The following is a 56,665-nucleotide window of genomic DNA, read 5'->3' on the forward strand; positions in this document are numbered from 1 at the left end:
CATTGTTACTCGGTTTATTTTTGCCGGCGTTCCTCCAACGAAACACTGTCAGCATTGATCCAAAACGGATAACTGATCAGTTTTAAATAAAGATCGTTATATTTACCACCCAATTCACGGCAATCGACTTGAGTCTGTTCAAGCGAGTTAACGGTAATGTGAAGATTATCAGTCCGCCAATGATGAACAAATGGCAATTTAGTCGGGTCACCGAATTTTCGGGTCGCAACAAAAATCAAAAATAAGAAAATGTTGACCCGATCAACAATGGTGACTTCAATTGGTTGATCATTGTTTGAAAAGTCACTTTCTTGTGTTCGATTTTGAAGGTTAACGATAAATGCGCGTTTGTAAAATTTATACTTATGGCCGATTCGCAAGGTTGCGCTAAAAGCATCGGCACTATTGTAATATGCTTTGCAAATATCAATGACGTTTGCAAGCCACCGACAGTGCGTTCGCAACCAGTGGTGATGTTCGCGGGACCGAAGATTGGCAAGATTAGCTGCCATTCCAATCGAATAGTTATCTAAAAAATAACCGGTTTCTTCATGATTGGATTCATAGTACTGAATTAATGAATATTGAACCGCTTCGGTTGCATTTAAAATTTGTTTAAGGGCAACAAGGGGATTGGGCGCAATCCCAAGCTGATCAGCAAATTGATGATGACTGCTGGTGCAGATAAAAGCAAGCGGTAAATCATGGACGTCGGCTTCTTTAATTCCCGTTAATACTTCATTTAAGGTTCCATTGCCACCAATTACGAGGACAACGTATTTTTCATAGTCGGCGTAATCAAGATTTTTAAGGAAAGTTTGAATATTGGCTTGAGCGTCGCCGGCAACGCTTGTTTCGGTTGCGCGGTAATCCACGGCATGTTCATCTAGATATTTTTGAATTTGTTTCCAGTCTTTTTGGGATTTGCCTAAATTCGCGTGTGGATTTGCAATCACGTAAAATGATTTCATTTTTTCCGCTCCCTTATTGATCTTATCTAGAATAATTATCTCATGTTACAAAAAAATTACAAGCCAAATTATTTAGTCAAATCAATAAAAGAAGGTGTGACAAAACGTTAAAAACGAGCGTGGTGGAAGTAGAAAAACGAACGAATCGCGCAAGCATAGATTCGGAGGTTTGCGTTCTTCCACTCAGCTCGTTTGTTTTGGAACCCGATTATGCGGATATAGCAAAGAGGTTGTGACTTATGTCACAACCTCTTTTACATCTTAAATTGTTACAAGCATTGGTAAAATCATTGGATGCCGTTCTGTTTGTTCATAAAGGAACAATTGCAAATCAGAAATAATGGCATCTTTGATCATTGCTTCGGTGATTTTTTTATTGTTTTTAAGAACCCGGTTGATTGTTCGAGCAATTCGCCGTTTGCCTTTACTGATCAATTCTCCAGATTCACGCATGTAGATAAATCCCCGTGAAAGAAAATCAGGTCCGGCGATGATTTTATGTTTCTTCATATCGATCGTTGCGACAACGACAACTAATCCTTCTTCTGAAAGGGCCCGTCGATCACGTAAGACAATGTTGCCGATATCGCCGATTCCGGAACCGTCAACGTAAACATCACTTGCATTAAAGTGACCAGCAACCCGCGCAGAATCTGCTGTTAATGCCAAAACGTCACCGTTTTCCAGGATAAACGAACGGTCTTGCGGAATATCACATTCTTCAGCTAATTCAGTATGGATCTTTAACATCCGGTATTCACCGTGAATCGGCATGAAGAATTTTGGCTTGATCAGCCGTAACATTAATTTCTGTTCTTCTTGGCCACCGTGACCTGAAGCGTGAATGTTGTTGACCTTTCCATGAATTACATTGGCGCCGGCTTCTTCAAGTTCATTGATTACCCGGTTAACACTGGTTGTGTTTCCTGGAATTGGTGAACTTGAGAAGACGACCGTATCACCAGGTTGAATTGATACCTGACGGTGGGTTCCATTTGCAATTCGACTTAACGCTGCCATCGGTTCACCTTGTGATCCCGTACATAAAATCATGACTTGATTTGCAGGAAGGTTATTAATATCCCGCGCATCGACGATCGCATCTTCTGGAATGTCAAGGTATCCTAATTCACGTCCGTTTACGATCGCAGCTTCCATACTTCTTCCGAAGACAGCAATCTTCCGTCCGCGTTTGATGGCGGCATCCGCTGCTTGCTGAATCCGTGAAATGTTTGAAGCAAAGGTAGCAAAGATAATCCGGCCATCAACCTTTTCAAAAATGTGCCGAATTGAATGGCCGACCCATTTTTCAGATTTCGTGAAGTTTGGAATTTCAGCATTTGTACTATCTGAAAGGAGACACAAAACACCATCTGAACCTAATTTAGCCATCTTTTGCAAGTTCGGCGGCTGGTGGGTGATTGGTGTCAGATCAAACTTATAGTCTCCAGTTTCAACGATCGTGCCGGATGGGGTTTTAACCGCAACCCCTAAGGTATCCGGAATCGAGTGGGTCGTTCTGAAAAATGAAACACTTGTTTTTCTGAATTTGAGAACGGTGTCTTCATTGATTTCATGTAACTCGGCTGTCCGAAGTAATCCATGTTCTTCAAGCTTGCTCTTGATCAATGCAAGGGGAAGGGGTCCCGCATAAATTGGAACATTGATTTCCTTAAGTAAATATGGAATTCCCCCAATGTGGTCTTCGTGACCGTGAGTAATTACAAGGGCTTTAACTTTCTGTTTATTAGCGACGAGGTATTGGAAATTCGGAATGACGTAGTCGATCCCAAGTAAATCATCTTCAGGGAACTTAATTCCCGCATCGATCACGATGATTTCATCTTGAAATTGGACCCCGTACATGTTCTTCCCAATTTCGCCCAGACCGCCGATTGCAAATACAGCCGTCTCATTATTTTTTACTTTAAGCTGTTTCATAGGCTAAAACTCCGTTAACTTAAAGTTCTCGCTTTGCTTTTCATATTCTAAAGTCTTGTCATCGAGGCCTTCGATAAATTCAACGTTGTATTCTGTGTTTTCTTCAACGAGTAACCGGGCTTCAACTTCTGACTTGGCTTCAAGATATAAAGTTTCGGTGTTTTCACGCCGCGGATTGATCCGTTTGGTTGGTTGATAATATACTTTAAAAATCATACTAAAATCTCCTTTAATAATGTATTGTTTTGAAATTACCGAACAAGGATTGCTTACACAATAATTATTTCTATTTTAGCATATTGAAGAAATTAAGTATAGAAAGCAAATCAATTCAGAAATAAATGTTACAATTTAGTGAATCAAAGCAACGTGTTTTATAATGAAGACGGTAGGTGATTAAAATGCTAAAGTGGATTTTGATAATCATGGTTATTTTGGTTGCTGGGGTCACAATTTTAGTATGGAAAAATCAAAAGAAAAAGAAGGCCTTGCTTTTAGTTCAAAAAGAAAGTCAGAAGATTACGGATGAAGCTTTTACAGCGGCAATTCAGCAAATTTCGTTAATTAGGTTTGAAAAGCCGATCAAGCTGCATTCGGAATTTGTTTCAAATATCTGGGGAAGTAAGGTAACGGCGTTTGAATATTCAATTGAAATTCCCCAAATTGAAACTCAGGATCTTACTAAAATTAAGAACGAATTAACCGAAAAATTGCAAGCGTACGCAAATGAAAAACATCTTGCTGCGTATAAAGAGCATCCAGTATTTGTTGTATCGGATATTTGGATTTTTGCAGGGGTCTTACACATCGATGTTTCGCACATTACGAATGCTGAAACGTGGTCGTATGTTGAAGACGTTGCTAAATCAGATCGAACAAATTAAAAAGAGAAGGTGTGACAAAACGTTAAAAACGAGCGTGGTGGAAGCAGAAAAGCGAACGAATCGCGCCAGCATAGATTCGGAGGTTTTCGAATTAGCTTCGCGTCACCACATAGCTCGTTTGTTTTGGAACCCGATTATGCAGATATAGGAAAGAGGTTGTGACCTGTGTCACAACCTCTTCTTTGTTTCATCAATTATTCTAAAATTAAAGTTCCTTCAGGGGCACTGAATGGATTATCTTTATTAATATGGTCAAAGAATAAAATTCCATTTAAGTGATCAATTTCATGTTGAACAACGATTGCAGGATAATCTTTTAATCGTTGAACATGTTCATTCCCGTCAAGATCAAACCAGCGAAGTTTGATTCGATCAGCCCGCGGCACATACCCTGGAACATCGCGGTCAACTGAAAGACAACCTTCACCTTCTGCTAACGCAGCTTTTTGAACTGATTCACTGACGATCGTTGGGTTAACGAGAACATGTTTAAAAATCGGTTCTTCACCTTCAGCTCCCGGAACAAGGACCGCTGTCATTCGAATTGAACGGTTAACTTGCGGGGCGGCTAATCCGACACCTGCGCGTAAATGATACTTTTCAGCAATTTTTTCATCTTGACTATTTTCAAGAAATTCCATTAAATCATGGGCAAGTTTTTGATCTTCTTCTGATAAGGGGAAGGTTAAATTTTCAGCCCGCTTGCGCAGTGTTGGATGACCTTCACGGATAATGTTATCCATTGTAATCATGTAAATTTCCTCCTTATTACGATTAATGCTTTACCATTAATCATACCACAAAGTATAATGATTTTAGAGTTATATCTTAAATCTAAAAAGGGTGATTGGTGGACATGAAAGAAAACTATGAGTATCCGTTGATGCCGGAATGGTCTAAGGATGAGATCATTACAATGGTTGAGTTTTATGCTCAGGTTGAAGATGCTTATACGACGGGCGTTGCCAAGGACGAATTCATGAAAATGGTGCGGAAGTTTAAGGCAATTGAACCATCGATTGCAGCTCAAAAGCAACTTGACCGTAAATTCAAGGAATTATCAGGATACAGTATTTATCAAGCAATTAAAACGGTAAGTAATTCATCTAAAGAGCATGTAAAGGTGGAAAAATAATGGAATGGCAAGTAATTGACGAAAAAATTAAACGGTGGATGTTTGAAGCACGCGAGATGATTCTTGCAAGTTTTGATACAAAATTGGATATCAACACGAAATCAAACCGGAATGACTTGGTAACCAATATGGATAAAAAAATCGAAAAGTTTTATATTGATCACATTCATGAAAGCTTTCCGGATGCGAAAATCATGGGTGAGGAAAGCGAAAAGGATGCCTTGCAAGATGCTGACGGGCTCTTTTTCGTGATCGACCCGATCGATGGTACGATGAACTTTGTTAAACAACAGGATAACTTTGCTAGCATGATTGCGGTTTATCAAAATCATCAACCGATTTTGGGCTACATTTTAGATATTCGGAATAATAAACTTTATTGGGGCGGAAAATCGATCGGCGTTTACTGTAACTTTAAACGGTTAAAGGCGCCGCAAGATTTAACGCTGCGTGACGGTCTTTTAGGAGCAGGCTTACCGATGATTTTAAATGATGAATATCATTTTCAGGAAATTGCGCGTGAGGCTTCCGGAGTTCGCATGTATGGCAGTGCGGGAATTGAATTTATCAACGTTTTAACGGGTAAAACATTAGGGTATGTTTCACGGTTGCATGCCTGGGATTATGCGGCCGGGAAGATTCTTGCCGAAGAACTTGGTTTAGTTGTTCAGGCGATTGACGGAACGGATATTGATGTGCTATCATCAAAAGTTGTATTAGTATCGACAAGAAGCGCAAACGAGAAAATTAATCAAATTATCAATGCCTAATATTAACTGTGGCGGTGGTCACAGTTTTTTTATGACACTGCTTGAAAATCAGCAGATGATTTTCAAAAAGAATGAAAATGCACTTTTAGGGTCGAAAAAAAGAAAATGAAGGGAAGATAAACATTGAAAAGACGCGAAGACATCCGCAATGTTGCTATTATTGCGCACGTTGACCACGGTAAAACAACGTTAGTTAACGAAATGTTAAAACAATCTGATACGCTTGATTCACACACTGAAATTAGCGATCGTGCAATGGACTCAAATGATATTGAAAAGGAACGTGGAATTACGATCCTTTCAAAGAACACAGCCGTTAAATATGGCGATAAACAAATTAATATCCTTGATACCCCAGGACACGCCGATTTTGGTGGCGAAGTTGAACGAATCATGAAAATGGTTGACGGGGTTCTTTTGGTCGTTGATGCTTTTGAAGGAACAATGCCCCAAACGCGTTTTGTTTTGAAGAAGGCATTAGAACAACACTTGACACCAATCGTTGTTATTAACAAGATTGACCGCCAAGGGGCACGTCCAGAAGAAGTTGTTGACGAAGTTCTTGATTTGTTTATCGAACTTGGTGCTGATGAAGATCAACTTGATTTCCCTGTAATTTATGCATCAGCGGTTAACGGAACAACTTCAATGGATCCAGATCCATCAACTCAAGAACACACAATGGATCCAATCTTTAAGACAATTTTAGATACGATTCCTGCTCCAATTGATAACTCTGACGAACCATTACAATTCCAAGTTGCAATGCTTGATTATAATGACTTCGTTGGCCGGATCGGAATTGGACGTGTATTCCGTGGAAAGATCAAAGTTGGCGACCAAGTTACGGTTATGAAACTTGACGGTTCACAACAAAACTTCCGGGTTACGAAATTATTCGGGTTCATGGGTCTTAACCAAGTTGAAATTCAAGAAGCCAAGGCCGGCGACTTAATTGCCGTTTCAGGAATGGAAGAAATCAACGTTGGGGAAACTGTATGTCCGGTTGATCATCCTGAAGCATTACCATTGTTACGGATCGACCCACCAACATTGCAGATGACATTCATGCAAAGTGATTCACCATTTGTTGGTAAGGACGGCGATAAGGTTACTGCCCGGAAGATTGAAGACCGCTTAAGAAAGCAACTTCACACTGACGTTTCATTGAAGGTTGAAGATACTGATTCACCAGATGCATGGACCGTTTCTGGACGTGGTGAATTGCACCTTTCAATTTTGATTGAAGAGTTACGGCGTGAAGGCTTTGAATTAGCTGTTTCACGGCCAAAGGTTATTTACCGTGAAATTGACGGCAAGCTCTCAGAACCGTTTGAAGCAGTTACAATTGATACACCTGATGAATACACTGGTTCAATCATTGACTCATTGGCACAACGCAAAGGTGAAATGAAGAACATGGAACCAAACGGCAATGGTCAAACACGGTTGGAATTCTCAGTTCCAACCCGGGGATTGATCGGTTACGATTCACAATTCTTATCAATGACACGTGGATACGGAATTTTGAACCACACATTCGATGAATACAAACCAGTTATTCGGAACTGGGAACCTGGACGCCGGAATGGTGCTTTGGTATCAATCAACCAAGGCAAGGCAACAACGTATGCTATCATGGGGGTTGAAGGTCGGGGAACGATCTTCGTTGATCCAGGAACAGAAGTTTACGAAGGAATGATCGTTGGAAAGTCATCCCGTGAACGTGACATTTCAGTAAACGTTACAAAAGGAAAGAACTTAACTAACGTTCGGGCAGCTGCAAAGGACCAAACAGCAACGATTAAGACTCCAGAACACCTTACATTGGAAGAAAGTATGGAATTCTTAAACGAAGACGAATTGCTCGAAGTTACACCAAATCACTTACGGTTGCGGAAGCGGATCTTAAATACAAATGCCCGTGAAAAAGCAGCTAAACGTGATAAGCGTGCTAAACAATAATAATTAATGGAAAAAAGGGTCGCTGCGGTGGCTCTTTTTTAGTTAGCGTTTTGTAAATTTATTGCGAATCATTTTATGGTATAATTTTACAGAATGTTTCAAAATATTTAGAAGGGTGGTTAAGCATTAGGTTGTTAATCACTTCTGGACCTAATAAAGATATGAAAAAGATTAGAGAGAAATTGAAATATTTTGATTGGATGCTGTTTATTCCATATGCAATTCTGTGTGTTATTGGAATTGTGATGGTTTATTCGGCAAGTTCGATCAATTTATCATACGTTGGGTTAAACTCAGCATCGTATATGATCAAGCAAGCAATCTATGTTGTTATCGGAATGATTTTAATGTTCTTGCTGGCCCATTTTAAAACCAAATGGTGGGTCAATTCAAAATTTTTAATGGTCGGTTTCGTTATTATGGCAGTGGCCCTTTTTGTTGCAAAGTTCTTTACAAACGCAATTAACGGGGCAAATGGATGGATCCAACTTGGACCAATCAGTATTCAACCGTCTGAATTTGCTAAGTTGTTCAATATTCTTTTCTGTGCCTATACCTTTTCAAATTGGGCTGATCGGCGTGAACGCGGACTAGGTCATGGAAATGGACCATATGTTGCACTTGCAATAATTTTGGGATTGATTATTTGGGAACCTGATGTTGGGGGATTCATGATCAACTTCGCAATTATCATGATCATGTACCTTACTTACCGGGATCCGGAAACAAGTAAGTGGAATCGAATCAATAATCAAACGTTTCTGATCGGATTGATTATTCTGTTTGTTATTATGTTACAGGTTCCACGATTTAAGTTCATTCAAGATTTAAGCTCGCACTTTTATCAGATTCAACGGTTTACGGCGTTTTATCATCCGTTTAAATACTCAGCCAGTGTTGGACGGCAGTTAGTCAACTCATACTATGCAATTAGTAATGGGGGCTTCTTTGGCCTGGGTCTTGGAAACAGTATTGAAAAACGGGGATATTTGCCTGAACCGTATACTGACTTTATTTTGTCAGTTACAACGGAAGAGCTTGGATTTATTGGGGCAGCCGTACTGGTCATCCTCTTACTATTCATTATTTTACGGGTTTACTTGATCGGAATTCGGTCGAATAATTTATATAACCGGCTTTTCTGTTTTGGTGTGGGGACGTTTATGTTCGTTGAATCTTTCTTTAACATTGGGGCGGTAATCGGTCTTTTGCCAATCACTGGGGTTACGTTCCCGTTTGTTTCATACGGGGGATCAAGTATGCTGGTCCTTTCGGCGGCCCTTGGAATGGTAATGAATATTTCAGCTAATCAGAAACGGCATACTGAAATTGATCCGTTTGAATATTACAAGAAATAGAGTGAATTGAGATGACAGAATTTGAAGAAAATCCACGTCAGGGTGTGATCGTTTATCTGTATCGGTTACGAAACAGCAGACAATTACGCAAGTTTGGTCAAATTCAATATATTTCAAAGAAAATGAAATACGTTGTCCTTTACATGGATCAAGCTGATGTGGAAGGTAACATTGAACGTTTAAAAAAATTAAAATTTGTTAAACACGTTGAACCTTCAGTCCGGCCATTTCTCCGGGTTGAATATTCCGGCTCAGAAGACGGGCAACATTATGAGATGACTGAAGAAGATCGTGAGAAATTTAAGAAAATGAAGAGTGAAGCCAAATGAGAATTATTGCAGGAAAGTTTGGGGGCCGAAGATTAAAGGCGGTTCCGGGAATGAAGACCCGTCCAACAACGGATAAGGTTAAGGAATCAATGTTTAATATTATCGGCCCGTACTTTGATGGCGGCAATGTCCTTGATTTATTTGCTGGAAGTGGAGGTTTAAGCATTGAAGCCGTTTCGCGGGGAGCAGGTCAAGCTTATTTGATTGATCGGCAATATCAAGCAATTAAAACAATTAAGGAAAACGTGGCGGTTACAAAAGCGGAAGATCAATTTCAAATTTTTAAAACTGATGCCCGCAAAGCGCTGACGAAGCTGGCTGAAAAGCAAATTAAATTTGATTTGGTATTTCTTGATCCGCCATATAAGCAGCAAAAAATCGTTGATGATTTACTGAAAATGAAAACGTTGGGATTATTAAACCCCAATGCAACGATCATGTGCGAGACTGATCAAAATGCAGGGCTTCCTCAAAAAATTGACGGGTTTGAATTTTTAAAAACCGTGACGTATGGGATCACGGTGCTCACAATTTATCATTATGTAGGTGATTAAAATGAAAGCGATGTTTCCAGGAAGCTTTGACCCAATTACAAATGGTCACTTGGATGTGATTGCACGCGGAAGTCGGATGTTTGATGAATTAGTCGTAGCAATCATGACGAATTCCAGTAAGCATGCGTTATTTTCAACTGAGGAGAAAATGACGATGGTAACGGATGCTGTTCGTCCATATTCAAATGTGAAGGTAATTGCAATGGCGGACGAACTAACCGTCAAGACGGCTGCTAAATTAGGTATAAATGTTATTTTACGGGGAGTTCGCAACGTTGACGACTTTCAATTTGAACAGCAAATTGCAACAATGAACCGGGAATTAGATTCGAGGATCGAAACGTTCTTGTTGCCAACCTCTCCGGAAGTTGCATCGATTTCATCCTCGATCGTTAAGGAAATCGGCCGGTTCCATGGAGATACAGCTAAATTTTTGCCAGCAAAAGCGCAGGCAATGCTCGAGGTAAAGTTCAATGAAAAAGAAAAGTAAAAAGCTAATTATTACGATAATTTTGGCGGTGATCCTCGTGTTAGCCGTCTTTTTGCCGATTCCGTATTATATTGAAGTTCCTGGGTCAGCCCAGAATATTTCACAATATATTCAAGTTGACAATCAAACGAAAAAGACTGCTAACCAAGATGGGACGTTGATGCTGGTTTATATTCGTGAAATGCACGCAACGCCGTTATCATATGCGATGAGTTTTTTGAACCCATTTGCTGATCGTGACAGCGCGGCTGACCTGTATCAAGGGTCAAACGAAAAGGATTATCAGACTGTTCAACAATACTACATGCAAGATGCAATCAATGAAGCAAAGTATGTTGCTTTTAAGGCAGCACATAAAAAAGTTGAACGTAAGTATTTAGGCTTATATGTTATGTCAGTAATGCCCAATTCGAGTTTCAAGGGTAAATTACACGTTGGGGATACCGTTGAATCTGTGAATGGAAAGCATTTTGGCGATTCGCAAGCGTATATTAACTACATCAAAGGTTTGCCTCGTGGTTCAAAAATCAAGATTGGGGTTTTAAGCGGATCAAAGCATAAAACGTTGACGGGAATTACGAAGCGATTGGGTGACACGCAACAGTATGGGATTGGAATCACCCTTGCAGATCGAACGGAAGTTAAAACGCCGATCAAGGTTCAAGCTAACATGGATGGAATTGAAGGTCCGTCGGCAGGGTTAATGATGTCGTTGCAAATTTATGATGATTTGACCCATCAAAACCTTCTTCATGGACGGAAGGTTGCGGGAACAGGAACGATTAACGCTCAGGGACAAGTCGGTGATATTGGCGGCGCTGATAAAAAGGTGGTTGCCGCATCACGTGCAGGGGCATCGATTTTCTTTGTTCCGGATAATCCGATTCCACCGGTGATCAGAAAAGCTTACCCTGATTTACAAACCAATTATCAAGAAGCGAAAAAAGCTGCAAAGAAGATTCATACAAAGATGAAGATCGTTCCGGTCCGGACCTTTAATCAAGCACTTGAATATTTGGAAAAAACAAAATAAAGAAGTTGAAGAAAGACGATTTGATTTTATCAAATCGCCTTTCTTTTTTCGTAGCTAATAATAGGCAAGCTTCAAGGAGGAAATAAAATGTTGATTGAGTCTCTTCAAGAATTCTGGGAAAAGTACCGGGTTCAGATAATTATTGGTGGATTAGTGGTTGGAATTCTGGCTGTTTTATTTTTACCGGGCATCGGCGGGCGGTCGAATGAGCAGCAATCGATGACTGATATTCGGCCAACGTCAATCAGCCAAGGTTCAAAAAAGAGTCAGGCTGGAGAAATGAAGCCCCTCGCCACTTCAACTGGAGATGTTTATGTTGATATTAAAGGGGCTGTTCATCATCCCGGAGCGTATCAAATGGCAACTCAGCAGCGGGTCGGGGACGCGGTTCAAAAGGCAGGCGGTTATACGCCGGAAGCCGATCCTAATCAAGTCAACCTTGCACAAAAAATTACTGATCAGATGGTAATTTATATCCCGCGAAAGGGCGAAAAAATTCCAATTGTCAATTCGACTTCGACCATGAATCCCGGAACAACGCCAAGTCCAACAGCCACTGAATCAAATTCGAATGGAAAGGTTAATTTAAATACAGCAACTCTTGAACAACTGAAAGGATTAACCGGCGTTGGCGAGAAGAAGGCTCAGAAAATTCTTGAATACCGGCAACAGCATGGACAGTTTAAATCGGTTGAGGAATTAAAAAACGTAAACGGCTTTGGTGAAAAAAGTTTGGCAACTTTGGCTGAACAAATTTGTGTATAAATTTCTTGGTATATAATAATTAATATCAACGGAGGTGTTTTTATGAAAAATCAACGGATTCCTTGGAATCAGTACTTTATGTGTCAGGCTATTTTACTGTCAATGCGCGGAACATGTAAACGACTTTCAGTGGGAGCAATTTTGGTGCGTGATGACCGGATTATTGCTGGCGGTTATAATGGGTCAGTTTCTGGGGATGTGCACTGTATTGACGAAGGTTGTTATTTAGTTGACGGCCATTGTTTACGCACGATTCATGCTGAGATGAATGCGATTTTGCAATGTGCGAAATTTGGAATTCCGACAAGCGGGGCAGAAATCTACGTGACGGATTTCCCATGTTTGCGATGTACAAAGAGTCTTTTGCAAGCAGGAATCAAGAAAATTCACTATTTAAGAAATTATCATAACGATCCATATGCCGTTTCATTACTTAAAAAGAAAAATATCGAGGTTGAACAGGTAAAAATTAATTCTAAATATCTCGAATCAGTTGTTCAAGTTGCTGACGAAAACGCGGAATAATTTTTCGAAAGTATTTTTTATTATTTTATGCCCTTGAAGCGCTTGCGCTTAACTACTGGATTGTTTCCAAAAGTTGGCTGGCATGTTTGCTGTTGGTTCTTGTGGTTATTCGAATTGGGATAACGCGATGGCGGTCGTTGATTATTGGCGGGATAATTTTTGGAGGTCTGTGGAGCCTGTTGATGATTCCTACAATTCGCAACCTGACCCGGCATTTTGAAAATTATCGGGTTGAAAATCATGTTTATCAGACATATGCTGATCAGTTAAAGATTTCTGATGAGATGGTTTCGTTTGAGGCGATTGACCGGACTCAAAATAAACATGTTAAGGTAACTTATTTTTTTAAGAATGACCGGGAACGCGAAATGTTAAATCGCCAAAAAGGGTGTTTATTATTTAACGTTGATGCCGATGTGAAACCTCCAGATCAGCCGCCTAATGAAAATCAATTTGATTACCGGCGCTTTCTTCAAAGCCGGAATATTAATCAAATCGTTCAAATTGCTAAAATTAACCGGATTGATTCCAGTCATTCGAATCTCGGAAATGATTTTGGTCATCAGGTTCGAATGTGGATGCTTCAGAATCTTAATCGGTTACCATCCGCGTTAAAGGATTATGCGAAAGCGTTAATTTTAGGAGTTATTGATGATGATTTTCAGGTTACGATTGAGCAAATTCGAAAACTGGGATTACTTTATCTATTTTGCCTTTCGGGAATGCATGTCTTTTTTATTCGCAAGTATTTAATGATGATTGGAACATTTTTTAAAATTCCAATCGAAGGAATTGATTTGATTTTGCTAGTTGGATTTCCATTTTATTTGATCATTGGCGGTGGAAGTTTAAGCCTTTCACGCGCAATTTGGATGGCGTGGCTTGCAATTTTATCCCGGTTTATATTGAAAAGGGGACTAAGCGGAATTGAATGTTGGAGTATTGTGTTGATCGTGAGTTTATTCAGATTCCCCTTAATGTTCTTTTCACTTGGGGCGTTATTGAGTTATTTGATGACGTTTATCCTTTTACTTGCAAGTAGCAAGTCTGCATTTGAAATGAATTTCAAACTGAATAATTTTAGTATCCCGTTGATTTTAAACAACACGTATCAATGGAATATTTTAACTTCAGGACTCGCATTTGCCGTTGGGTGGATTTTTGAAAAAATGATTTTCCCAATTACACTTTTGGGAAGTCTGGTTCCGGGGATTAGGAACATTTGTAATCAGCTTTTATTACTGGTAAATCAAGGATTTGCTTTTTTAGCTGCAATTCCAGCGACAATTGCTTTTGGAAAGCTTCCAGGGGCGGTGGGAGTTTTAATTATTCTGATGATGTTTCTCATTGAAAATCACCATCATCGGTTTGCAAAATGGACAATTATTGGAATGCTTTATCTGGGAAGCTGGCTTTGGATCTCCTTTCCGCTTAAGTCGAAGGTTATTTATTTTGATATCGGTCAGGGGGATGCAACCTTGATTCAAAAGGCATTTCAGCATCGGGTGGTTTTGATTGATACTGGCGGTAAATTGAATTATGGAAAAAAACAACCATCGAACCGTCCAACTGCTGGCCAGCGAATCATTGCTAATTACCTTTTAAGCAAAGGATTAACAGTGGTCGACGGTCTGTATTTAACTCATCAGGATACGGATCATATTGGATATATGGCAAGTATTGGAAAGCAAATCAGGTATAATAAGATTTATGTTCCTGCTGGAATGGAAAAATTAGAATCTTTTCAGCAAAAATTGAACCGGTTAAATCAACCGTCAAAAAAGATCATTCCGGTGACTGACCAGGTTTCGAATAAAGATTTTAAAATTTTGCACCCGTTTGAAGAGGGAGAAGGAGCCAATCAGGATTCGATGGTTTTGTATCAGAAAATTGGAAATTATCGGTTTTTATTTACCGGCGATCTTGATCAAGCCGGCGAATTAAAGGTAATTGACCGCTATCCGGATTTAAGAGTTGATGTGTTAAAGGCGGGACATCATGGAAGTAAAACATCATCTAACCCGCAGTTTATTGATCAAATTGCGCCCAAGTTGGCAATTATTTCAGCAGGAAGAAATAATCGCTATCATCATCCCAACCAAGAAACTCTCCAAACGTTTAATGAACGGGCAATTCCCTTTTTAAATACTGCTAAAAGTGGAATGATTCAGGTTGAGGTCAGCGATTCAAAAATTAACGTAACTGAGGGGCTAAAGAGGTAAACGAAGTGAATGTAAATGAATTAATTTCAAATTTAAAGGAACGGAAAGTGAATCCAGTAAATGTAATTCTTGGCGAAGAACAATACCAGATTCAACGTATTCGGAAAGCATATCTTGACTTAATTCCAGATGAAGAACGGGAATTTAATGTTGGACAATATGATATGGAGACCGTTCCGTTAAGTACGGCATTAGATGATGCCATGTCCGTTCCATTTTTCGGTGAATATCGGCTTGTGATGATCACTAACCCGTATTTTTTAACGGGGGAAAATAAAAAAAGCAAGCTTGAGCATGATGTGAACGGGTTGATGAATTATATTCAAAATCCGCAACCAACAACAATCTTGGTAATCATTGCTCCTTATCCGAAACTTGATGAGCGTAAGAAAATTGTCAAACTTTTAAAGCAAAATGGGAACGTGGTTGATAACCACTTAATGACTGAAAAAGAAGTTCAAGCAGAATTAACTCACGTATTAAAGCAGAAAAAGGTCGAAATTGAACCGCAGGCGATGCAATTATTACTTGAAAAAACAGGTTCTAAAATTGAAATGGCAATCAATGAGTTACAAAAGTTGATGATTGCTGCCGGAAAAGAACGCTTGATTACTGCTGAGTACGTTGAGCAACTTGTTTCAGCTTCGTTAGAACAAAATGTATTTGACTTAATCGATCTGGTAATGCAGCATAACGGGGCAGCCGCTTTGAAAATGTATCATGAATTACTTGATCAACAAGAAGAACCGTTAAAAATCAATGCAATTCTTTTGGGAAACTTCCGGTTACTGCTTCAGGTCAAGGTCTTGCACAAACATGGATATGCTCAGGGAAACATTGCAGGAACGTTAAAAGTTCATCCGTATCGGGTAAAATTGGCTTTAAGAAAGATCAAGCGGTTTTCGCTTGGGGATTTAAGAAAAGCATACTTAGGATTACTTGAAAACGAGGAAAAAATGAAGTCGACATCTCAGGATCCGGAACTTTTATTTCAAATGTTTCTATTAAAATTTAATCAAAATAAAAAAGCTGGAAATTAATCCAGCTTTTTTATTTTATTAATTAATAAAATTATTTGTTTAAACGAGCTGCCATCCGTGACTTGTCACGAGCTGCTTTGTTAGCCTTAATTAAGCCCTTTGAAGCTGCCTTATCAACTGCAGAAACAGCTGCTTGATAAAGTTCTTCAATGTTATCTGCACCAGCAGTAACTGCTTTTTCAAATTTCTTAACAGCAGTCCGCATCTTGCTTAATTGTGAAGAATTCCGACTGTTAGCTTTTTCGCTTGTCTTTACGCGTTTGATCGCTGATTTGATGATTGGCATGATTTCACCTCCAAAATTATGAATTCCGTTACCGGTCATCACTAAACTTTAACATAGACAATTATACAAGAGCAATTCCGACAATGCAATAAAAAAATCAAAGTTTGTCAAGGTATTTCGCTTGACAGCAAAAGAAGCTTGATTTTATTTAATAACTCATATAGAATATTAAACGTGCTTGGTGCACAGACCTTTTACTGAGTGAGATTCGATTCACCGACGTTTTACTCGGTATTGGGCGACATTTAAATGAAAGGGTGGAAGTCATAATGGCTATTACACAAGAAAAGAAAAACGAAATCATGAAGAAGTATGCTCGTCACGAAGGTGACACAGGTTCAGCAGAAGTTCAAATTGCTGTTTTAACTGCTGACATCAATGAATTAAACGATCACGTTAAGGAACACAAGAAAGATTTTGCTGCACAACGTGGTTTGATGAAGAAAATTGGTCACCGTCGTAACTTACTTGCATACTTACGGAACACAGATATTCAACGTTACCGTGAATTAATCAAGAGTTTAGGTTTACGTCGTTAATCCGATTAAGAAAGTGCTTGGGTTTCCAAGCACTTTTTTTATAACTAAAATTTCTTGAATTAAATCAAATGATTAAACTGTGGTATACTTAATATTAATTGATTTGAACGGTTAGAATTTAAGAACTTTTAGGAGTGAAAATATGAGCGATATTAAGTTAGATATCCTCAGCGGTGTCCGTGAAAACGGGAAAAATATGTATGCCGTTGAGGTTGATGATCAGATTTTTATTTTAGATTGTGGATTAATGTACCCGGAAAATGAACTTTTGGGAATTGATATTGTAATCCCAAATTTGGAATATCTGGAAGAAAATGCTGACCGGATTGCCGGAATTTTCCTAACACATGGACATGCAGATGCAATTGGAGCACTTCCGTATTTTGTTGAAAATCATCCGGTTCCGGTTTTTGGTTCCGAATTGACGGTTGCATTGGCTAAAATTGCGTGCGAAAATGTTCCGCAAGCAAAGAAGTTCAATGATTTTCATATTGTTGATGATCAGACTGAAATCGATTTTGACAACGTAACGGTTTCGTTCTTTAAGACAACGCACTCGGTTCCGGAATCACTCGGGATTGTAATTGAAACTGATCAGGGCAACATTGTTTATACTGGGGACTTTAAGTTTGATCAAACGGCAACGGATGGTTATCAAACTGACTTTGGTCGGATTGCTGAAATTGGGCGTCAAGGTGTGCTTGCGGTTTTGAGTGACTCAACCAATGCTGAAAATCCAATCGAAATTGAAAACGAAAAAGACGTAATGGATTACATTATGGACACGTTTGAGTACCATAATGGCCGGATCATTGTTTCAGCCCACTCATCAAATTTGGCGCGAATCCAACAAGTATTGAATGCTGCACATCAAAATGATCGGAAAGTTGCAATGATTGGGCACGATGTTGAAAAAATTGTGCGAACTGCAATTAAGCTTGATAAGCTTCACTTGCCAGCCGATGATATTTTTGTTGATGTAAAGGAAATCAATAACTTAAAAGATGATCAAATTGTTATTTTGCAAACCGGACGTTCGGGGGAACCATTGAAGTCATTACAAAAGATGGCTCTTGGCCGTCACCGGTCAGTTAAATTACATCAAGGAGATTTGGTGTTGATCACTTCAACGCCGTCACCAGCCCGTGAAACGAATGTTGCCCGAACACGGGATATGATTTTCCGTTCAGGGGCAACGGTCAAGACGGTTGCAGATGATCTTAACTTATCAGGGCATGCTAGTCGAAATGACCTTCAATTGATGTTTAATCTTTTGAAGCCGAAATATGTTATTCCGGTTCAAGGTGAATATCGTCAATTAGATGCCACGAAGGAATGCGCCTTGGAAACCGGGATTGACAGTGATCACATTTTAATGGTCAATAAGGGCGACGTCCTTCAATATGCGCATGGAAAATTCCAACCAGCTCCAGCAATCGATGCAAGTAACACGTTAATTGATGGAATTGGGGTTGGGGATATCGGAAATATCGTTCTTCGTGACCGGAAATTGCTTGCTGAAGATGGAATCTTTATCGCAGTTGTAACGATCGATCGGAAAAAACGGAAAATTGTTGATACGCCAAAATTAACTTCACGGGGGTTCGTGTACGTAAAAACAAGTCGTGATTTAATGACCGAAGCACGGAAGATCGTTACGAAAGTTGTTCAAAGTAATCTTGATAATAAGGAATTTGATTGGACGCACCTTAAACAGGATATCCGTGATCAGTTGAATCATTTCTTGTATGAACAAACGAAACGTCATCCAGTGATTATGCCGGTAATAATGGAAATTAATCAAACATTTCCAAAGAAAAATTATAAGAAATCAAAATCTCATAAGGGATAAGATAAAAGGTCGCATCGCGGCCTTTTATTTGTAAGAGGAGAGGAGTCAATGAACGAAGAATTGATTGAAAAGGCCCAACAAGCTTATGATAACGGACATTATGACCAAGCGGTGGCATTGATGGAGGAAGCCTATTTAAAGAATAAAAACTTCCATAATAATTATTATTTATTTAAATTTTTAAAAAAAGATCAAAAATGGGTTCAAGCAGTTACGGTTGCGAATGAATGTCTCAATGAGTACATTCAAAATGATGATTATTTTTATCAGTATTTTGATTGTCGGCTTCATGCCGGGGATGTTTTAGGATGCTTTGAACTGTTAAACCAATTAGATCCGTATTTAAATTCAACCGAAAGGCAAATTTTAGCGCAAAAGGTTAAATTATATCCAAGCTATTTAAGTAAGGAGCAACAGGAACTAAAGCAGAATGTGTTAAGAAAATTAAAATATTTAGGTGGCTTTTCAATTCATGAACAACGCGAAATTTTAAACAATGTTAATCTTTTAAATCCCCAAGAATTATTTTTAAATTGCAGATCGGTATTTCTTGATCAAGACGTTCCGTGTGTTGTGCGAATGTCGTTATTAAACACATTACGTAAAGCTTCGAATAACCAAGTTAAGGTTTTGAATTTATTCAATGAAGTAATTCAGGTTGATTTATCAAAGCTTGCGCCAATTGAAGAATTGCCGGTATATGTGAAGATCAAGCAGCAGATTTTTGATTCAAAAAAGATTGCGGAGCCATTAAAGCTCAGAATGTTTAGCGAAGCAAAGATGAAACTTTTTGTCGTTTATCCGGAAATTGAGCAAATCGATCAGAATGACCTGATAGAAATTGCTTTGCTGCAAACGGAAAATCTCTCTCCAAAGGGGACGATTTTAAATCAGCAAATCAATCGTGAGATCGATAAAATTAACGATTTTAAAATTTAATTGTTTTTTTATTTACAAACTTCAAGGACACTTATATAATGAATCAAGGATTCTTCTTTTAGAACAAAATCATTTTATTACTTGGTTTTATTTAAAAGAAGTAGTATAATACAAACCAAGGATTATCAACAAACATTTTTGTGGATATCTTTGGAAAAACACAGGAGGTTCGTATTAATGGCAAAAGAACATTACGAAAGAACAAAGCCACACGTTAACATTGGTACAATCGGCCACGTTGACCACGGTAAAACAACTTTAACAGCAGCTATCACAAAAGTTTTAGCTGAAAAAGGTTTAGCACAAGCTGAAGACTACGCTTCAATCGATGCTGCTCCAGAAGAACGTGAACGTGGTATCACAATCAACACAGCTCACGTTGAATATGAAACAGAAAAGCGTCACTATGCTCACATCGACGCCCCAGGACACGCTGACTATGTTAAGAACATGATCACAGGTGCTGCTCAAATGGATGGTGCTATCTTAGTTGTAGCTGCAACAGATGGTCCTATGCCACAAACACGTGAACACATCTTGCTTGCTCGCCAGGTTGGTGTTAAGTACATCGTTGTCTTCTTAAACAAGACAGACTTAGTTGACGATGACGAATTGTTAGACTTAGTTGAAATGGAAGTTCGTGACTTATTAAGTGAATACGACTTCCCTGGCGATGACATTCCTGTTATCCGTGGTTCAGCTTTGAAGGCTCTTGAAGGCGACAAAGAACAAGAAGCTAACATCATGAAGTTGATGGATACAATCGATGAATACATCCCAACACCAGAACGTCCAACAGATAAGCCATTCTTAATGCCTGTTGAAGACGTATTTACAATCACTGGTCGTGGTACTGTTGCTTCAGGTCGTATCGACCGTGGTACAGTTAAGGTCGGCGACGAAGTTGAAATTGTTGGCTTGAAGGACGAAGTTCTTAAGACAACAATCACAGGTGTTGAAATGTTCCGGAAGACCCTTGACTTAGGTGAAGCCGGCGATAACATCGGTGCATTACTTCGTGGTATCAACCGTGACCAAGTAGAACGTGGTCAAGTTTTAGCTAAGCCAGGCTCAATCCAAACTCACAAGAAGTTCAAGGGTGAAGTTTATGTCTTAACTAAAGAAGAAGGTGGACGTCACACACCATTCTTCTCAAACTATCGTCCACAATTCTACTTCCACACAACAGACGTTACAGGTGTTATTGAATTACCAGAAGGCGTAGAAATGGTAATGCCTGGCGATAACGTTACATTTACAGTAGAATTAATCGCACCAGTTGCTATTGAAAAAGGTCTTAAGTTCACAGTTCGTGAAGGTGGCCGTACAGTTGGTGCCGGTGTCGTATCAGACATCCTTGACTAATTTGAAACCAATTAAAAGTCTGGGTTTATCCCGGGCTTTTTTTGTTATCTCAACAATTTTTGAGATTTCGTTTACATTTTGCGATTTCTAAGGTAAAATTAGTTAATATACAGATACTGTTTATCGTATAAAATTTAGAGTACGGAGGGAATAAAATGTCTGTTAAATGGGAAAAAAAAGAAGGTACAAATGACGGAAAGTTAACCTTCGAAATCCAACCAGATAAAATTAAGGAAGGCTTGGACATCGCATTCAACAAAGTGAAGAAATCACTTAACGTGCCTGGTTTCCGTAAGGGCCGTGTACCACGTCAAATCTTCAATAAGATGTACGGCGAAGAAGCATTATACCAAGATGCTTTGGATGCTCTTTTACCAGAAGCATATGCAAATGCGGTATCAGAATCAAAGATCAAGCCTGTTTCACAACCTGAAATCAACGTTGAATCAATGGAAAAGGATTCAGCTTGGGTTCTTTCAGCTAAAGTAACGGTTGAACCTGAAGTTGAATTAGGTGAATACAAAGGCCTTGAAGTTATGAAGCACTCAACTGATGTTTCAGACAAAGAAGTTGCTGATGAATTAGAACGTCGTCGTCAACAACAAGCAGAACTTGTATTAAAGGAAGACGAACCAGCTGCAGAAGGCGATACAGTTGTAATCGACTTTGAAGGTAAAGTTGACGGTAAGCCATTTGATGGTGGCAAGGCTGAAAACTACTCCCTTGAATTAGGTTCAAAGACATTCATTCCAGGCTTTGAAGATCAATTAGTTGGTCACAAGGCTGGCGATGAAGTTGAAGTTAAGGTTACATTCCCAGATGACTACCAAGCAAAGGACTTGCAAGGTAAAGATGCTGTCTTTGAAGTTAAGATTCATGAAGTTAAGCAAAAAGAACTTCCAGAATTAGATGATGACTTTGCTAAGGATATCGATGATGATGTTGATACATTAGAAGAATTAAAGGCAAAGGTTAAAGACGAAATCAAGGAACAAAAGGAAGCAGCTGCTAAGAATGCTGTTCAAGAAGAAGCAATTTCAAAGGCAGTTGAAAATGCTAAGATTGGTGACATTCCAGAAGCGATGATCGAAGACGATGTTCAACGTCAAATGGATCAATACTTCAGTGGAATGCAACAACAAGGAATTAACCCAGACATGTACTTCAAGTTAACTGGGACTTCAGAAGAAGACTTACGGAAGCAATTCCGTGAAGGTTCAGAAGAACGGGTTAAGACAAACCTTGTCCTTGAAGCAATTGTTGAAAAGGAAAACATTGAAGTTTCAGAAGACGAAATCAATGATGAAATCAAAGATTTAGCAACTCAATATGGAATGGATGAAAAGGCTGTTCGTTCTGCCTTATCAGATGACATGTTGAAGCATGATATTTCAATCCGGAAAGTCGTTCAAGAAATGACAGATTCAGCAAAGCAAGACTTGCCTGAAAAGAAAGAAGAAAAATAATTTTCTTTGATCAAAAAAACAGCTCTCGAAAGAGGGCTGTTTTTCTTTACTCATTTTCACGATCAGCGCTCGCAAGCTGATCTTCAAATGGAATTGAATTATCAAATCCTAAAAGTTCATGCGGACTTAAATAGCGGGTTTTAATAATAATTTCGGAAATTTTTTGCGGCGGCTCGGGGTTGGCCTTAGTCAGCCATAATTTAATTACGCTGATTAATTCTGAAATCACCACTTCATGGGCGTAATCTTCCGGAATATAGTTTTTAACGTTGATATTCCCTTTAATAAGTTCGATATCTGAATTTAAAATATTCCGTAAAAGTTCTTTAATTTTCTCTTCGAAATACGGATCCCCGTTTGGCCCAATTAAAGCTTTCGCTAATTCAAGCTCATCATAGATATATTCAATAATCTTGTTGATCTTTGAATAAAGTTGAAGCTGCATTTCCTCAATGCTTTGTTCACAAATTTGATTGGTATTCTCAACTTTTAACATTTTATTTACGTGTTCAAAAAATTGTTTTTCATAATGATCGACCAAATGGGGTTTATCAATAAAGTGTTTATAAAATGTACTGCGGTTAATATTGGCAGCCTCAGTAATATCTTTGACCGTGATATGACTCAATCCCTTTTCGTTTACAAGGTAGATGAATGCGGCTTTGATTTTTCGTTCAGTCGTCGCAATTTTCTGATGCACACTCATAAAAATTCTCCTTTTATACTTCTGCTATTCATTATGAATGCTTTAGCTAAAAAATACAATACTTAATCAACAAGGTGTTGCTTTTAATTTGCTAATTTTGACATAAAAAATGGTTAAAAGCAACACCTTGTCGGATTTTGATGATTGATATTCCCGATAAATTAATATATATTTGTATGGTAAAAACAACACTGTGTCTATTTAAAAGAGAAAAGAGGAAATTTAATGGAACAAAAGGACGGCTCAAAGAAACGATACATTGTGCAAGCAATTATTTGGGTTGTTTTGTTAATTGCTTCTTTGATTACGTTACCAAATATCAATCAATTAGTACGTGAAAAAGGACAAATCAAGCTGCCAAGCGACTTGACCAGTCAGGTGGCTGATAATATTCAAAATCACTGGGGAAGACATGAGGATAACACGCGGCAAGTCGTTGTTGTCTTCAACAATGGCGATCGGAAATTATCTGCCAACCAGCAGGATAATATCGATGCCACGATTAATTCCTTTAAACATCAGGAGAAGAAGTATCATATTAAATCAATGACTGCGCCGAACGAAAATAAATATACACGTGCACAGTTGATTTCCAAGGATAAAACAACTGAAATTCTTCAATTGAATGTTGATAAGAATATTACGGTTGCGAAAACCCGTGAATTGATCACGAAAGGTGCGAAAACTCCGGGGGTAAAAACTTATGTTACCGGAAGTGACATCTTAAATGATGATTTCATTAGTGAAACGCAAGAAGGAATTAAGAAGACCGAAACGATTACGATCGTCTTTATCTTTATCGTCTTGGCCTTGATTTTCCGCTCACCGTTAACCCCGATTTTCTCATTATTATCAGTTGGAATTTCGATGTTGATCTCGCTAAGTGTTGTTATGAACTTAGCAAAACATTTTAATTTTCCATTATCAAACTTTACTCAAGTTTTCATGGTTGTTGTTTTATTCGGGATTGGGACTGACTACAACATCTTAATGTTTGATCAGTTTAAAGAAGAACTAAGTAAAGGATTATCGCCACTGCAAGCCACGCGTCGGTCACTCCGGATTGCCGGAAAGACGATCCTGTTTAGTGGATCTTCCGTTTTAATTGGATTTTCAACGTTAGGTTTGGCGAAATTTAGTATTTACCGTTCGGCAGTCGGAGTTGCCGTTTCAGTTGCGATCTTATTGTTGGCCTTGCTGACCCTTAACCCATTCTTTATGGCAATGCTTGGAAAGCGCATTTTCTGGCCAAGCAAGAAGTTTGATGGTTCATCAACGAATAAGATGTGGCATAACATTTCAAAAACGATGGTCAAGATGCCATTTATTGGATTGATCGTCACTGCGTTATGTGCCTTGCCATTCTTCTTGTCAAAGGGAAGTCCGTTAAATTATGATACGTTGGTTGAATTGAATGATTCTGTCCCAGCTAAACAAGGGTTTAAGGTTGTTCAAAAGCACTTCTCAAAGGGTACGGCAGAACCAACGACCCTTTACATTAAGACGGATCATCCGGTTGATAACGAAAAAGATCTCAAGGAAATCGATGAACTTGCACGGCAAATTCAAGCTGTGAAGGGCGTTAAAACCGTCGCAACGGTTACTGAACCGGGCGGATCAAAATTAAAAGAATTATATGTAAATGATCAATTGAAGACCGTTACAAACGGAACAAAGGATGCCCGGAAAGGCTTAAGCCAAATTAGTAACGGATTGGATGGGGCTAATTCGCAATTGAAAGAAGCCAACATTCAAGCCGGGGTTGATGGTGCTAAGAAGTTGTACAATGGAAGTCAACAGCTTCAAGCCGGGGCAAACACATTGGCAAATGGCGCATCAACATTAGGCAATGGGATGATCACCTATGCAAATGGGGTTTACACCTTAAATAATGGAATGAGCCAGCTTGCCGCTGCAACAAGCGGATTGGGTTCAGGCGTGGATGCTTTGTATAACGGTGCCAATGCGTTGAATAGCGGGCTTGCAACGTTGAACAGTAAGACGGGCGCTTTAAGTTCAGGTGTTAATGCATTATTTAACGGTGCAAGTGCTTTAAATGGTGGCTTATCAACGTTAAACGGTAAGACGGGCGCTTTAAGTTCAGGTGTTAATGTATTATTTAACGGTGCCAATGCCTTAAATGGCGGGTTGTCAACGCTGAATAGTAAGACGGGCGCTTTAAGCACAGGCGTTAACAAGTTAACTGATGGAAGCAATCAACTTGTAAATGGTTCAAACGAACTTGCAAATAAATTGAATGCGGCCAAAAACAATCAACAATTGGCTCAATTAGGACCAAAAGTTAAGGAACTTCAAGCCGGTGCAAATCAAGTTGCCGATGGCTTGAAACAGGTTCAAAGTCAGTTGAATTCTTCTCAAATGCAACAACTTAAAGGCCAATTGGGCAACTTAACGAATGCATTGAATCAGTTGCAAAATGCTGCAACACCAGATATCAGCGGAATTCAAAAGACAGCCCAAGCACTTTCATCAAATAGCGATAAGGCGAAAACGGATGCTGGCAACTTGCAAAATGCTTTGAACCAATTGAAACAGGCTGCAGGCTCAGCTTCATCAGGAAGTGCTGGCTTATCAAGTCAAGATATTAATAATATTGTTAACTCGGTTCAAGGATTAAATGATTCACAAAAGCAACAGCTTCAAGGAGCATTGCAGAGTGCGTCAAATCAAATTGCGCAAAAGCAACAGCAAATGATGAGCGGTTTGAGCGACAGCATTAACAGTGCAACCAATAGTGCGCAAGCATTGCAAAATGATATGCAATCTGTTTCATCAAATGGTTCTGATTTATCAAACCAATTGAATCAATTGCAATCAACTGCTGAACAATTAAGTAAATTAAAGACAATGGCTTCTCAATCCCAAACTCAAGAAGCAGTCAATAACTTGAACAACGCCGTTAACCAATTACAAGGAGCAATCAACAAATTAGTTCCAGGGTCAAGTCAAGTTGCTGATGGAGTTGGTCAATTAAGTCAAGCAACCGGTCAGATTCAAGACATGGTTAACCAGGCAGCAGCCGGGGCAACCCAAATCAGTAACGGTGCAAATGCCTTGAATGGCGGCTTGAATCAATTAGGTTCACAAGTTCCAGCATTGACTGGCGGAATTGCCCAACTTGCAAATGGTTCAAATCAATTAGCAGGCGGTATTGGATCAATGAAAGGTCAATTACCAGCATTGACTGGTGGAATTGCTCAACTTGCAAATGGTTCAAATCAATTAGCAGGCGGCATTGGATCAATGAGGGGTCAATTACCGGCATTGACTGGCGGTGTTGCTCAACTTGCAAATGGCTCAAGCCAATTAGCAGGCGGCATCGGTTCAATGAGAAGTCAAATGCCAACAATGCTTGGTGCGATTTCTGCATTGTCAGCCGGAACTGGTCAATTGGCAGCCAATGCTCCAGCATTAGTTTCAGGCGCTGGTCAAGTTTCATCTGGAGCAGCATTGCTTGCTCAAAACCAAGGAACGTTAACAAACGGCCTTGGGCAAATGTACAGTCAAATCAGCGGAATGGCTGGGCAAGTCAACGAACTGGAAATTGGATTGACAACGGCAAGCAACGGAGCCAAGAAGATCAATCAAGGACTTGGAACCGCTAATAACTACCTTACAGGCCTTAAGAACTCAGCAGCTGCGGATACGTACTACGTTCCAAAGGATGTTTTGAAGAGTAAAGAATATCAGAAGGCCGAAGATAGTTATCTTTCACAAAACAAACACGCGGTTAAATTTACGATCGTCTTAAATGAAAACCCAAGCTCGTTAAGTGCGATGAAGACAGTTGAAAATATTCAAAGCCTTGTGAATAAGTCAATTAAGGGAACATCCCTTTCAGGGGCAAAGGTTGCTTTAGGCGGTCAAACGGCATACATCAATGATACGCGGAATGTTGCTTCGAAGGACTTCATTCGGACGGCAATCATCATGTTGACCGGAATCTTGTTGGCATTAATGCTGATCACGCGGTCAATCTTACAACCGTTCTACATTCTTGGAACGCTGTTACTGGCATACATCATGTCATTGGATATTACGCATTTGATCAGTAAGGCATTCTTAGGCCAAAGCATGTTGACGTGGAATACACCATTCTTTAGCTTCATCATGCTGATTGCTCTGGGAGTTGACTACAGCATCTTCTTGATGATGAAGTATCAGGAATATGATGGCTTCCTGGCAACGCCGGGAGCGCGGATCGTGAAGGCCGCAACCGAAATCGGAGCTGTCGTTGTTTCAGCTGCTTTGATTTTGAGCGGAACCTTCGCTGCTTTGATGCCATCTGGAGTCTTGACGTTGATTCAAGTTGCGTTAGTTGTAATTATCGGATTAACGATTCTGGTATTTGCAATTCCAACGATCATATCAAGTCTTTTGAGCCTGACATATCCGATTAAGGATAAGATGGATAAGACGACGAAAAAGAAACACTAATCAAAAATAAAAAATTGCAGGTTTCGCCTGCAATTTTTTTATTGGCGTGAAAGTGTTTAGTTAGAATAAATAATTAAAATTTGGTAAGATAGAGTTAATGATTTTTTGATGATAGGGTGAGAACGATGCACGATAATAAGGAAACACAGGAAGAAATCCGCTGCTCATTTTGCGGAAAATCGGAATCACAGGTTAATAATATGATTTCGGGACCTGGAGTTTATATCTGCGATGAATGCGTTGAAGTTGCAGATTCAATTATCAAACAGGAACAACGCGCACAATTAGCAAATGACTTTTCACGAATTCCAACACCGCAAGAGATCGTGAAGACTTTGGACCAATATGTGATCGGTCAAAAACAAGCTAAGAAGGTTTTGGCAGTTGCGGTCTACAACCACTACAAGCGAATTTCATCATCGCTTAACAGTGATGACGATACCGAATTACAGAAAAGTAATATTTGCTTAGTCGGTCCGACTGGTTCAGGGAAGACCTACCTTGCCCAAAATTTGGCGCGGGTTTTAAATGTTCCGTTTGCGATTGCTGATGCAACCACGTTAACGGAAGCCGGTTATGTTGGGGAAGACGTTGAAAACATTCTGTTGAAGTTGATTCAAAATGCAGATTACGATATTGAACGCGCCCAACGCGGAATTATCTATATTGATGAAATTGATAAAATCGCGAAAAAAGCCGAAAACGTTTCGATCACCCGAGATGTTTCTGGTGAAGGGGTTCAACAAGCATTGCTGAAGATCCTTGAAGGAACGGTTGCAAGTGTTCCGCCACAGGGAGGACGGAAACACCCGCAACAAGAATTGATTCAAATTGATACAACCAATATTTTATTTATTGTTGGCGGAGCTTTTGATGGAATTGAAAACATCGTTAAAAACCGTCTCGGTGATAAGACGATCGGTTTTGGAACCAATTCAAATTCGTCATTTGATGAAAACAAGAGTTTGATGCAGCAGATCATTCCAGAAGACTTGATGAAGTTCGGATTGATTCCGGAATTTATCGGCCGGCTTCCAATTTTGACTTCCCTTGAGAAACTCAATGAACATGATTTGGTTCGGATCTTAACGGAACCGAAGAATGCGTTGGTCAAACAGTATAAGAAGCTAATGGCATTGGACGATGTTGAGCTTGAATTTACCGATGAAGCCTTAAGCGAAATGGCTCAGTTAGCTATTCGGCGGAATACCGGTGCGCGGGGGTTACGTTCAATCGTTGAACATACGATGATGGATGTGATGTATGAAACTCCAAGTAATGATCAAATCAAGAAGGTCATTATTACGGGAGATGCCGTTAAGGGTACCGGGAAACCGGAAGTTATCATGGCAAATGAAAAATAGACTTTCAGGACCATTCTTTTTTTGCTAGAATAGTTTTGAGATTAGTAGTGGGAGGCTTTAAAATGGAAAAAGCACAGATCGGTGTTATTGGAATGGCTGTCATGGGGAAGAACCTTGCATTGAACATTGAACGGCAAGGTTATCGCGTTGCGGTATACGATTGGGATTCAACGTATACTAAGCAAGCAATGAAGGATCATGGCGACAAGAATTTTGTTGCAAGTTACGAAATGAAGGATTTCGTTGAATCAATTGAGAAACCGCGGCGGATCTTAATGATGGTTAAGGCCGGCGCTCCAACCGATTCAACCATTCAAAACGTTTTACCTTACCTTGATAAGGGTGATGTTTTGATCGATGGCGGGAATACCTTCTTTAAGGATACAATGCGGCGGAATAAGGAGCTTGAAAATTCCGGAATTAATTTCATCGGAATGGGAACTTCAGGCGGACAAAAGGGTGCATTGAACGGTCCTTCATTGATGCCCGGCGGTCAAAAAGAAGCTTACGATCTGGTTGCTCCAATTTTAAAGCAAATTGCGGCCAAGGCACCTGAAGATGGCGAACCATGTGTTGCTTACATTGGGCCAAATGGTGCCGGACACTATGTTAAGATGGTTCACAATGGAATTGAATACGGCGATATGGAATTGATCGCTGAAAGTTATGATTTGATGAAGCGTGTCCTTCATATGTCAAATGCTGAAATTGCAGCAACGTTTGACGAATGGCGGCATACTGAATTAAACAGTTACTTGATTGATATTACAGCTGAAATTTTGACGCGGAAAGACGATCTTGGAACTGGAAAAGACATCATTGATGTGATCCTTGACCGGGCCGGAAATAAGGGAACTGGAAAATGGAGTTCACAAAGTGCACTCGATCTTGGAATGCCGCAAACATTGATCACTGAAGCGGTGTATGCTCGCTACATTTCAGCTATGAAGAAGGAACGGGTTCAAGCAAGTAAGGTTTTGCCGCAACCTGAAAATCAAGTTCCAGAAGTAGACAAGCAAGCAACGATTGAAAAAATTCGGAAGGCCCTTTACTTCAGTAAGATCATGAGTTACGCTCAAGGATTTGAACAGATTAAGGTGGCTTCGGACAATTATCAATGGAACATTCACCTTGGAGAACTTGCAAAGATTTGGCGTGCAGGATGCATTATTCGGGCTCAATTCTTACAAAAGATTACCGATGCATACGATCGTGATCCAGAATTGGATAACCTTTTGCTTGATGATTACTTTAAAGAAGTTGTTACTAAATATCAAAGTGATGTTCGCGATGTTGTTGCGTTAGCTGTTCGGGCTGGGATTCCATGCCCATGCTTTACATCGGCAGTGACATACTATGATCAATACCGGTCAGCTGATCTTCCAGCAAATATGATTCAGGCCCAACGTGATTACTTTGGGGCTCACACATTTGAACGGACTGACCGTGAAGGCAACTTCCACTATGAATGGTATCCTGAAGAGTAATTAGCAAATAAAAATCAAGAAAACGCCACGAGATAGTTTTCGTGACGTTTTTGATTATTTAACATTGGAGTGAGAAATTAATGAGCAGAATATTGATTGTTGAAGATGAAGAAAATTTAGCACGATTTGTTGAATTAGAGTTAAAACATGAAGGATATGAAACTCAGGTCAGTTATGATGGCCGGGAAGCCCTTGAATTGGCCTTGAATGAAGACTGGAATGCCATTCTTTTGGATTTAATGCTTCCAGGATTGAACGGACTTGAAGTTTGTCGCCGGATTCGCCAGGTGAAAACGACCCCGATTATTATGATGACGGCTCGCGATTCAGTTATCGACCGGGTTTCAGGATTGGATCACGGGGCTGACGACTACATCGTCAAACCGTTTGCTATTGAGGAATTATTGGCGCGTTTACGGGCCGTTCTTCGGCGGGTTGATTTAGAAGATGAAGGGCGCGCCGGCAAGGCAACGACGGTCACATATAAAGATTTGACGATTGAAAAGGAAAATCGGATCGTCCGGCGCGGTGATGAAGTCATTGAATTAACGAAACGGGAATATGAATTGCTGTTAACGTTAATGGAAAATGTCAACGTGGTTCTTGCACGGGAAGACCTTTTGAAAAAGGTTTGGGGCTATGAAAGTAAAATTGAAACTAACGTGGTCGATGTTTATATTCGGTACTTGCGGAACAAGATCGACCGTCCCGGTGAAGACAGTTATATTCAAACGGTTCGCGGAACTGGATATGTAATGCGGTCGTAAACCAATGAACAAGGAAGTTATTAACGGCGAAAAAATGCAGGAAAGTACAAAGCGGCCAACTTCATTAAAGGTTAAGTGGTCGCTTGGAACAGCCCTGGGAACGACGATTATTTTTGCAATTTTCGCAGTGCTGCTTTTTCAGTGCTTTTCAAGCATGTTGCTGAAACAGGATCAAAACAATGTGCGCAGTGCGTTAAACGCGACGGAACAAAAGTTGAATAACTGCCATCATAATTTAACGATTGAAGATATTCAACGGTCATTTAATATTGATTATTCGCCGCAACGCCCGGCAAAGGATAGTCCGTATAAGGATTCGTTTATTCAATCAGCATCGCATGAAGGGTTGACGGTGAGTGTTTATGACTGTTCCGGCCGTGAATTATATACAACGAAGCATAATACGATCAAGTTTCACAAAGTTAAAGAATTAACGGAAACGCATTACCGGCAGAATGGACATACGATCTTGCTGTTACGGAAGCCGATTCTGGATAAAGGAACCCACCAGGTAATTGGTTACGTTCAGATTTCAAACCGTCTCGTGCAATACGATCAAAGCCGGCACAAATTGATTACCTTATTCATTATTATTGGGCTAACGGTTTGTTTTGCAATTGCGTTGATGAGTTACTGGTTGTCATCTCTTCTTTTACAACCAATCGATACGCTGAATGAAACAATCGATAAAATCAACAGTAATGATGATGAAGGGAAGGCCTTGTCTGAAGTACGGGTTCCAGTTGTTTCAAAGGATGATGAGCTTGCAGAATTAACGGTTTTGTTTAACCGGATGTTGGACCGGATGCACCGGTATGTTGAGCAACAGCAGCAATTTGTCGGCGATGTTTCGCATGAATTGCGGACACCGGTTGCCATTATTCAAGGTCATTTAGAATTGCTTGAACGCTGGGGGAAAGACGATCCGCAAGTGCTTGATGAATCGATCAAGGCCTCGCTTCAAGAAATTGATCGGATGAAGAATTTAGTTCAGGAAATGCTTGATTTATCCCGGGCAGAACAGGTTGAAATTCAGTATAAAAATGAAATTGCTGATGCGCGGGAAGTCGGCTTACAGGTCTTTAACGACTTTAAGATGATTCACCCTGATTTTCAAATTGTATTAGATAATGATTTGAAAACGAAGACCCCGGTTCGAATTTATCGGAACCACCTTGAACAGATTTTGATTATTTTGCTTGATAACGCGGTCAAGTATTCAACTGATCGCAAGGAAATTCACATGGCAATGTCCAAAAATACCCGGTATGTTGAGCTGGTTGTTCAAGATTTCGGAGAAGGAATTTCCCAGGCGAATATTAAAAAGATTTTTGATCGGTTCTACCGGGTCGATAAGGCCCGCAGCCGGAATAAGGGTGGAAATGGATTAGGACTTTCGATTGCCCATCGGTTAGTTGAAGGTTATCATGGCTCGATCAGCGTTGAAAGTGTTGAAGGACAAGGATCAGTCTTTAAAGTTCAGTTACCCCTTGTGAAAGACGTTCAAAAAGAATAATAAAAAAACTCGAAGTTGAACTTCGAGTTTTTTTATTACTTATTTCGATGTTGTTTTCCGGCATTGCGCTGGCGGTTTAAATTATGAGTTTCAGCTGATTTTTCCTGCGCATCCTTAATTTGAGCTTGAATTGGCTTGATTGGTTCTGGATGAACGGGTTTCCGCGCAGCCATTTGGGCTTCAACTTCTTTTTTGATTCGTGGACGCATTCCGTTGATCAATAATGTTTGAAGACATGCAATGATTCCACCTGCAAAGAAGTATAATCCTAATCCGGCAGGAGCAATCCAGGTCATAAAGGCAAACATTACTGGGGTATAAATCATCATCATTCCCGTTGTCATTTTTGCCATTTGACTATTTTGTTGCGGCATTCCCCGGGTTGACAGCCAACCTTGAAGAGCATAGATCAAGAAGGTCAATGCAACAAACGTAAAGCTGCGGCCTGCAAGGTTGATGCCGGAAAATGTTGAGTGGGCCAGGTCAGGTGAATATTCAATTGCGGCATATAATGCAGCAAAGATCGGCATTTGAATCAAAAGCGGCAAACATCCGATTCCGCCGGTCATTGAAATTTCGTTGTCCCGATACAGGGCCATCATTTGTTGGCTTAAAAGCATTTGTTCTTCTTGCGTTTGCGCTTTTTGAGCTTGATTTTGAAGTTCCATTAATTGAGGTTGGATCGCAGCCATTTTTTCTTGCTGAACCGTTGATTTTTTCATTTGACTCAGCATCAATGGTAATAACAAGAACCGGACAACGATCGTAATCACGACGATCGACCATCCGTAACTACCGCCTAAAAGGTTTGCAAGCCACTTTAAAAGGTGTTGGGTTGGAACTGCAAGGTAATCATAAATGAATCCGTATGGCTTTCCAGAGCTTGTACGTTGAACACATCCGCCCAGGAAAAGCGAAACGGTTAAAAACATCCCCGCAAGGATCCCAATTTTTTTCTTTTTCAATTTTCAAATCCTCTCATTATAGTTTCATGAACTATGATAAGAAAAATACATTGGAATTTCAATATCTTCCCGATTATTGATAAGTAACTGAAAAGTCTTTATATGGAGCATGGTCAATTTCAGCGATATGAACATCATCGACCCGGCCGCTCGGGGAAGGCGAAAGCTTAACCTGACTGATAAACTGTTGCAAGGTCATTGGATCAGCTTGAGCTTCAATATAAACAGAGCCGTCGTTCCGGTTCATTACGATTCCCTTTACGCCTAATTCATCGGCCAGCTTTTTGGTCATAAAGCGGAAACCGACGCCTTGAACGAGCCCATAGACTTCGAGTTTGATTGTTTTCATGAAACCACTTTCTTTCTTTAAATTAACAATATTTTAGCATAAATGACCTTTTAAATTTAAGGGTTATGTTTTTCTTTATTGAATTGAGTATGGTAAAATCTAATCTAGATTTTTATCGGAGGGATAATTATGAATATCGGAATTGATAAAATTAGTTTCTTTACGCCACATTTATACTTGGATATGGCGGAATTAGCTGAAGCACGTGACGTTGATCCGAATAAATATTTGATTGGGATCGGTCAAAGTAAAATGGCGGTTATTCCACCGACTCAAGATGTTGTTTCAATGGCGGCGAATGCGGCTGATAAAATTTTGACTCCTGAAGATAAGGAACAAATTGATATGATTTTATTTGCAACTGAATCAGGAATTGATAATTCAAAGTCCGGTGCTGTTTACCTTCAACGGTTGCTTGGATTTAAGCACCAGGTTCGGGTCGTTGAATTAAAACAGGCCTGCTACGCAGCAACTGCTGCAATTCATTTTGCTCATGGTCACATCGCAATGAACCCAGATTCAAAAGTGCTCGTAATCGGAGCTGATAACGCGCGTTACGGGTTAGCAACCAAGGGTGAACCAACCCAAGGCGGCGGGGCTGTTGCAATGTTGATCAGTCGGAATCCGCGGATCTTAGCTGTCCAGGATGATGCAACTTACTGGGCTGACGATGTAATGGACTTCTGGCGTCCGTTAGGCTTTGATGAAGCTTTAGTTGATGGTAAGTATTCAACCAACGTTTACCTTGAATTCTTTAAGCATGTTTTTAAAGAATACCAAGATAACACTGGATTTGATATTTCAAAATTTGATGCAATGTTATTCCATTTACCATACACAAAGGAAGGTTTTAAAGCATTAAAGATTGCGATCGAGGATGCAGATCCAACAGTTGCTGCTCACTTAACGCATGAATTTGAAAATGTTCGGCGGTACAGCAACCAAATCGGAAACCTTTATACCGGTTCATTGTACTTAGGACTGCTTTCATTACTTGAAAATTCAACGGATCTTAAAGCCGGAATGCGACTAGGGCTGTACAGTTATGGTTCAGGTGCGCAAGGTGAATTCTACTCAGGCTTACTTCGTCCAGGATTTGACCAGAACATTGAACACGAAGCATTCCAAAAGGTCTTGGATGCCCGGAAACAACTGAACGTTGCCGAATATGAAGATGTTTATAATTCACGGATCAAGATCAGTGATAAGACCCGGAAACTTGATATCAGTACTGATCCTGCAAAATTTGTGTTTGCAGGGGTTGAAGATTATCAACGGCAATATGTTGTGAAATAAATAACAACAATCAGGTAATTTATAAATGAAACATTGCTTTTGATGGCGTTTTTTGTCAGAATAGAAATAAAGCAATGTTTTTATTTTATAGTAATAAGAGGAGATTTTTATGACAAATGAAAATCAGTTCACTTTATCAGATCATGATGAAGCTACAAAAACATTAACCGAAGCTGTAACAGGCAAGATTCAATATTTACAGACATTAGCAAAGGCAATTGATGATCAAGATGACCGTCAAGTATATGAACTTATTAATTCAAAAAAGTATTCTGATGAAATTTTACATGCCCGCCACGGTGCTCAAGATACAGAAAACGAAAAGTTAGTTGAAGATATTCAACCAAAAATCAGTGCATTTTTAAGCCAAAAGCTGATCAAATACTTAAATGAAATGTACCCATTTTTCTACTTCGAAGAAACCGCTCCGGGGAATTTTCAATTTTATTTTGGAAATTGGTGGGGCCGAAGACTTTTCGGAACCGTTGACGTTTTGAACGTTGAATTTCATTTCGACAAACGCGAATACGAAAAATTATCGAAGGCGTTTGAACTTGAATACGAAAACAAACGGTTAAACAGTGATGCAATCGAACGGCTTTCAAAAGAAAACGAACGGTTGCAAAGTTTGATCGACTCTCAAGATGAACGTGATCAGCAAAAAGAAAAATTACGGGCTCAAATCAAGGCAGTTTCTCAAGAAAAAGTAATGCCATGGGAAAGTTCAAAGCAACGTGAATCAAAGCAAAAGTTGGTTGACCAATTAAGTCATTTAACTGAGCTTGATGAAGAAGCCAATGACGCATACCGGACGATCCGAGATAACGAAGAAACGGTTTTAGCCTTATCAAAGGAAGATACGTTAATTGGATACGAAAAGCAAAGTATCGTATCGAAATTCGGGAACTTTGAAAACTTTGAAGCGAAGAACAAGACCCTTTATCGCGACTACATCGCAAATTTGATTGCTGCAGAAAAATAGGTGAGATAAGATGAGCGAAAAATTACAAACGGTAACGTTTTTCCCAGATGGAACAACAAAACAAAAAAGTAAGGATGCCCGTTCATTAAGTACAACGGGCCGCTTAATGGCATATCGCGATCAATTGAAGAAAAATCTGGATAACGGGATCCACTTTACCGAGATTTTAAATCAATTGATTACAACGGATGATGCGATGGCTTTATTGAAGTCGATTCAACAATTATCGACATATCAACTTGACTCGGCATATTTGATTTACCCGCAACAATATACGCGGCCGGACTTTTATTTGATCTTTTTAAGCCGCCTTCTTGGTTTGCATCAAGCAGAAAAATTGGTTTTACAAGCCAACGAGCAAAATGATGAACTGTATCATGAATTTCCGGGAATCGACAAGTTAGGGTACTTTACGTTTGTGGAAAATCCAGACGGGAGTGCTTACTACGTTGAACAACATACTCAAGAAGCGTTATTCTTTATTGATTTTAATAAGCACTTGCTTCTTTTCAATAGCGAAGCGCTAACAAACTTACTGATCGTTAAGTTGAAGAAGGAAATCAATGAAGAAACGTTACGGAAGTTTGAACTTCAATTACTTGCGATTGGAAAATTCATGAAGGAAGATTATGGATTTGATGTTGATTTCAACATTTTAGATCCATCGAATTATGCATCGTATGCAATTATGGATGATCAAATGCCGCAAATTGCATTGGATAAATTATTCATCAATGCTTCAAATGCAGGTTACATGTTGATTACCGGAATGCATAATGAAGCTGAATTAGAATTGAGCCGAGGCATTAAAATGGCAGTTGAACCTCAGGAAAATGGTCAGTGGATAATTAAAATCAACGATCCTGATAATCGAATTTCATGGTTTGATGTATTGAATAAGTATGATTTCATTCGTGATTGGTACTTGGAAAACCTTGAAAGCCTTGAAATCAAGAATGATCCGCGTTACTACTAATTTATAGAAGGTGAAGATGGTGGATTTTAATCGAATGCTTGGATTAGCACGGCAAAGTGCTTTTCCGGAAATGCTGCCTGCGAAAAAAATTACGCTTGACGAAAAATACAGTAATTTGGTTGTGAATGTCAATTTAAGTTTGGCAAATCTGTTTACGAAGATTCAAGCCAAGGCACCGAAAGCAGAATTGCTTGAAAGTTATTGCCACGGGATGCGTGACTTCTTTGAAATGGCCAACTTCAAAGAATGGGCCTATATCATGTTGATGTCGGATGAAGATCTAAATCAAATCGGACAAAAGTGGAAGAGCGATTCGTTTGCAACGGTTTATTTGATCATTCAGCAGCAAATCAACAAGTGCTACTTTAACCGGCAACCGCAAGCCTTAGTTCATGCTTGGCACATGTATTTGAAACTGGGGCTGATCGATTTAGACTTCGATGAACAAGAAATTGAAGCTCAGTACTTGAAGATGTATGATCAAAATTAGTAATGGAAAAGGAGATGCGATTTATGATCGCATCTCCTTTTTGAGTAAATAAAAAGCACGTTCAATTAGTGAACGTGCACGAATGGTGATTCGGGAGAGATTCGAACTCTCGACAATCCGCTTAGAAGGCGGATGCTCTATCCAGCTGAGCTACCGAACCATTTCAACAACGTTAGTATTATATGATGATTATTCTTAAAAGTCAATTTAATCTTTAAGTAGGATGAGCCTTGACGAGTTGGTTGGATTTTGATAAACTACAACTGTTGTACTTGTGCATAGTACAACTGCAACCGCACGTTTTAAGTTTAAGTGTTCATATGAACCACTAAATTACGGCGAGTCTAAGGATTAATTAAGGAGGTGCACAAGATGTACGCAATCATTAAAACTGGTGGCAAGCAATTAAAAGTTGAAAAGGGTCAAGCTATCTACGTTGAAAAGTTAGACGTTAAGGCTGGCGACAAAGTAACTTTTGATCAAGTTGTCTTAGTTGGTGGTGAAAAGACTGTTATCGGAACACCATTAGTTGAAGGTGCAACCGTTACGGGAACAGTTGAAAAGCAAGGCCGTGCAAAGAAAGTTGTAACTTTCAAGTACAAGCCCAAGAAACACCAACACACAAAGCAAGGTCATCGTCAACCATATACAAAGGTTGTTATTGACGAAATCAACGCTTAATTGAAAGTTGGTTGATATTTTGATTCAAGCACATTTTAATTATCGGTCCGGGAAACTTTCTGGATTTGAATTAAAAGGGCATGCAGATGCCGGTGAATACGGACAAGATATTGTCTGTTCCGCGGTGTCTGTTCTTGCAATCAATACCGTTAATAGTTTAGAAAAGCTTGCTCAGAGCAAACCGCAAGTTTTGTCGGACGATGAAAATGGCGGGTTCCTTAAAGTTGAGCTTTCCGATGACCAAGTGCAACTTCCGAATGTTCAATTACTGCTTCAAAGTTTTGAACTTGGTTTACGGGATGTTGCGAATAGTTATGGTAAATACATCAAGATAAAATAAGCATTGAGGAGGTGCAACTGTTATGTTAATGAACTTGCAATTCTTTGCTCACAAAAAAGGTGGCGGTTCAACTGCCAACGGTCGTGACTCACGTTCAAAGCGTTTAGGCGCTAAGAGTGCTGATGGTCAACTTGTAAAGGGCGGTTCAATCATTTACCGTCAACGCGGTACACATATCTACCCAGGTGTAAACGTAGGTATGGGTGGCGACAATACATTATTTGCTAAGGTTGAAGGTGTTGTACGTTTCGAACGCAAAGGCCGTGACAAACGTCAAGTATCTGTTTACCCAGTTGCTGACTAATGTATTTTGAAAGAGGCTGTGACGAAAGTCCAGCCTCTTTTTTGTTAAGTGAGGGATTATGATGAATAAAACGGAATATCATACGCGAATCAAGAAGGTTCAAACCTTTATTGGGGATCATCATATGGATGGTTTCCTGGTAACTGATCCGGTCAATATTAATTATCTTTCAGGATTTACCGGTGATGAAGGATTGCTTTTGATTACTGATCAAACAGCTTATCTGATTAGTGACGCCCGGTTTCAGGTTGAGCTGATGACCCAGACGATTACAGATTACCGAATCACGAGTGATTATTTTCAAACCGCGTGTCAGTTATTTGAAGAAGATCACTTGGTAGCCGTCGGGTTTGAAGCCTCGATTAGTTATCATGACTATGATTATTTAGATGAAAACTCAGTTGCGGACATCGTTCCAACTGAAAATGTGATCGAATCTTTGCGGGCGGTCAAAAGTGATGCTGAAATTCAGAATTTAAAAAAGGCAGCGGCATTGGCTAAACAAGGCTATGCTCGCTTACTTACTGAAATTCTTAAACCGGGATTTTCAGAAAAGGAAGTGGCTGACCGGTTTGATTTTGAAATGCGGCGGCTAGGAGCTGATAAGGCATCATTTGACCCGATTATTGCAACCGGAATTGATAATACGGTCAAACCGCATAGTGTTAATTCAACGCGTAAAATTCAAATTGGTGATTTGATTCTGGTTGATTATGGTTACTTTTATCAAGGATATACGTTTGATGTTACCCGGGTCTGCGGAATGGGAGTTCAATCACCCGAAATTCACCGGTTAACGGCGGCTGTTCAGGATGCTCTTCTTGAAACAATGCAAATGGTTGCTCCGGGATTGCCGGTTTCTGCTCTTTGGCAAAAAGCAAATGATGTTTTGCAGATCTATCACCTTGATCAGTACTTTACCCACGGAATCGGTCATGGAATCGGCCGGTCGATCCACGAAATGCCAACGTTAAGCTACCGCAGTGATGAACCGCTTCAAGCTGGCCAGGTAATCACGATCGAACCGGGAGTATACGTTCCCGGAGTTGGCGGTATTCGATTGGAAAATGATTTATTGGTTACGGCGAACGGGTTTGAAAATTTGACTGATTTTGATCTGGGATTAACGGAACTCTAATAATCTGCTTGACAAAATAAAGAATTCACGTGAAAATATTCAGTATAGTGATTTCTTTAACTATGTATCGGAAATTCGAAATTTTTACCTGAGGAGGACAAAAAATGATTTCTGTAAATGATTTTAAAACAGGATTAACAATTCAAATTGATGGCGAATTATGGCGGGTCGTTGAATTCTTACACGTTAAGCCAGGTAAAGGTTCAGCCTTCGTTCGTTCAAAACTTAAAAACTTACGGACAGGTGCTGTTCAAGAAAAGACATTCCGTGCTGGTGAAAAGGTAGAACAAGCCCAAATCGATCGGAAAGAAATGCAATACTTGTATGCTGATGGTGACAACTACGTCTTCATGGATACTTCAACATACGAACAACTTGAATTAAACAAGGCTCAAATCGAAGACGAAATCAAGTACTTAAAGGAAAACATGCTTGTTAAGGTTATCATGCATGATTCAGAAACTTTAGGACTTGAATTGCCAAATACTGTTGATTTGGTCGTTGCTGAAACTGAACCAAACATTAAGGGTGACACATCATCGGGTGGTTCAAAGCCAGCTACAATGGAAACTGGATTAGTTGTTCAAGTTCCATTCTTTATCAACGAAGGCGATACGCTTACAATCAATACATCAGATGGTACTTACATTTCACGTGCATAATTTAAAGGAGGCTATTAATAATGGCTGAAGATAATAACATCATTTTAGCAAGTCAAGAACCTAGTTTAGGCGAAATTAAGATTGCGCCCGAAGTTGTTGAGGTCATTATTGGAATCGCAGCAAGTCAAGTTGACGGCGTATACTCAATGCGGGGTTCGTTAGCCAATAGTGTTTCAAAGCTTTTTGGCAAGGAAAATCGGAGTAAAGGCGTTAAGCTTGATCAAAAAGATTCATCATTAAAAGTCGACGTTTATGCATTACTTAACTATGGGGTTTCAGTGCCGAAAGTTGCATATGAGATTCAAGAAAAGGTAAAACAACAAGTTTTGTTTATGACTGGATTGAAATTGGATGTTGTTGATGTTCACATTCAAGGAATTGTTCCTGAGAAGCAAGAACCAACGATCGATCCAAATAATCCTTTTGCAGAAGAAAACGGTGAAGAATAGTGAGTATTACAAGACACCAAATTCGAGAGGTTGCTTTTCAAGCTTTATTCGCGGTGAATAGTAATCCTGATACTGATGTGATGACCGTTGTTGATAATCTGCTTGAAGAAAAGCACGTTTCAAAATGTCCAGATTATTTGCGTGAATTAGTTCAAGGAGTTTTAAGTCATCAAGCTGAACTTGACGACGAAATTGCTTCAAAGCTTAATTCAAAATGGACGTTAAGCCGGTTACCAAAAACGGATTTGATCATTTTACGGTTAGGATTATACGAAATTCAAAATTGTGATGAAATTCCGAATAAGGTTGCGCTGAACGAAGCCCTTCAACTTGCAAAGGAATTTAGTGATGAAAAGCAACGCGGGTTTATTAACGGCGTTCTTTCGAATTTTATTTAAAGGAAAGAGATTGCGGCATACCGCAATCTTTTTTTCTTATCCAAATTCCTTTTTCAAATAATTATTTTGAAAGAGATATGCTAAAATCATAGTATGAATAATTAAGGGAGATTGATTTTGGTGACAACGAAACTGGATGGGAAAAAGCTTTCAAATGAAATTAAAGAAGAATTAAAGACGCGGGTCCACCGTCTTCAAGATAAGGGGATTACCCCGTGCCTAGCGGTTGTCCTTGTCGGCGATGATCCTGCAAGTCAGGTATATATTCGCAATAAAAAACGAGCAGCACAAAAGGTTGGGGTTAAAACGCTTGATAATGTTTTACCGGCTTCAACAAGTGAAAACGAGATTATTGATTTAATTTATTCATTAAACAATGATCCGCAAGTTCACGGAATTCTCGTTCAGTTGCCGTTGCCGCAAGGAATCAACGAGGATCGGGTGATTCAAGCGATTTTGCCGTCAAAAGACGTTGATGGCTTTCACCCGCAAAACATTGGTAAACTATTTATGAATAAGGGAGAACTTGCCCCGTGTACGCCGAATGGAATAATGCACTTGTTGGCAAAATACGGTATTCAACTCGATGGAAAACGGGTCGTGATTGTAGGTCGCAGCAAAATTGTCGGGATGCCGATGATTGCAATGATGCTGAATGCGAATGCAACGGTTACTGTAACTCACAGTCATACTCGTAATTTAAAGGAAATCACCCGGGAAGCTGACGTGGTGATCGTAGCTGTTGGCAAAGCCGAATTTTTGACAGGCGATTATTTTAAATCCAACGCAGTTGTCATTGATGTTGGAATGAATCGTAATGAAGCTGGAAAATTAGTTGGTGATGTTGAAGCTGCTTCAACAGCGGATAAAGTGGCATTTATGACGCCGGTTCCTGGCGGAGTCGGCCCGATGACGATTGCGATGCTTTTAAAACAAACGATTGAAATTGCAGAGAGAAGTATTTAAATGGAACGGAAAGACTATTTAACCGTTACGGCTTTAACCAAGTACATTGCCCGCAAATTTACATATGATCCGTATCTTGAGCGCGTGTACTTAGTCGGGGAAATTTCAAATTTTCGGTTACGGGAAAGACATCAATACTTTAGTATTAAGGACGAAAATGCCAAAATTGAAGCGGTGATGTTTCAATCAAACTTTAACCGAATCAAATTTGTTCCTGAAGATGGGATGAAAGTCCTGGTAACCGGCAGAATTGAGGTCTACGAACAAACCGGGAAATATCAAATCAACATTGAAACGATGCAGCCGGATGGTGTCGGGGCCTTGTATCAAGCTTATGAACAGTTAAAAGCGAAGTTGGCTCAAGAAGGAGTTTTCAGTCGGCCGAAACGTCCGCTTGTTAAATTTCCAAAGCGAATTGCAGTCATTACAAGTCCGTCCGGGGCAGTTATTCGGGACATTATTACGACAACGCGCCGCCGTTATCCAATCGTTCAACTTGTTTTGTTCCCAGCCGAAGTTCAAGGCGAATATGCGAAGGATTCACTGGTTGGACGGCTAAAAGAAGTTAATGCCCGCGGAGACTTTGATACGATCATTATTGGACGCGGGGGCGGTTCGATTGAAGATTTATGGCCGTTCAACGAAGAAGCGGTTGCCCGTGCAATTGCAGATAGCAAAATTCCGGTAATTTCATCTGTCGGTCATGAAACGGATACGACCCTGTCGGATTTAGCAGCTGATGTGCGCGCAGCAACGCCGACAGCCGCCGCCGAGTTGGCAACTCCGGTTTTAGCTGATGAGATCTTGAAACTGAAAGATTATCAAATCCGTCTTGCCCAGGCAATGAAACGGATAATTCAGCTTAAACAGCAACGGCTCTTAAAGTTGGAAAAATCATATATTTTTCGGCAGCCTGAACGGTTATATGATGGGTTTATCCAAAAAATTGACCTGCTTGAAACCCGTCTTTTAGGGAATGTTCAACAAAAATTACAAACTGAACATCAACGGCTTTTAGTTTTAAATGGGAAATTACAAAAGTGTAGTCCGCAGCAGTTGATTCAGGAGCGGCAGCATCGGGTGGCTAATTTAGAAGAACATTTGATTGAACGCACGAAAAACTTAGTGACGGCGAAAGAACAACAGTATCTGCGCGCGAACCATGCCTTGGCGCTGTTGAATCCCCTCAACGTTATGGGACGAGGATTTTCGTACGTAACGGATTCGAATGACCAGGTGATCAAGTCGGTTGATTCTTTGACCGTCCACGATCAGCTGAGTCTTCATTTGAAAGACGGGATAGCACAAGTTGAAGTTCAGGAAGTTAGAAAGGATCAATCATGAGTACAGCAAAACCAACATTTGAAGAACAGTTAAATCAACTCGAACAAATCGTAAATCACCTGGAACAGGGTGACGTTCCATTGGAAGAGGCGCTTGATCAATTCCAAGCGGGAATGAAGTTAAGCAAACATCTCCAGGATACGTTGGAAAATGCGGAAAAGACATTGACCCATGTTGTTGATGATCAAGGAAACGAAAAGTTATTTAAAAAAGGAAATTCAGATGAAGAATAATCAAGTTGAAGAGTTTAAACAGGCAACGATTGCAAAAATTGATCAGTGCCTTGATGAATACCTTGTCGGGTTAGAAAGTTACTCGGTTTTAAAGGAAGCAATGCGCTACTCAGTTGATGCGGGTGGCAAACGGTTGCGGCCGCTTTTGATTTTGGCAATTTGTCAAACATTTAAGGGAACGTATTCTGATTTGGACCTGCAAGCCGCATCAAGTTTGGAATTAATTCACACGTATTCGCTGATTCATGATGACTTGCCGGAAATGGATAATGATGATTTGCGGCGTGGGAAACCAACGAACCATAAGGTTTATGGGCAAGCAATGGCGGTATTAGCTGGCGACGGGTTGCTGACGACTGCTTTTGAGTGGTTAAGCCGGTTAGAGCTTGACCCAGCAATTCAGATTAAATTAGTCCATGCATTAAGCAAGGCAGCGGGTCCTGAAGGCATGGTCAATGGGCAAGTTGGCGACATTCAAGGTGAACAGCATCAATTAACGTTGGCCAAGCTTCAACGTGTTCATCGCGGGAAAACCGGCGCTTTGATTCAATATGCCTGTTATGCGGGTGGATTACTGAGTAACGTTTCTGCGAACCAGCAGGATGCATTAAAGCAATTTGGAATTCAGTTTGGATTGGCGTTTCAAATTTATGATGATATCCTCGATGTTGTGGGAACAGAGGCTGAACTAGGAAAGAAAGTTCATAAAGATCAAGCTGAAAATAAGAATACCTATCCGGGATTGTTGGGGCTTGAAGGAGCCCAGAAAGAATTACGCCATTCAATTCAATTGATGCGTGAAAGTCTTGCGGTGCTTCAACGGGATGGAATTGATATTTCATTACTAGCTGATTTTTTAAATTATTTTAAGATAAAGGATAAAGCATGAAAAAAGAACGAATTGATGTATTACTTGTAAAACAGGGACTTTTTGACAGCCGCGAACAGGCGAAGCGCGCCGTTATGGCGGGTGAAATTTTAGGTGAAAATGAAGAACGGCTTGATAAACCGGGAATGAAAATTGATCCGGAGGCTAAACTGCATTTTAAAGGGACCAAAATGCCGTATGTCAGCCGGGGCGGACTGAAACTTGAAAAAGCACTTAAAGTTTTTAAATTATCTGTGCGCAACAAGATTGTCCTCGATATTGGTTCTTCAACCGGCGGCTTTACGGATGTTGCGCTTCAAAAAGGAGCAAAACAAGTTTATGCACTTGATGTCGGAACGAACCAACTTGTATGGAAATTAAGACAGGATCCGCGGGTCGTTGTTATGGAAAATACCAATTTTCGGTACAGCAAACCAGAAGACTTTACGGAGGGACAGCCGGAATTTGCAACCACGGACGTTTCTTTCATTTCATTAAAGTTGATTTTGCCGCCGCTTCATCCAATTTTGAAGGAAAATGGCGATTTGGTAGCGTTGATCAAGCCGCAATTTGAGGCCGGCCGGGAAAAAGTCGGCAAGCATGGAATCATTCATGATCCAAAAGTTCATGAAGAAGTCATCAACATGATCATTAACTTTGCGGTTGAAAACCAATACGATGTTTGCGACTTGGACTTTTCACCAATTACGGGTGGTCATGGGAATATTGAGTTCTTGATTCATTTAAGGGCCGTGGACCGGGAAGGCCAAATTGCACCTGAAATTGATCCGCATCGAGTCGTTCAACAGGCCCATGCAACGTTACAAAACCAATAATCAAAGGAAGGGGATTAATATGCTTCAAGAACTAAGAATTAAAGACTTTGCGATCATTGAAGAAGCAGATATTGATTTCCAAGCTGGAATGACGGTTTTAACCGGGGAAACAGGTGCTGGGAAATCGATCATTATCGATGCCTTAGGCCTTTTGGCTGGTGGCCGCGGTTCAGTTGATTTTATTCGCAAGGGGGCTGCGAAGGCCGTTCTTCAAGGCCAATTTGTTTTGCCAGCTTCAGCCCCGGTTTTCCAAATTCTTGACGATTTAGGAATTGATCATGAAGATCAAACGTTGATCCTTCAACGGGATTTGTACCAAGCAGGAAGAAACGTTTGCCGGATTAATGGAGTATTGGTTAACTTAACTTCATTACGGAAAGTTGGCGAGATGCTGATCGATATTCATGGTCAAAATGAGCACCAGTCATTAATGCGTCCAGAAACGCACCTTAGTTTATTGGATGAATATGATCACCATTTACGTGATGAATTGCGGCGTTATCAGGATGCATACCAGCAATACCGTAAATTAAAAACGACGCTTGAAAAACGAGAAGCCAATGAAAAAGAATGGGCTCAACGGCTGGATATTTTGCAATTTCAACTTAATGAAATTGAAAGTGCCCAACTCGTTCCGCATGAAGAAGAAAAGTTGGTTGAAGAAAAGGATCAGCTTGATAATTACCAAACAATTCATGATGCACTTGAAAACTGCTATCAGGCATTGATGGGTGAAAATGTGGATGTGATCGGTCAACTTGGGACGACAATGGATGAACTTGAAAAGATTTCAGATCTTTCAAGCGATTTGAACGGAATTTACGAGAAAGTTTCCGATGCATTTTATAATCTGCAAGATGTTTCGCACGAGATCAATAACCAATTAGATTCAATGGAATGGGATGAAAACCGGCTTGACCAAATTGAACAGCGTTTGGATTTGATTCATCAATTAAAACGAAAATACGGCGACTCCGTTCAACAGGTAATTGATTATGGCCAAAAAATTAAACAGGAATTGGCCGAAATGCAAGACAGTGCAGAAAGCTCAGAAGAACAGGAAAAGGCGGTTAAGGCAGCTTATGATACGGCATATAGGTTGGCACAGACACTTTCAAGTCACCGTCATCAAGCAGCGCATGAGTTGGAAAAGGCAATTCATCACCAATTAAGTGCACTGTATATGGATAAGGCTGTTTTTAAGGTCAAGTTCAGCGGCAGCCAAGAATTAACTTCAACCGGATTAGATGATGTTGAATTTTACATTCAAACTAACCCAGGTGAATCGATGGGACCGCTTGCCAAAATTGCGTCTGGTGGGGAACTTTCACGAATCATGCTGGCATTAAAGACGATTTTCTCGCAACAGCAAGGCGTTACAAGCATTATTTTTGATGAAGTTGATACGGGGGTCAGCGGTCGAGTCGCACAAGCAATTGCCGAAAAGATCTCGCAAATTTCTCGTAATTCGCAGGTCTTGTGTATTTCGCACTTGCCACAGGTGGCAGCGATTGCCGATCACCATTACTTTATTTCAAAGAAGGTCATTGATGGGCGGACCGAAACCAGTGTTCAAAAATTAACTGCTCAGACTCGAATTCGCGAAATCGCGCGCATGTTATCCGGTTCAGAAATCACTGAACTAACGTTAAAACATGCCGATGAATTAATTCAAATGGCGGATCAGATAAAAAATAAAAAGGGCTGACAAAACGTTAAAAACGAGCGTGGTGGAAGCAGAAAAGCGAACGAATCATGCAGCAAAGATTCGGGGAGGTTTTTGAACTTCCACTAGCTGTGCGTCGCAGCCCGTTTGTTTTGGAACCCGGTTATGCGGATATAACAAAAAGGCTGTGATTTACGTCACAGCCTTTTTATTTAATATAATCACGGTATAAACCAATCACTTTTCCTAAAATCTTGACATGATCAAGGATAATTGGGTCCATCGTATCGTTTTCAGGTTGCAAGCGGTAATTATGTGCTTCGCGGAAGAACCGTTTGCAAGTTGCTTCATTTTGGTCGGTCATTGCAATTACAATTTCACCATTATCGGCGGTTGATTGCTTCCGGACAATGACCTTGTCACCGTTAAAAATTCCAGCATTGATCATACTCTCACCGCGAATCGTCAACATAAATAAATCATCGGCGGTATCAAAGTTAGGCGGAAGCGGGAAATAGTCCGTGGTTTCTTCAACTGCTAAGATTGGCTGACCAGCAGTAACCGTTCCAATCATTGGAATTGCGTCAGGCTTTGAATTTGAAACTCCTAATGCTTCCATTCCAGCCGGGGTAACTTCGATTGCCCGCGGTTTGGTTGCATCTTTTACAATAAATCCGCGTTTGGCTAACCGTGCAAGGTGGCCGTGAACCGTTGATGTTGACGAAAGCTCAACGGCTTCACCGATTTCGCGGACGGTTGGCGGATAACCTTTTTCTTGGACCGTTTCATAAATAAAACGGAGAACTCTCATTTGGCGTTCTTCAATCGGCTTACTCATAATAAACTCCTTTATCGATCTTCTTATTGATTTAAATGTTAGCACATCTTTTTGCTAAAAACAAACAAAGGTTCGCCATCATTGAAATTTAAGATTTTCTTTTGTAGAATTAAATTAAACACTTTAAAGAAAGGGGCACTGAGCGATGACGGAAGATAAATCAACGAACGAACAAAATGAACAACGCGGCGGTGCAATTCCTCAAGATTTGATCGATCGAATCAATGAACTTGCTCACAAGAAAAAAGACAAGGGTTTGACTGAGGAAGAACAAGCTGAACAAAAGCGGTTGCGTGAAACTTACCTTTCACTTTTCCGGGAAAACTTCAGAAGTCACATCGAAATGCTTCAGGTTTACGATAAGGATGGAAAAGAAGTTACTCCCGAAAAGGTAAAACGGATTCAACGCGAACGCGGCTTGCGGGATGATTAATTATAATTTGGAATGAAGGCTTTATTTTTTAGCTTTTTTCGCTTAAAATGATAACTATGTTAGTCGTAAGGAGGAAAGGATCTTGTCAACAGGAATTGTAGTTTTACTTGTAATCATTGGTGTGATTGCTGGATTTGCAATTGGTTTTTTTGCTGCAAAGAAGTATCTTGAAAACTACTTGAAGAAGAATCCACCATTCAACGAACAAATGCTTAAAACCATGATGCTTCAAATGGGTCAAAAGCCATCACAACGGAAGATCAACCAAATGATGACTTCAATGAAGGCCAGCTATGCTAAAGAAAATAGCAAGAAGAAAAGATAATTGATTGAATTGCGAAAAAGAGGTTGTGACATTAGTCGCAACCTCTTTGCTATATCCGCATAATCGGGTTCCAAAACAAACGAGCTGAGTAGTGACGCGTAGCTAATTCGAAAACCTCCGAATCTATGCTGGCGCGATTCGCTCGTTTTTACTGTTTTGTCACACCTTCTTTTGATGATTTAGTTTTCTTCGTTGCCGGATCAACGTATACAAAATTCGGGTCGATTTGGTCATCCAGCTTATCAAAGGCTTGTTCCATTTGCGAAATGATTTTTTGCTGGTTTTCGTCATTCAATTTCATTTTCCGGTCAACGACGATCGGGTCGCCAATTGCAACGGTGATTTTTTTCCGGGAAAGCAATGTCTTAAAGGTTAACGGGCCTTGATAAACGGCTGGAACGATCGGAACGTTGGCCATTTTAGCAATCAAGGTCACGCCGCCTTTCATTGCTTGTGAATGCCGGGTTCCGGATGGAAACATGATCAGTGACATGTCTTGATTACGGAGCCATTTAACAGGCGTTTTGATTGCCGATGGTCCCGGATTTTCACGGTCAACCGGAAATGCGTTGGCATGTGTTAAAATAAATTTTAAAATTGGATTTTTAAAGAGTTCTTTTTTTGCCATAAATGCAAACTGCTTTGGGGCAGCAGCAAGGGCAAATAAAAGTGGATCAAACCATGTTCGATGCGGCCCGACAAGGATATAATTGCCTTCAGGAAGCTTTTCTTTATTTAAAACGGTTAGTTTACCGTTAAAGATTCGAACAAGAAATGCAACACCCCGGCGCATAAAATTATAAAACATGGTGTCACTCCTTTCGTTTTTAATCCATTTTAGTATGCAAAAAATTACAACAACTTTCAAGTAAATTTAATAAATTAGTGAGGAAGGTTATGGAAAAAGTCAAGTTATATGAAAATGAACGGGTAGATTCGCTGTTAGCGGAGAATTTGCAAATTATTCAAAGCGCTGATGTTTTCTCGTTTTCGCTTGATGCGGTTTTACTTGCAGATTTTGTGAAATCTGTCAGTCGCCCAGACCGGAAAGCAGTTGACTTGTGTGCTGGAAACGGCGCAGTTGGATTATTTATCAGTAAAAAATTTGCTGGTCGGATCGACCAGGTTGAAATTCAATCTCGATTGGCGGATATGAACCAGCGCAGTTTGGAATTAAACGAGCTGACCGATCGCATCAAGGTCTATAACCGGGACCTCAAAGATGCATTTTCATTCCTTGAGAAGGATTCGTATGACGTTGTTACATGCAATCCGCCGTACTTTAAAACGCTGCCGCAAAGTAAAAAGAATCCTAATCAGTATTTAGCACTTGCGCGGCATGAAATTGCGGTCACGTTGGAGGATACGGTCAAAGTTGCCAGTGGATTATTAAAAACGGGCGGCAAAGCATACTATGTTCACCGTCCGGACCGGTTGATCGAAATTTTAGATACGATGCAGGCTCATCGACTTGCACCGAAACGGATCAAGCTGATTTATCCGAAGCAGGGAAGAGATGCCAACATGGTCTTGATTGAAGCAATCAAGGATGGAAAGTCAGATGGTTTGAAGTTTTTACCACCGGTGATCACCTATACTGATCAAAATGAATACACGCCAACGATTAAGGAAATTTTATATGGAAAGTAAATATTATATGTATGTCTTGTTGTGCGCGGACGGAACGTTTTACGGCGGATTTACCAATGATGTTGCGAAACGAGTTGCTACGCATAACGCAGGGAAGGGTGCCAAATACACTAAAACGCGGCGCCCAGTTAAATTGCTTTATCATGAAGAATTTGAAACGAAGTCGGCCGCATTAAAAGCCGAATATGCATTCAAACATCAATCCCGCAAAAAAAAGGAACAGTTCTTGCTTAATCATGGTGTTTTAGAGTCATCATGGATATAATATAAGCATGAACAGAAAGAAGGTTTTTTGAAAATGAAGTTAATTGCATTTGGCGTTCGGAAAGACGAAGAACCATACTTTAAAAATTGGGAACAAGAAAACGGTGCGGAAATCAAACTCGTTCCGGATCTGCTTTCAGAAAAGAATATTGATTTAATTAAAGGGTACGATGGAATCATCGGCTTGCAAACGACGCCGTATAAGCGTGAATATTTTGAAAAAATGAAGGATGCAGGGATCAAGATCCTATCGATTCGGAATATTGGGATTGATAATATTGATCTGGATGCAGCCAAGGATAATTTGATTCCGATTACAAATGTTCCAGCATATTCGCCGAGTGCAATTGCAGAATTTACAATTACCCAAATCATGCAACTTGTGCGGCATATTAAGATTTTTGATGAAAAAATGAGCCATCAAGATTATCGGTGGGAACCGAATATCAGTCGGCAGATCAATCAAATGACGGTTGGTGTTGCTGGGACTGGGCGAATTGGTCGGGCAGTGATCAATTTGCTTGATGGTTTGGGAGCCAAGGTCATTGCATTTGATCCTTATCACAATCCTGAATTGGAAAAACGCGGAATGTACGTTGATTCAATGGAAGAAATGTACCGCAAGGCAGATGTGATCACGCTCCACATGCCTGCAACGAAGGATAACTACCATTTGTTGGATAATACAGCATTTAGTCAAATGAAAGATGGCGTCATGATTATTAACACTGCTCGCGGAACGTTGATTGATTCAGAAGCCTTGATTAAGGCGTTAGACAGTGGCAAAGTCGGTGGAGCAGCATTGGATACTTATGAACATGAATTACCGATTTTTGATCATGACTTAACGGGGCAAAAGATCGATGATCCGATTTTTAACAACTTAAATGAACGGAATAACGTTTTGATCACGCCGCACATTGCCTTTTACACCACTGAAGCGGTTAAGAACATGGTCGAAGTTGCATTGAACTGTGCCGCAACCTACTTGAATGATGGCAAAATGACGAATCCGGTCGTTGAAATTGATTAATTTATTATTGCAATTTTAAAAGGATTTAAGTATAATTAGAAAAGTGTTTCATACACTAATTCACACCTTATGCGATGGAACGGGAAGTGCTTGAACATTCAAGTTCCGGTTCAATTGAACATAGGGGAGGATAAAAAACTATTTTGGAGGTATTGTAATGTCAGTAATTACAATGAAACAATTACTTGAAGCCGGTGTACATTTCGGACACCAAACACGTCGTTGGAACCCTAAGATGAAGAAGTACATCTTCACGGAACGGAATGGAATTTACATCATCGACTTACAAAAGACTGTTAAGTTGATTGACCAAGCATACGATTTCATGAAGAACATTGCTGCTGATGATGGCGTTGTATTGTTTGTTGGTACAAAGAAACAAGCTCAAGACGCAATCGAAGAAGAAGCAAAGCGTGCAGGTCAATACTATGTAAATCACCGTTGGTTAGGCGGTACTTTAACTAACTGGAACACAATCCAAACCCGGATCAAGCGCTTAAAGGACATCAAAAAGATGGAAGAAGACGGCACATTCGAACGTCTTCCAAAGAAAGAAGTTGCTTTGTTAGTTAAGGAACGCGACCGTCTTGAAAAATTCCTTGGTGGAATCGAAGACATGCCACGGATTCCAGATGCAATCTTCATCGTTGACCCTCGTAAGGAACGGATTGCCGTTAAGGAAGCTCAAAAGTTGAACATTCCGATCGTTGCAATGGTTGATACCAACGCTGATCCAGATGAAATCGACGTTAAGATCCCATCAAACGATGACGCTATTCGCGCCGTTCGCTTGATCACTTCAAAGATGGCTGACGCAATCATTGAAGGTCGTCAAGGCGAAGACGAAGAAGACGTTACAGAAGATACATTCAAGAAAGACGACAAGCAAGTCGACTCAATCGAAGACATTGTTGAAGCCGTTGAAGGCGACAATGACTCAGATGCTGAATAGTTTATAATAATTGGCTGTCTCAGATAGTGGGCGTCGAGCCTTTTGTTTGATGACAGCTTTTTTAATAAAAGATTTAAAAACTTTGAGGAGGATGGCTCATGGCAAAAATTGCTGCAAAACAAGTTAAAGAATTACGTGATAAAACAGGTGTCGGCATGATGGCTGCTAAGAAGGCTTTAGTTGCAACTGATGGCGACATGGACAAGGCAATCGATTACTTACGTGAAAAGGGAATTGCAAAGGCTGCTAAGAAGAGCGACCGCGTTGCTGCTGAAGGTTTAGCTAACGTTGTAATTAGCGGAAACACAGCCGTAATCGTTGAAGTTAACGCTGAAACAGACTTCGTTGCTCAAAACGACCGTTTCCAAGCATTAGTAAAGCGGACAGGTGAACTTCTTGCTGAAAACAAGCCTGCCGATGTTAAGGCTGCTTTGGAAATCAAGACCGACCGCGGTACATTAAACGATGAATACATCGATGCAACCCAAGTTATCGGTGAAAAGATTACTTTACGTCGTTTCCAAATCGTTGAAAAGGCTGACGGCGATAACTTCGGTTCATACTTACACGATGGTGGCCGGATTGCTGTATTAGTTGTCTTAGAAGGTGCTGATGAAGCAACTGCTAAGGACGTTGCAATGCACGTTGCAGCTATCAACCCGAAGTATGTTAACCGTGACCAAGTTCCTGCAGACGAAGTTGCTCACGAAAAAGAAGTTTTAACTGAAGAAGCTAAGAACGAAGGCAAGCCTGAAAAGATCATTGAAAAGATGGTTGAAGGCCGGTTGAACAAGTTCTTCTCAGAAATTTCATTGGAAGACCAAGATTTTGTTAAGGATTCAGACCAAACTGTTGGTAAGTTCGTTGCTTCAAAGGGCGGTAAGATCAAAGCATTCTACCGTTATGAAGTCGGTGAAGGAATCGAAAAACAAGAAGATAACTTTGTAGACGAAGTTATGTCACAAATCAAATAATTGATTTAATTTATAGGCTTTATCCTTGTTATATCAAGGGTAGAGCTTTTTTTATTTTGTTTAAAAATAATGTAAGTGTGCCATAGGTGTGCCAAACTGTTAAAGTTCATCAAGTTTATTCACCAACTTTCTTTTAGCTTTCTTTGTAACATGAAGATAAATTTGTTCGGTTACTTTTCCTGTTGAGTGACCTACACGTTGTTGAATAACATAAAGTGGCACGCCTAACTCAGCTAACTTTGAAATATGAGTATGGCGAAATATATGCGTAGTTAAGGGTTTATTGATTTTTAAATCTTTTTTAGCTTTTCGTAAAAACAAATTAATTGAATTCGGCAATATAGGTGTTCCTGATTGACTTTCAAAAATAAACTCTGAATCATTTTGATATTCTTTCAGAAAATTAAGAATTTCAACTGCACGATTAGATAATTCGATATCCCGCATTCCAGATGCTGTTTTTGTTGAATTGCTTTTAATTGGTCTTTTATGTAAATATTCAAGTGTTCCAACAATATGAGCAATATAAATATCGTCTATGATTTCGATATCACTCCATTTTAAAGCAACGGCTTCACCAATTCGCATCCCAGTTTGATAGAGCCATTCTAATAATGCACCATATGATTTATTTTTCTGCCATGTATATTTCAAAACCATATTTAATTCGTTTTGTTCAAGAAATTTATCAGTGATTTTAACAGGACCTGATTTTTTCCACTGAATATCAATATTGTTAATAACATCTTTATTCAAATAACTATGTTTTACACACCATTTTAAAAATACACATGTTTTGGCAAACAATTGTTTAACTGTAGAAATTGCATATTGATTGCTAAATTGGATATCTTCAAAAGTTTTTGAAATATATTCAGCGGTTAAATTATTAATAATAATATTGAAATCAAAATGTTTCCTAAAAAACGGGATAAAAGTATTAACCGTAGATGAATATGTATTGGGTTTCACTAATTGCTGATATTCTGGTAACCATTCTTGAACACATTTTTCAATGGTTTGGCCGGTAATAATATTTGAACCATTAAGTTTGGATAGTCTTTCTTCAATTTTCTCTGAAAGAATAATTTTGGCTTGCTTTTGTGATGCACGTGACTTTGATTTCATAGTTACAGAAACAATTTTCTTCTTTTCTGTCAGTGGATCAATATAGCTTTCACGAAACATATACTTGTCGTTTTTATTTTCCATCCACATTTCTCGTCATCTCCTTTATGTTATAATGAAAAAAAGGGTGCAAAAGCCCTTATAGGTAATTCTGGTAAACCACTACTCTAAACTTTGGCGAGGGAAGAGGAGTGGTTTTTATTGTTTGTTATTAGAAATGATTAATCTTCTTCATTAATGTTGTATGCTTGTATTATCTGTATTTTTGGCAGCATGTTGTTGGAATAAAAATACGCATGAAATAATTAATAAAACAATAGCAGGAAAAGCAAGTAATGCCGTTAATCCGAAACAAACGCTACCGATTGTTCCCAAAATACCTCCAGTCATTTTGATACCATGTTTATGTGATTGGTAAATGCAAATAGCATTTAATATAACGCCAATCCAAGCCATCACATAGAAGAATGCACCTGCGCCGCCTGTTGCTCCAGATGTAGTACCGGCAGCATCTGTGAATGCAGTACCAAAAATGACGAACCAAGAAACTGTAAATAAAACACAATTAATAATATTAAAAATGGCTGTCCATGTATTAATTTTTAATTTTTTGGCCATTAATAATACCTCCTAAAATAATTTTCCTAGCTTTTAACGTCATCAAGGTTAGGACAAATCTTTATTGGATTTTATAGGTTTTTGATCCAATGTTTTTAAATATTTGATTTTCAAAAGTAACAGTGACGGGGGAATCATCAACCGTATCGAAAGCAATCATACCTTGTACTGTTTTGTGAGGTAAAACTTTACTTGAATTCATAGTATCTTCACGAGCCTGTTCAGGGTTATTTCCATTATCATCGATAGCGATAGTTCCAGGCTGTAATTCTTTTTCAGCGTTATTAGTTTTTTGTGAAGCATGAACGTATGTATATGGATTTGCTTTGGCTGCTAAATCAGCGGGCTCGTTTCCGTTGTTTGTAATATCACATTCTAAGACGATTGTTTTTTTGTTTTGATCTCCTGCACTAGGGAATGTTTTTACGTTAGTGATTTTGTAAGAAACTTTTTCTTTTGCCATTGTAAAAGTATTATCTTTGAAAGTATTATCACTTGTACTATCAGTTGTTCCTTTTACTGTTTTTTCAGCTTTTTCATTACTATTTGTATTTGTTTTAGTTTCACTCCCACATCCTGCTAAAGTTAATGCTACTAAGCCAGCTGCTCCTAAAGTAATTAATTTTTTCATTTATGTTCCTCCTAAATATATAGTCCTTAGCTTTTTATGTCTTCAAAGTTATTGGACATCTTTTATAGATATTCCATCATATCTTCACTGACACCAAATTGTTTATAAAGTTCATCAAAGTATTCAGGACTTTTGCCATTTTCTTCTTC

At 39.7% G+C, this 56,665-nt stretch carries 61 protein-coding genes, 1 tRNA gene and 1 other annotated feature (1 of these 63 cut by a window edge); of the genes, 47 read left to right on the top strand and 15 right to left on the bottom strand.

The features are described from left to right. Nucleotides 1-14: 14 nt before the first annotated feature. The 3 genes from Q3C15_RS03890 to Q3C15_RS03900 form a co-directional block, all read right to left on the bottom strand. Nucleotides 15-971 carry a diacylglycerol kinase family protein gene (locus tag Q3C15_RS03890; RefSeq protein ID WP_302704244.1) on the bottom strand — a complete coding sequence of 319 codons (957 nt, stop codon included), beginning with the start codon at nucleotides 969-971 and terminating at the stop codon, nucleotides 15-17. A gap of 261 nt (nucleotides 972-1,232) precedes the next feature. Continuing rightward, a complete protein-coding gene (locus Q3C15_RS03895; protein WP_064208148.1) occupies nucleotides 1,233-2,912 on the bottom strand; it encodes a ribonuclease J in 1,680 nt (559 codons plus the stop codon). A 3-nt stretch (nucleotides 2,913-2,915) separates the two neighbouring features. After that, on the bottom strand, nucleotides 2,916-3,128 hold the full coding sequence (locus Q3C15_RS03900; RefSeq protein ID WP_057827743.1) for a DNA-directed RNA polymerase subunit epsilon: 213 nt from the start codon (nucleotides 3,126-3,128) through the stop codon (nucleotides 2,916-2,918). Nucleotides 3,129-3,313: 185 nt separating this feature from the next. Between Q3C15_RS03900 and Q3C15_RS03905 the strand changes: the two genes are divergently transcribed. Beyond that, nucleotides 3,314-3,796 (top strand): hypothetical protein, encoded by a 483-nt coding sequence (locus Q3C15_RS03905; protein ID WP_283577043.1) that lies wholly within the window; start codon nucleotides 3,314-3,316, stop codon nucleotides 3,794-3,796. Between the two features lie 194 nt (nucleotides 3,797-3,990). Here Q3C15_RS03905 and def read toward each other — a convergent pair whose 3' ends face one another. Further along, a complete protein-coding gene (gene def, locus Q3C15_RS03910; RefSeq protein WP_289554539.1) occupies nucleotides 3,991-4,548 on the bottom strand; it encodes a peptide deformylase in 558 nt (185 codons plus the stop codon). 104 nt (nucleotides 4,549-4,652) lie between these two features. On the opposite strand from def, the gene Q3C15_RS03915 reads away from it, so the two are divergent. The 12 genes from Q3C15_RS03915 to holA all read left to right on the top strand — a co-directional run bounded on the left by Q3C15_RS03915 (nucleotide 4,653) and on the right by holA (nucleotide 15,982). Beyond that, complete coding sequence (locus Q3C15_RS03915; protein ID WP_064208186.1) at nucleotides 4,653-4,931, top strand: UPF0223 family protein; 279 nt, start codon at nucleotides 4,653-4,655, stop codon at nucleotides 4,929-4,931. Next, nucleotides 4,928-5,701 carry an inositol monophosphatase family protein gene (locus tag Q3C15_RS03920; protein ID WP_283577123.1) on the top strand — a complete coding sequence of 258 codons (774 nt, stop codon included), beginning with the start codon at nucleotides 4,928-4,930 and terminating at the stop codon, nucleotides 5,699-5,701. The genes Q3C15_RS03915 and Q3C15_RS03920 overlap by 4 nt, the downstream gene beginning before the upstream one ends. Before the next feature lie 123 nt (nucleotides 5,702-5,824). Then, nucleotides 5,825-7,666 (top strand): translational GTPase TypA, encoded by a 1,842-nt coding sequence (gene typA / locus Q3C15_RS03925; RefSeq protein ID WP_064208150.1) that lies wholly within the window; start codon nucleotides 5,825-5,827, stop codon nucleotides 7,664-7,666. A 161-nt stretch (nucleotides 7,667-7,827) separates the two neighbouring features. Then, the gene (locus Q3C15_RS03930; protein ID WP_204778677.1) at nucleotides 7,828-9,024 is read left to right on the top strand and encodes an FtsW/RodA/SpoVE family cell cycle protein; all 1,197 of its coding nucleotides are present in this window, start codon (nucleotides 7,828-7,830) and stop codon (nucleotides 9,022-9,024) included. Between the two features lie 11 nt (nucleotides 9,025-9,035). Beyond that, the gene (locus Q3C15_RS03935; RefSeq protein WP_064213030.1) at nucleotides 9,036-9,353 is read left to right on the top strand and encodes a YlbG family protein; all 318 of its coding nucleotides are present in this window, start codon (nucleotides 9,036-9,038) and stop codon (nucleotides 9,351-9,353) included. Beyond that, complete coding sequence (gene rsmD, locus Q3C15_RS03940) at nucleotides 9,350-9,907, top strand: 16S rRNA (guanine(966)-N(2))-methyltransferase RsmD (protein WP_204778678.1); 558 nt, start codon at nucleotides 9,350-9,352, stop codon at nucleotides 9,905-9,907. The genes Q3C15_RS03935 and rsmD overlap by 4 nt, the downstream gene beginning before the upstream one ends. Before the next feature lies 1 nt (nucleotide 9,908). Then, on the top strand, nucleotides 9,909-10,397 hold the full coding sequence (gene coaD, locus Q3C15_RS03945; RefSeq protein WP_346781142.1) for a pantetheine-phosphate adenylyltransferase: 489 nt from the start codon (nucleotides 9,909-9,911) through the stop codon (nucleotides 10,395-10,397). Further along, on the top strand, nucleotides 10,381-11,430 hold the full coding sequence (locus Q3C15_RS03950) for a SepM family pheromone-processing serine protease (RefSeq protein ID WP_302704286.1): 1,050 nt from the start codon (nucleotides 10,381-10,383) through the stop codon (nucleotides 11,428-11,430). Before coaD ends, Q3C15_RS03950 begins: the two co-directional genes overlap by 17 nt. Nucleotides 11,431-11,517: 87 nt before the next feature. Then, a complete protein-coding gene (locus tag Q3C15_RS03955; protein ID WP_302704289.1) occupies nucleotides 11,518-12,195 on the top strand; it encodes a helix-hairpin-helix domain-containing protein in 678 nt (225 codons plus the stop codon). Between the two features lie 42 nt (nucleotides 12,196-12,237). After that, nucleotides 12,238-12,720: a ComE operon protein 2 gene (locus tag Q3C15_RS03960; protein WP_302704290.1), complete on the top strand. Its 483-nt coding sequence runs from the start codon at nucleotides 12,238-12,240 to the stop codon at nucleotides 12,718-12,720. Between the two features lie 59 nt (nucleotides 12,721-12,779). Continuing rightward, entirely contained in the window at nucleotides 12,780-14,942 is a 2,163-nt protein-coding gene (locus Q3C15_RS03965) for a ComEC/Rec2 family competence protein (RefSeq protein ID WP_302704345.1), read from the top strand. 5 nt (nucleotides 14,943-14,947) lie between these two features. Next, nucleotides 14,948-15,982 carry a DNA polymerase III subunit delta gene (gene holA / locus Q3C15_RS03970; RefSeq protein ID WP_278851667.1) on the top strand — a complete coding sequence of 345 codons (1,035 nt, stop codon included), beginning with the start codon at nucleotides 14,948-14,950 and terminating at the stop codon, nucleotides 15,980-15,982. 31 nt (nucleotides 15,983-16,013) lie between these two features. Here the strand turns inward: holA and rpsT are convergent, their stop codons facing one another. Beyond that, nucleotides 16,014-16,268 carry a 30S ribosomal protein S20 gene (gene rpsT, locus Q3C15_RS03975; protein ID WP_057906889.1) on the bottom strand — a complete coding sequence of 85 codons (255 nt, stop codon included), beginning with the start codon at nucleotides 16,266-16,268 and terminating at the stop codon, nucleotides 16,014-16,016. Nucleotides 16,269-16,537: 269 nt separating this feature from the next. On the opposite strand from rpsT, the gene rpsO reads away from it, so the two are divergent. The 5 genes from rpsO to tig all read left to right on the top strand — a co-directional run bounded on the left by rpsO (nucleotide 16,538) and on the right by tig (nucleotide 22,429). Further along, nucleotides 16,538-16,807 carry a 30S ribosomal protein S15 gene (gene rpsO, locus Q3C15_RS03980; protein WP_057827758.1) on the top strand — a complete coding sequence of 90 codons (270 nt, stop codon included), beginning with the start codon at nucleotides 16,538-16,540 and terminating at the stop codon, nucleotides 16,805-16,807. A 142-nt stretch (nucleotides 16,808-16,949) separates the two neighbouring features. Next, nucleotides 16,950-18,659, top strand: a complete 1,710-nt coding sequence (locus Q3C15_RS03985; protein ID WP_283573238.1) for a ribonuclease J — start codon at nucleotides 16,950-16,952, stop codon at nucleotides 18,657-18,659. A 48-nt stretch (nucleotides 18,660-18,707) separates the two neighbouring features. Beyond that, nucleotides 18,708-19,598 carry a hypothetical protein gene (locus Q3C15_RS03990; RefSeq protein WP_302704292.1) on the top strand — a complete coding sequence of 297 codons (891 nt, stop codon included), beginning with the start codon at nucleotides 18,708-18,710 and terminating at the stop codon, nucleotides 19,596-19,598. 177 nt (nucleotides 19,599-19,775) lie between these two features. After that, nucleotides 19,776-20,963: an elongation factor Tu gene (gene tuf, locus Q3C15_RS03995; protein ID WP_057827761.1), complete on the top strand. Its 1,188-nt coding sequence runs from the start codon at nucleotides 19,776-19,778 to the stop codon at nucleotides 20,961-20,963. 155 nt (nucleotides 20,964-21,118) lie between these two features. Continuing rightward, nucleotides 21,119-22,429: a trigger factor gene (tig, locus tag Q3C15_RS04000; RefSeq protein WP_278851653.1), complete on the top strand. Its 1,311-nt coding sequence runs from the start codon at nucleotides 21,119-21,121 to the stop codon at nucleotides 22,427-22,429. Nucleotides 22,430-22,475: 46 nt separating this feature from the next. On the opposite strand, the gene Q3C15_RS04005 is transcribed toward tig, so the two are convergent. Further along, nucleotides 22,476-23,135: a TetR/AcrR family transcriptional regulator gene (locus Q3C15_RS04005; protein WP_204778686.1), complete on the bottom strand. Its 660-nt coding sequence runs from the start codon at nucleotides 23,133-23,135 to the stop codon at nucleotides 22,476-22,478. A gap of 225 nt (nucleotides 23,136-23,360) precedes the next feature. Between Q3C15_RS04005 and Q3C15_RS04010 the strand changes: the two genes are divergently transcribed. The 5 genes from Q3C15_RS04010 (at nucleotide 23,361) to Q3C15_RS04030 (ending at nucleotide 32,727) form a co-directional block, all read left to right on the top strand. Continuing rightward, on the top strand, nucleotides 23,361-27,593 hold the full coding sequence (locus Q3C15_RS04010; RefSeq protein ID WP_283579664.1) for an MMPL family transporter: 4,233 nt from the start codon (nucleotides 23,361-23,363) through the stop codon (nucleotides 27,591-27,593). Nucleotides 27,594-27,718: 125 nt separating this feature from the next. Continuing rightward, entirely contained in the window at nucleotides 27,719-28,957 is a 1,239-nt protein-coding gene (gene clpX / locus Q3C15_RS04015; protein ID WP_204778688.1) for an ATP-dependent Clp protease ATP-binding subunit ClpX, read from the top strand. A 62-nt stretch (nucleotides 28,958-29,019) separates the two neighbouring features. Next, nucleotides 29,020-30,444, top strand: coding sequence for an NADP-dependent phosphogluconate dehydrogenase (gene gndA, locus Q3C15_RS04020; RefSeq protein ID WP_057827765.1), 1,425 nt, complete (start codon nucleotides 29,020-29,022; stop codon nucleotides 30,442-30,444). 80 nt (nucleotides 30,445-30,524) lie between these two features. After that, entirely contained in the window at nucleotides 30,525-31,211 is a 687-nt protein-coding gene (locus Q3C15_RS04025) for a response regulator transcription factor (protein ID WP_057827766.1), read from the top strand. A 4-nt stretch (nucleotides 31,212-31,215) separates the two neighbouring features. Continuing rightward, nucleotides 31,216-32,727, top strand: a complete 1,512-nt coding sequence (locus Q3C15_RS04030) for a HAMP domain-containing histidine kinase (RefSeq protein WP_204778690.1) — start codon at nucleotides 31,216-31,218, stop codon at nucleotides 32,725-32,727. Between the two features lie 35 nt (nucleotides 32,728-32,762). Here Q3C15_RS04030 and yidC read toward each other — a convergent pair whose 3' ends face one another. Both yidC and Q3C15_RS04040 read right to left on the bottom strand, forming a co-directional pair. Beyond that, complete coding sequence (gene yidC / locus Q3C15_RS04035; RefSeq protein ID WP_289554634.1) at nucleotides 32,763-33,659, bottom strand: membrane protein insertase YidC; 897 nt, start codon at nucleotides 33,657-33,659, stop codon at nucleotides 32,763-32,765. A 106-nt stretch (nucleotides 33,660-33,765) separates the two neighbouring features. Continuing rightward, complete coding sequence (locus Q3C15_RS04040) at nucleotides 33,766-34,041, bottom strand: acylphosphatase (protein ID WP_064208165.1); 276 nt, start codon at nucleotides 34,039-34,041, stop codon at nucleotides 33,766-33,768. Between the two features lie 129 nt (nucleotides 34,042-34,170). Here Q3C15_RS04040 and Q3C15_RS04045 point away from each other — a divergent pair, with 129 nt between their 5' ends. The 4 genes from Q3C15_RS04045 to Q3C15_RS04060 all read left to right on the top strand — a co-directional run bounded on the left by Q3C15_RS04045 (nucleotide 34,171) and on the right by Q3C15_RS04060 (nucleotide 37,785). Then, nucleotides 34,171-35,337, top strand: a complete 1,167-nt coding sequence (locus Q3C15_RS04045) for a hydroxymethylglutaryl-CoA synthase (RefSeq protein WP_204778691.1) — start codon at nucleotides 34,171-34,173, stop codon at nucleotides 35,335-35,337. 109 nt (nucleotides 35,338-35,446) lie between these two features. After that, a complete protein-coding gene (locus tag Q3C15_RS04050) occupies nucleotides 35,447-36,319 on the top strand; it encodes a hypothetical protein (protein ID WP_064208167.1) in 873 nt (290 codons plus the stop codon). A gap of 10 nt (nucleotides 36,320-36,329) precedes the next feature. Beyond that, nucleotides 36,330-37,295: a hypothetical protein gene (locus Q3C15_RS04055; RefSeq protein ID WP_289554545.1), complete on the top strand. Its 966-nt coding sequence runs from the start codon at nucleotides 36,330-36,332 to the stop codon at nucleotides 37,293-37,295. 16 nt (nucleotides 37,296-37,311) lie between these two features. Further along, nucleotides 37,312-37,785: a dUTPase gene (locus Q3C15_RS04060; RefSeq protein WP_302704302.1), complete on the top strand. Its 474-nt coding sequence runs from the start codon at nucleotides 37,312-37,314 to the stop codon at nucleotides 37,783-37,785. A gap of 83 nt (nucleotides 37,786-37,868) precedes the next feature. On the opposite strand, the gene Q3C15_RS04065 is transcribed toward Q3C15_RS04060, so the two are convergent. Beyond that, nucleotides 37,869-37,945, bottom strand: a tRNA-Arg gene (locus Q3C15_RS04065). Nucleotides 37,946-38,066: 121 nt separating this feature from the next. Further along, nucleotides 38,067-38,141, top strand: a sequence feature (ribosomal protein L21 leader region). A gap of 16 nt (nucleotides 38,142-38,157) precedes the next feature. On the opposite strand from Q3C15_RS04065, the gene rplU reads away from it, so the two are divergent. From rplU to recN, 13 genes are all read left to right on the top strand, one after another. Continuing rightward, the gene (rplU, locus tag Q3C15_RS04070) at nucleotides 38,158-38,466 is read left to right on the top strand and encodes a 50S ribosomal protein L21 (RefSeq protein ID WP_057827774.1); all 309 of its coding nucleotides are present in this window, start codon (nucleotides 38,158-38,160) and stop codon (nucleotides 38,464-38,466) included. Between the two features lie 19 nt (nucleotides 38,467-38,485). After that, complete coding sequence (locus Q3C15_RS04075) at nucleotides 38,486-38,806, top strand: ribosomal-processing cysteine protease Prp (protein ID WP_204778695.1); 321 nt, start codon at nucleotides 38,486-38,488, stop codon at nucleotides 38,804-38,806. A gap of 22 nt (nucleotides 38,807-38,828) precedes the next feature. Beyond that, the gene (gene rpmA / locus Q3C15_RS04080; protein WP_057827775.1) at nucleotides 38,829-39,110 is read left to right on the top strand and encodes a 50S ribosomal protein L27; all 282 of its coding nucleotides are present in this window, start codon (nucleotides 38,829-38,831) and stop codon (nucleotides 39,108-39,110) included. A gap of 58 nt (nucleotides 39,111-39,168) precedes the next feature. After that, on the top strand, nucleotides 39,169-40,248 hold the full coding sequence (locus tag Q3C15_RS04085) for a Xaa-Pro peptidase family protein (protein ID WP_302704304.1): 1,080 nt from the start codon (nucleotides 39,169-39,171) through the stop codon (nucleotides 40,246-40,248). Between the two features lie 104 nt (nucleotides 40,249-40,352). Further along, entirely contained in the window at nucleotides 40,353-40,910 is a 558-nt protein-coding gene (gene efp / locus Q3C15_RS04090) for an elongation factor P (RefSeq protein ID WP_057827777.1), read from the top strand. A gap of 20 nt (nucleotides 40,911-40,930) precedes the next feature. Continuing rightward, the gene (locus Q3C15_RS04095) at nucleotides 40,931-41,359 is read left to right on the top strand and encodes an Asp23/Gls24 family envelope stress response protein (RefSeq protein WP_204778697.1); all 429 of its coding nucleotides are present in this window, start codon (nucleotides 40,931-40,933) and stop codon (nucleotides 41,357-41,359) included. Beyond that, nucleotides 41,359-41,757, top strand: a complete 399-nt coding sequence (nusB, locus tag Q3C15_RS04100) for a transcription antitermination factor NusB (RefSeq protein ID WP_283573234.1) — start codon at nucleotides 41,359-41,361, stop codon at nucleotides 41,755-41,757. The genes Q3C15_RS04095 and nusB overlap by 1 nt, the downstream gene beginning before the upstream one ends. 120 nt (nucleotides 41,758-41,877) lie before the next feature. After that, nucleotides 41,878-42,723, top strand: coding sequence for a bifunctional methylenetetrahydrofolate dehydrogenase/methenyltetrahydrofolate cyclohydrolase FolD (gene folD, locus Q3C15_RS04105; protein WP_283573233.1), 846 nt, complete (start codon nucleotides 41,878-41,880; stop codon nucleotides 42,721-42,723). Beyond that, on the top strand, nucleotides 42,724-44,067 hold the full coding sequence (gene xseA, locus Q3C15_RS04110; RefSeq protein ID WP_289554548.1) for an exodeoxyribonuclease VII large subunit: 1,344 nt from the start codon (nucleotides 42,724-42,726) through the stop codon (nucleotides 44,065-44,067). Continuing rightward, on the top strand, nucleotides 44,064-44,300 hold the full coding sequence (locus Q3C15_RS04115; protein ID WP_289554549.1) for an exodeoxyribonuclease VII small subunit: 237 nt from the start codon (nucleotides 44,064-44,066) through the stop codon (nucleotides 44,298-44,300). Before xseA ends, Q3C15_RS04115 begins: the two co-directional genes overlap by 4 nt. Continuing rightward, nucleotides 44,290-45,189: a polyprenyl synthetase family protein gene (locus tag Q3C15_RS04120; RefSeq protein ID WP_283580221.1), complete on the top strand. Its 900-nt coding sequence runs from the start codon at nucleotides 44,290-44,292 to the stop codon at nucleotides 45,187-45,189. Before Q3C15_RS04115 ends, Q3C15_RS04120 begins: the two co-directional genes overlap by 11 nt. Continuing rightward, nucleotides 45,186-46,004 carry a TlyA family RNA methyltransferase gene (locus tag Q3C15_RS04125; protein WP_289554550.1) on the top strand — a complete coding sequence of 273 codons (819 nt, stop codon included), beginning with the start codon at nucleotides 45,186-45,188 and terminating at the stop codon, nucleotides 46,002-46,004. Before Q3C15_RS04120 ends, Q3C15_RS04125 begins: the two co-directional genes overlap by 4 nt. 19 nt (nucleotides 46,005-46,023) lie before the next feature. Beyond that, the gene (recN, locus tag Q3C15_RS04130; protein ID WP_283580219.1) at nucleotides 46,024-47,712 is read left to right on the top strand and encodes a DNA repair protein RecN; all 1,689 of its coding nucleotides are present in this window, start codon (nucleotides 46,024-46,026) and stop codon (nucleotides 47,710-47,712) included. A 166-nt stretch (nucleotides 47,713-47,878) separates the two neighbouring features. Here recN and lexA read toward each other — a convergent pair whose 3' ends face one another. Continuing rightward, nucleotides 47,879-48,508 (bottom strand): transcriptional repressor LexA, encoded by a 630-nt coding sequence (lexA, locus tag Q3C15_RS04135; RefSeq protein ID WP_283579655.1) that lies wholly within the window; start codon nucleotides 48,506-48,508, stop codon nucleotides 47,879-47,881. Between the two features lie 145 nt (nucleotides 48,509-48,653). Between lexA and Q3C15_RS04140 the strand changes: the two genes are divergently transcribed. Both Q3C15_RS04140 and Q3C15_RS04145 read left to right on the top strand, forming a co-directional pair. Continuing rightward, on the top strand, nucleotides 48,654-48,941 hold the full coding sequence (locus Q3C15_RS04140; RefSeq protein WP_057906915.1) for a DUF896 domain-containing protein: 288 nt from the start codon (nucleotides 48,654-48,656) through the stop codon (nucleotides 48,939-48,941). Between the two features lie 82 nt (nucleotides 48,942-49,023). After that, nucleotides 49,024-49,266, top strand: a complete 243-nt coding sequence (locus Q3C15_RS04145; RefSeq protein ID WP_289554551.1) for a YneF family protein — start codon at nucleotides 49,024-49,026, stop codon at nucleotides 49,264-49,266. 148 nt (nucleotides 49,267-49,414) lie between these two features. On the opposite strand, the gene Q3C15_RS04150 is transcribed toward Q3C15_RS04145, so the two are convergent. Beyond that, a complete protein-coding gene (locus tag Q3C15_RS04150) occupies nucleotides 49,415-50,074 on the bottom strand; it encodes a 1-acyl-sn-glycerol-3-phosphate acyltransferase (protein WP_302704312.1) in 660 nt (219 codons plus the stop codon). Nucleotides 50,075-50,163: 89 nt separating this feature from the next. Between Q3C15_RS04150 and Q3C15_RS04155 the strand changes: the two genes are divergently transcribed. From Q3C15_RS04155 to tsf, 5 genes are all read left to right on the top strand, one after another. Next, a complete protein-coding gene (locus Q3C15_RS04155) occupies nucleotides 50,164-50,916 on the top strand; it encodes a tRNA1(Val) (adenine(37)-N6)-methyltransferase (RefSeq protein WP_289554552.1) in 753 nt (250 codons plus the stop codon). Then, nucleotides 50,906-51,181 (top strand): GIY-YIG nuclease family protein, encoded by a 276-nt coding sequence (locus tag Q3C15_RS04160; protein WP_057827791.1) that lies wholly within the window; start codon nucleotides 50,906-50,908, stop codon nucleotides 51,179-51,181. Before Q3C15_RS04155 ends, Q3C15_RS04160 begins: the two co-directional genes overlap by 11 nt. Nucleotides 51,182-51,214: 33 nt before the next feature. After that, complete coding sequence (locus tag Q3C15_RS04165; protein WP_204778708.1) at nucleotides 51,215-52,213, top strand: D-2-hydroxyacid dehydrogenase; 999 nt, start codon at nucleotides 51,215-51,217, stop codon at nucleotides 52,211-52,213. 157 nt (nucleotides 52,214-52,370) lie between these two features. Continuing rightward, nucleotides 52,371-53,165, top strand: a complete 795-nt coding sequence (rpsB, locus tag Q3C15_RS04170; RefSeq protein WP_204778709.1) for a 30S ribosomal protein S2 — start codon at nucleotides 52,371-52,373, stop codon at nucleotides 53,163-53,165. Between the two features lie 98 nt (nucleotides 53,166-53,263). Then, nucleotides 53,264-54,139 (top strand): translation elongation factor Ts, encoded by an 876-nt coding sequence (gene tsf, locus Q3C15_RS04175; RefSeq protein ID WP_064208183.1) that lies wholly within the window; start codon nucleotides 53,264-53,266, stop codon nucleotides 54,137-54,139. Nucleotides 54,140-54,238: 99 nt separating this feature from the next. Here tsf and Q3C15_RS04180 read toward each other — a convergent pair whose 3' ends face one another. The 4 genes from Q3C15_RS04180 to Q3C15_RS04195 form a co-directional block, all read right to left on the bottom strand. Next, the gene (locus tag Q3C15_RS04180) at nucleotides 54,239-55,357 is read right to left on the bottom strand and encodes a site-specific integrase (RefSeq protein WP_302704316.1); all 1,119 of its coding nucleotides are present in this window, start codon (nucleotides 55,355-55,357) and stop codon (nucleotides 54,239-54,241) included. Between the two features lie 144 nt (nucleotides 55,358-55,501). Further along, complete coding sequence (locus Q3C15_RS04185; protein WP_282458057.1) at nucleotides 55,502-55,885, bottom strand: transporter; 384 nt, start codon at nucleotides 55,883-55,885, stop codon at nucleotides 55,502-55,504. A 61-nt stretch (nucleotides 55,886-55,946) separates the two neighbouring features. Further along, entirely contained in the window at nucleotides 55,947-56,516 is a 570-nt protein-coding gene (locus Q3C15_RS04190) for a DUF5067 domain-containing protein (protein ID WP_289554554.1), read from the bottom strand. Between the two features lie 62 nt (nucleotides 56,517-56,578). Next, nucleotides 56,579-56,665, bottom strand: partial view of an ImmA/IrrE family metallo-endopeptidase gene (locus Q3C15_RS04195; protein WP_289554555.1) — the 3' portion only. Its footprint extends 330 nt past the window's final position; the window shows 87 of its 417 coding nt (coding positions 331-417); the start codon falls outside the window, past its right edge; it ends in the stop codon at nucleotides 56,579-56,581.

The organism is Ligilactobacillus sp. 110_WCHN (genome assembly GCF_030518115.1).
In the GTDB taxonomy this organism is placed as follows: Bacteria; Bacillota; Bacilli; order Lactobacillales; family Lactobacillaceae; genus Ligilactobacillus; species Ligilactobacillus aviarius_C.

Excerpts from the sequence above, each read along its gene's own strand:
- Q3C15_RS03895 (WP_064208148.1), bottom strand. The coding sequence starts at position 2,912 with ATGAAACAGCTTAAAGTAAAAAATAATGAGACGGCTGTATTTGCAATC.
- def (WP_289554539.1), bottom strand. The coding sequence starts at position 4,548 with ATGATTACAATGGATAACATTATCCGTGAAGGTCATCCAACACTGCGC.
- Q3C15_RS04060 (WP_302704302.1), top strand. The coding sequence starts at position 37,312 with ATGGTGGATTTTAATCGAATGCTTGGATTAGCACGGCAAAGTGCTTTT.
- Q3C15_RS03990 (WP_302704292.1), top strand. The coding sequence starts at position 18,708 with ATGAACGAAGAATTGATTGAAAAGGCCCAACAAGCTTATGATAACGGA.
- Q3C15_RS03915 (WP_064208186.1), top strand. The coding sequence starts at position 4,653 with ATGAAAGAAAACTATGAGTATCCGTTGATGCCGGAATGGTCTAAGGAT.
- Q3C15_RS04185 (WP_282458057.1), bottom strand. The coding sequence starts at position 55,885 with ATGGCCAAAAAATTAAAAATTAATACATGGACAGCCATTTTTAATATT.
- gndA (WP_057827765.1), top strand. The coding sequence starts at position 29,020 with ATGGAAAAAGCACAGATCGGTGTTATTGGAATGGCTGTCATGGGGAAG.
- Q3C15_RS04165 (WP_204778708.1), top strand. The coding sequence starts at position 51,215 with ATGAAGTTAATTGCATTTGGCGTTCGGAAAGACGAAGAACCATACTTT.
- Q3C15_RS04030 (WP_204778690.1), top strand. The coding sequence starts at position 31,216 with ATGAACAAGGAAGTTATTAACGGCGAAAAAATGCAGGAAAGTACAAAG.
- lexA (WP_283579655.1), bottom strand. The coding sequence starts at position 48,508 with ATGAGTAAGCCGATTGAAGAACGCCAAATGAGAGTTCTCCGTTTTATT.
- Q3C15_RS04045 (WP_204778691.1), top strand. The coding sequence starts at position 34,171 with ATGAATATCGGAATTGATAAAATTAGTTTCTTTACGCCACATTTATAC.
- tig (WP_278851653.1), top strand. The coding sequence starts at position 21,119 with ATGTCTGTTAAATGGGAAAAAAAAGAAGGTACAAATGACGGAAAGTTA.
- Q3C15_RS04050 (WP_064208167.1), top strand. The coding sequence starts at position 35,447 with ATGACAAATGAAAATCAGTTCACTTTATCAGATCATGATGAAGCTACA.
- Q3C15_RS03930 (WP_204778677.1), top strand. The coding sequence starts at position 7,828 with ATGAAAAAGATTAGAGAGAAATTGAAATATTTTGATTGGATGCTGTTT.
- Q3C15_RS04005 (WP_204778686.1), bottom strand. The coding sequence starts at position 23,135 with ATGAGTGTGCATCAGAAAATTGCGACGACTGAACGAAAAATCAAAGCC.
- Q3C15_RS03905 (WP_283577043.1), top strand. The coding sequence starts at position 3,314 with ATGCTAAAGTGGATTTTGATAATCATGGTTATTTTGGTTGCTGGGGTC.
- yidC (WP_289554634.1), bottom strand. The coding sequence starts at position 33,659 with ATGTTTTTAACCGTTTCGCTTTTCCTGGGCGGATGTGTTCAACGTACA.
- Q3C15_RS03935 (WP_064213030.1), top strand. The coding sequence starts at position 9,036 with ATGACAGAATTTGAAGAAAATCCACGTCAGGGTGTGATCGTTTATCTG.
- Q3C15_RS04120 (WP_283580221.1), top strand. The coding sequence starts at position 44,290 with ATGAAGAATAATCAAGTTGAAGAGTTTAAACAGGCAACGATTGCAAAA.
- Q3C15_RS04040 (WP_064208165.1), bottom strand. The coding sequence starts at position 34,041 with ATGAAAACAATCAAACTCGAAGTCTATGGGCTCGTTCAAGGCGTCGGT.
- tsf (WP_064208183.1), top strand. The coding sequence starts at position 53,264 with ATGGCAAAAATTGCTGCAAAACAAGTTAAAGAATTACGTGATAAAACA.
- Q3C15_RS03890 (WP_302704244.1), bottom strand. The coding sequence starts at position 971 with ATGAAATCATTTTACGTGATTGCAAATCCACACGCGAATTTAGGCAAA.
- Q3C15_RS04160 (WP_057827791.1), top strand. The coding sequence starts at position 50,906 with ATGGAAAGTAAATATTATATGTATGTCTTGTTGTGCGCGGACGGAACG.
- Q3C15_RS04150 (WP_302704312.1), bottom strand. The coding sequence starts at position 50,074 with ATGTTTTATAATTTTATGCGCCGGGGTGTTGCATTTCTTGTTCGAATC.
- Q3C15_RS04095 (WP_204778697.1), top strand. The coding sequence starts at position 40,931 with ATGGCTGAAGATAATAACATCATTTTAGCAAGTCAAGAACCTAGTTTA.
- Q3C15_RS03950 (WP_302704286.1), top strand. The coding sequence starts at position 10,381 with ATGAAAAAGAAAAGTAAAAAGCTAATTATTACGATAATTTTGGCGGTG.
- Q3C15_RS03960 (WP_302704290.1), top strand. The coding sequence starts at position 12,238 with ATGAAAAATCAACGGATTCCTTGGAATCAGTACTTTATGTGTCAGGCT.
- Q3C15_RS04115 (WP_289554549.1), top strand. The coding sequence starts at position 44,064 with ATGAGTACAGCAAAACCAACATTTGAAGAACAGTTAAATCAACTCGAA.
- Q3C15_RS04055 (WP_289554545.1), top strand. The coding sequence starts at position 36,330 with ATGAGCGAAAAATTACAAACGGTAACGTTTTTCCCAGATGGAACAACA.
- rpsB (WP_204778709.1), top strand. The coding sequence starts at position 52,371 with ATGTCAGTAATTACAATGAAACAATTACTTGAAGCCGGTGTACATTTC.
- Q3C15_RS04190 (WP_289554554.1), bottom strand. The coding sequence starts at position 56,516 with ATGAAAAAATTAATTACTTTAGGAGCAGCTGGCTTAGTAGCATTAACT.
- Q3C15_RS04180 (WP_302704316.1), bottom strand. The coding sequence starts at position 55,357 with ATGTGGATGGAAAATAAAAACGACAAGTATATGTTTCGTGAAAGCTAT.
- rpsO (WP_057827758.1), top strand. The coding sequence starts at position 16,538 with ATGGCTATTACACAAGAAAAGAAAAACGAAATCATGAAGAAGTATGCT.
- Q3C15_RS04125 (WP_289554550.1), top strand. The coding sequence starts at position 45,186 with ATGAAAAAAGAACGAATTGATGTATTACTTGTAAAACAGGGACTTTTT.
- Q3C15_RS04155 (WP_289554552.1), top strand. The coding sequence starts at position 50,164 with ATGGAAAAAGTCAAGTTATATGAAAATGAACGGGTAGATTCGCTGTTA.
- Q3C15_RS03900 (WP_057827743.1), bottom strand. The coding sequence starts at position 3,128 with ATGATTTTTAAAGTATATTATCAACCAACCAAACGGATCAATCCGCGG.
- rsmD (WP_204778678.1), top strand. The coding sequence starts at position 9,350 with ATGAGAATTATTGCAGGAAAGTTTGGGGGCCGAAGATTAAAGGCGGTT.
- clpX (WP_204778688.1), top strand. The coding sequence starts at position 27,719 with ATGCACGATAATAAGGAAACACAGGAAGAAATCCGCTGCTCATTTTGC.
- Q3C15_RS04140 (WP_057906915.1), top strand. The coding sequence starts at position 48,654 with ATGACGGAAGATAAATCAACGAACGAACAAAATGAACAACGCGGCGGT.
- Q3C15_RS03985 (WP_283573238.1), top strand. The coding sequence starts at position 16,950 with ATGAGCGATATTAAGTTAGATATCCTCAGCGGTGTCCGTGAAAACGGG.
- Q3C15_RS04010 (WP_283579664.1), top strand. The coding sequence starts at position 23,361 with ATGGAACAAAAGGACGGCTCAAAGAAACGATACATTGTGCAAGCAATT.
- rplU (WP_057827774.1), top strand. The coding sequence starts at position 38,158 with ATGTACGCAATCATTAAAACTGGTGGCAAGCAATTAAAAGTTGAAAAG.
- rpmA (WP_057827775.1), top strand. The coding sequence starts at position 38,829 with ATGTTAATGAACTTGCAATTCTTTGCTCACAAAAAAGGTGGCGGTTCA.
- Q3C15_RS04085 (WP_302704304.1), top strand. The coding sequence starts at position 39,169 with ATGATGAATAAAACGGAATATCATACGCGAATCAAGAAGGTTCAAACC.
- rpsT (WP_057906889.1), bottom strand. The coding sequence starts at position 16,268 with ATGCCAATCATCAAATCAGCGATCAAACGCGTAAAGACAAGCGAAAAA.
- tuf (WP_057827761.1), top strand. The coding sequence starts at position 19,776 with ATGGCAAAAGAACATTACGAAAGAACAAAGCCACACGTTAACATTGGT.
- coaD (WP_346781142.1), top strand. The coding sequence starts at position 9,909 with ATGAAAGCGATGTTTCCAGGAAGCTTTGACCCAATTACAAATGGTCAC.
- xseA (WP_289554548.1), top strand. The coding sequence starts at position 42,724 with ATGGAACGGAAAGACTATTTAACCGTTACGGCTTTAACCAAGTACATT.
- efp (WP_057827777.1), top strand. The coding sequence starts at position 40,353 with ATGATTTCTGTAAATGATTTTAAAACAGGATTAACAATTCAAATTGAT.
- Q3C15_RS03955 (WP_302704289.1), top strand. The coding sequence starts at position 11,518 with ATGTTGATTGAGTCTCTTCAAGAATTCTGGGAAAAGTACCGGGTTCAG.
- Q3C15_RS04025 (WP_057827766.1), top strand. The coding sequence starts at position 30,525 with ATGAGCAGAATATTGATTGTTGAAGATGAAGAAAATTTAGCACGATTT.
- recN (WP_283580219.1), top strand. The coding sequence starts at position 46,024 with ATGCTTCAAGAACTAAGAATTAAAGACTTTGCGATCATTGAAGAAGCA.